Raw genomic sequence first — 57,671 nt, forward strand, 5'->3', positions numbered from 1 at the left:
TAAATATACTATAATGGGTGTAGAAAAAAACAAGCTTAATGAAAAATATTATGTTTGTTTATTAGCTAATGAAAGTTCGTTTGATTTATATTTAAAATCCTCTTTTAGTAGACGTCATCCTGTTCCAAGATTATATGGTACTATCTACACTAGAAGTTCTACCAATCCCATTGCTAAATGTAAGATTGAAGACATTTTTGCAGAAGACAAACATGTGGGAAATGGAACAATTCTATTGAATTATGCAAAGAAATATTTAAAATCAATTGGTGTAAGAGAAATATATGGTGAGTTATCCTTTGTTGATAAAGACCATTTTGATGTATTAGAAAAATTCTATAGGTTCAATGATTTTATAGTAACTTTTGATGAAGAGAGAACAAGTGGAAGTATTGAAATTTCTATTTAAATTCTAAAAACGAAATATACTCTTTAGTCCTCTACAATTCATTGTAGAGGGCTTTTATTATGCGCAATGAGTGCAATCAAGATGGCCAACAGTACATGTTACTGATTCTCGATGCGTCTCACGGCTTTTTATTTTAGGGCAAAGGATTGGTGATGTTATTGGAACATACTACGACAGTCGAGCACCGCCTGACAGATCACGAAAAACGTCTGCAATTTTTAGAAAAGCAGGATGTGAAAAAAAGTAAGCAACTTGAAAATATTGAACAAAGCTATATGAAATTAGAAAATACAATACTTAAAGAAAATCAGGAAACACGAAATCTTTTTAAGGAACTTACAGACCGACAATGGTCGTTGATTGAAGGTCGTGAAAAAGCGGAAGAAGCGAAAGAAATTCGTGATTATGAGTTAAATGCTTCAGAAAAGAAAGATGAACTTGAGTTTCGAAAACAAAAGTTTAGCTCTTATTTAGACTTAGCCATCAAGCTATTAACAGCTGGTGGCTTAATTTATTTACTAATCGAATCATTACTTAAAAATTAAACTTTGGAGGTATTTTATATGGATTTAACAAACATTTTTATTGTTGCAATGGCAATCGCTGCTATCGTTTTAGCAGTCTCAGAGGTGCTAAAAAAGACATTTAATATCAAAGCTCGTTACATGCCGATTACGTCTCTTGTAATCGGTATTTTAATTGGATTGGTTTTCACACCACTTTCTGAATACAACGCATATGTCATGGCTGTAGCAGGAGCAATTTCGGGTTTAACTGCCTCCGGCACATTTGATCTGGCAAAATCATTAACTAAAAAGGATGGTGCTCAATAATGGTAGTTATTCGTAAAAAGTTAGTTCCAGAATCATTAGCAGCAAAAATCACATATGGTAAGATCAATAAAAAAAATTATATCGTTGTACATGAAACGGATAATGATCGAACTGGCGCGGATGCTGATGCCCATGCTCGTCTACAGATGAACGGCAACAACAGACAAGCTAGTTGGAATTGGCAAGTTGATGATAAAGAAGCTGTACAATCATTTGAACATAATTGGGCTTGTTGGGCGGCTGGGTCCGACAAAGGCAACAAAGAAGGTATTCAGGTGGAGATGTGTGTTAATAGTGATGGCAATTACTTAAAAGCTGTACAAAATACCGCTGAACTCGTTGCTAAAATTATGAAAGAAGAAGGTATACCGATTAGTAATGTGGTCCAACATAATCATTTTAGTGGTAAAAATTGCCCTAGCAAAATGCGTGCTGGAAAGGTGAGTTGGTCTCAATTCATCGCAATGGTTAAAACAGCAAGTGGCGCTGTACAACAACCTAGTCCTATTACAGATAACAATAAATACCGTGTTTTAACAGGCACATATAGTACAATTCAAGCTGCAGAAAATGTTCTTGATGTATTAAAGTATCGTTTCGGTTGGATAGCTTACATCGAACCAGACGGAGCTAGATGGCGTGTTAAAACTGGAACGTTTACAGGTATAGATGCAGCGAAGGTAGGGGCGAAAAAAATTGAGACAGCTAAATTAGCTCGGGTAACAAATATAGTAGGTGCTTAATAGCGAAGACCAAGATAGCTTAATTAATTGCTGTCCTGGTCTTCGTCTCTTTTATTTAAATTATTTCATTATTTCTGATATATTAGTAGAATAGATAATTTTACATATGGAGGAAAATTAATGGATGTTTTTAGTAGTATTTTAGAAATACCTAGTGATACAGGTTATTGGCTAGTTCGTGCCGATGGAGGGAAATATTATGATGATTTTTTCCTAAATAATTTTATAGCTGTTTCAGATAACGAGATTACACTTGAGATGATTTCAAAGTACAATAAAGGAAGTCTTGTTGGTATTACAACAGAATTTTTTAAGGATATTTATAGTAAGGTTTATTCAGATTGGACATCTCAACAAGTCGCTCATGCTGTCAGTAGGACGCAAAAATTTATTGTAGAGATGAAAATTGGTGATTTAATATTAGTACCTTCTAGAAATTCAAAGGATTTTTTAATAGGTGTTATTACAAGTGATGTTTATCAGATAACAGAAGAAGAAGTTACTTCTAAAGTTGAGGTTAATTTTGCAATTAATCCATTTCTCAAAAGGAGAAATGTAAAATGGATAAAAGAGATATCTCGTCGTGAAATTTCTGATAAACTCTATTGGATATTATCAGCTCATCAAACTATATTTAATTTAGAGGAAAATAAAGATAATATTAATCAATTATTAGCACCAATATATGTGCAAGATGGAATATGTCATGGTACTATAAAAATTTCCAAAAAAGAAGGTTTGAACGTAAATGAATGGTATGATTTCTATTCAATCATTAAAGAGCATTCAGATGAGATGATTATTAAATCAAATGTACAAAGCCCTGGATTAATTGAGTTTGTAACAGAGAATGCTGGAACAATAATAGCAGTTACTACAGTTTTGAGTGGTTTTATAATTGGCGAAGTCAATATTATGGGGATAAAACTAAAAGGGATATTACCATATTTTCAATCACACAAAAAAGGTGAATTAGAGATGGAAGTGATGGTTGAGGAAAAAAGGGCAAAACAGTTAGAAAACGAGCGTACTCAATTTGAATTAGAAAAAGAACGAGAAATTTGGGAAACAAAAAAATTAGAGACTCAAGCTGAGCGGTTGAGGCTCCAACTTCAAATCTCTAATTTCGATGCAGGTAGGGTATTCGGAGATCAAATGCAAACGGATAATCAGGACGATCAGGATGCGGGTGAATCCTAAAAATACTACCAGCGATTATAATTAATAAAGTGAAAATTAACGGCATGTTAGGAATGAACAATGAAATCAACTTTGTAACAAGGTAAACAGAAGACAAGAGCAACGAATAACCATAAATTACTTGGATGAATTTCATAATATTTTTCCATTCCTTTCTTTTAGTTATCTTTATAATCGCATTAATTGCATTTTTTATCAAGAAATAAAAACAAGATTATACATGAAGGTAGTTGAATATTCAAGGAAACTGCAGAACTTGTTGTGTGAAATAATTATAATAAAATTAATATGAAATAGCAAGAACGTTTGTTCTTATTTTGGTTTACTACTTTTTCCTCACTATTCTATCCTCATATGTAAAAAGATGTAACCAGGCTTAGTCATTAGCCTGGTCTATTTACATTTCTGTCCGTATTTTTTGGTACCCAAAATACTTCACGTGAGAATACATACAGTTAATCAAATAAATAAAGGTAGCTTTAAAATACTCAATAGGGAACTTAAAAACAAGAATTTAACAATAGGTAAATTATGTATTTCGAAGGACTTTGGTTATTTTTCTAGAATATATTTGAAGAAGATTAAATTTGTGTATAGGAGCAAGGACTATGGAGATAAATTATTTACCCTTGGAAGTGATAGAAGATGACAAACTTAGTTTTGAATCAAAAGCTATTGAAATAGCATCATCCATTAATGAATATCCATCTTATTTACCTTATTCGATTAGTATTAGAGGTCCATGGGGATCTGGAAAGTCTACTATGTTAAATTTCATTGAACATTACTTAAATAATGATAAGTGTAGAGTAATTCGCTTTAACCCGTGGATAATTACTGATCGCGATAGTTTAATAAATTCTCTTTTCGAAGAAATTTATTATCAGATAGATGGTGGGCTAACAAAAACAAAAGAAAAGTTTATTGATTATGCTCTAAAAATTGTTCCGTCTGCCACTAAAGTAGCCACTTACTTTGGAGCAATATCAAATGGCTTAGAACCGGGAAGTGCAAGTACGTTATCTAGTGGAACTAGTGAATCAGTAAAAGGAGTTGGGGAGATACTATTTAATAAGCCCTTGTCTAGAAGGAAGAAGGAATTATATGAAGAGATGTACAGGACTCATATTGGAACAGATAATAAGATAGTTGTAATGATAGATGAACTTGATAGACTTTTTCCTGATGAGATAATTACAATTTTTCAGATGATAAAATCTGCATTGGATTTACCTGGACTTATTTTTATTGTAGCTATGGATGAAATAATGATTCATGAAGCATTGGAGAATAAAGGGATTAGTCGATCTAAGCAATATTTGGACAAGATTTTTCAAAATAATTATTATATTAATACTAAATATCAACTAAGAACATTAGTAGAGCATTTTTTGATAAGTACCCTAGATCCAACTCAACTTCCAGATAAAGTATTAATAGAATGTTTAGATGTGTACTTTTATTTAAACAGAGATAAATTTATTTCATCCAACATTTCCCGATTTAATGAAACCTTTAAGAAGGATGATAATAATTGGGATTTAAATTCATTAGATCCGAAGCAAATAAATTCTTCATATATGACAATATTTGAAATGTTAAATGATGAATTGAATCTTAAAAACCCAAGAACATTTTTGTATTTTTCGAAACGCTTAAAAGAAATTTGGCCAGGCTATTTTGAAAGTGTTTTAAAGAAGTATTTATACCGTGATTTTTCTATACATACAGCATTTTTAATTCTTATTGCCTATATTTTTTATCCAACTAAGTGTGAGGAACGAACATTCAAAAATAATTATGTCAAAGATGATATCACAGAGGTTTTTCTAAAGTCTGTGAGAGAACATGTTAGTTTGATTACCCCAAATTATGTAAGACATGAAAGTAACTATCTTGAAATTTATGAATTAAAGGATGTAATACCTTGCGCAACAATATTTTTAAATCCATATCCTGACATATTACAAAAAAGCAAGAAAAACTTACATTATGAACAAGGGAAATGAAAATTAATAGGGGTATCATTAAATAATTTTAACCAAATTGTAAGTTCGGAAAATTTGGCGTGGATATGTCAGGGAAATTAGAAATACATTATAAAGAAGGAGTTTTAGTATGGAAATAAAAGTAACGGCGGAAGTATATAGGTTAGGAATATTAATAGGTCTTTATACTGTTCAAGATGTAATTAAATGGGCTGATAATGTTATTGAAAGTCTTGATAATCCACCTTATGAAATAATTGAAATATCATTGTCTTCACAGGAAAAACCCGTTGATGTCTGTTCGAAATTGAAATTGTTCAACGGAGATTTAAACGACCTTCCTTCTAAGATATTACTCGGACTACTGAACGAATATTATCTTTCAACCAACAACTTATCAGAAATTTTTTCAATGTTAACTCGATTAAGTGACCATTTACAGTTAGAAGAAAGTAATAAGTGGATAGAGGTTGAAATGATTTACTTATCGGATGCTTTTTATCTAGCAGATCAAAATATATATGGTGATTTGAAAGAAGTGGGTAACAATTTTAAGAATTATTTATCTCAGTTCGAAGATTATGTAAAATATTTATCTGTATAGTGGCTTTTATGAATTACATTAATCTGAAATATGATTGGGAAACCCTGATAGAGGATAGGGTTTCCCTAAAATTCATTTGAAAAACAACATTAAACATTAATACAATCATATCCTGTTTAATAGTAGTTATAATTACTTTGATAAAATTTCTAACGTACCTGTCCGAAACGAGTTTTATAAATATATAATTTTTTGTTGGGGCACCATTTTTAAAAAAACTACGAGTGCCCCAGAAAGTGCCCCAAAAAGTGCCCCAGTTAAATACATTTAAATACACTTAGATAGAAAGGTATAATAATCTCCAATTTGCAAAACCTTGATATTATGCACATCAAAAAATTAAAAACATCAGGATAGAAACCAAGGTCATAAGGATTACTTATTGAAAAAGATAATATTAATGTAATTTACTTATGAATATAAATGAGCTATCATGGGTATTGGAGAAAAGATGCTTTAAAATTTATATAGCCTTTTCAAAAAGATATTTAGGGGGATCCGCAAATGGCACAAGGTAATTTACACAACAGCCGCGCATCATTCGAAGTTAATGGTAAAACTTATAATTACTATGACTTAGCTGCGATTGAAAAAGCTGGCGTTGCAAAAGTTTCAAACCTTCCTTACTCAATCAAAGTATTATTAGAATCAGTTTTACGTCAATATGATGCATACGTTATCAAAGAAGAGCACGTAAACGAATTAGCAAAATGGGGTAACGGTGCAGATCCAGAAGCAGAAGTACCATTCAAACCTTCTCGCGTAGTATTACAAGACTTCACTGGTGTACCAGTAGTAGTTGACCTTGCTTCTCTACGTTCTGCTATGAAAGAAATGGGTGGAGACCCAAGCAAAATCAACCCTGCTATTCCAGTTGACCTTGTAATTGACCACTCAGTACAAGTTGACAAATACGGTAATGCATCTGCATTAGCAGCAAACATGGACCTAGAATTCGAACGTAACGCTGAGCGTTATAACTTCTTAAAATGGGCTCAAACTGCTTACGATAACTTCCGTGCTGTACCACCAGCAACTGGTATCGTTCACCAAGTAAACTTAGAGTATTTAGCTCCAGTTGTACACGTGAACGAAAATGCTGACGGTACATTCGAAACTTTCCCAGATTCAGTAGTAGGTACTGACTCACATACAACAATGATCAACGGTATCGGCGTTCTTGGATGGGGCGTTGGTGGTATCGAAGCTGAAGCAGGTATGCTTGGTCAACCTTCATACTTCCCAATCCCAGAAGTTATCGGTGTTAAATTAGTTGGCGATCTTCCAAACGGAACTACTGCTACTGACTTAGCATTAAAAGTAACTCAAGTATTACGTCAACGTGGCGTAGTTGGTAAATTCGTTGAGTTCTTCGGACCTGGCGTAACTAAATTACCACTAGCTGACCGTGCGACAATCTCTAACATGGCTCCTGAATATGGTGCTACATGTGGTTTCTTCGCAATTGACGAAGAATCATTAAACTACATGCGTTTAACTGGTCGTGACGAAGAGCACATTGCGGTTGTAGAATCTTACTTAAAAGCTAACCACATGTTCTTCGATCCAACTTTAGAGCCAGTTTACACTGACGTATTAGAAGTAAACTTAGCTGAAATCGAACCAAACCTTTCTGGTCCAAAACGTCCACAAGACTTAATTCCACTATCACAAATGCGTACTCGTTACAAAGAAGCAGTAGTGGCACCACAAGGTACACAAGGTTTCGGTTTAACTGAAGATGAATTCGCAAAAACTTCTGTAGCTAAATTTGCTGAAGGTGATGTAGAAATCCCAACAGGTGCTGTAGCAATCGCTGCAATCACTTCTTGTACAAATACATCTAACCCTTACGTATTAATCGCTGCGGGCTTAGTTGCGAAAAAAGCTGTAGAAAAAGGTCTAACTGTGCCTAAATGGGTAAAAACTTCTTTAGCACCAGGTTCTAAAGTAGTAACTGGTTACCTTGAAGATTCAGGTTTACAAACTTACCTTGACCAAATCGGTTTCAACACTGTAGGTTACGGTTGTACAACATGTATCGGTAACTCAGGTCCATTACTTCCTGAAATCGAAGACGCTATCAAAGAGAACGACTTATTCGTAACTTCAGTTCTTTCTGGTAACCGTAACTTCGAAGGTCGTGTACACCCACTTGTAAAAGCTAACTACTTAGCTTCACCACCACTTGTTGTTGCTTATGCACTTGCTGGTACTGTGGATATCGACCTACAAAAAGATTCATTCGGTAAAGACAAAGATGGCAACGAAGTATTCTTCGCTGATATCTGGCCTTCAACTGAAGAAGTTAACGCTGTATTAGGTACTGTAGTTAACCGTGAATTATTCCAAAAAGAATACGAAACTGTATTCACAGCAAACGAAAAATGGAATGCAATTGAAACATCAACTGAGTCTCTATACACATTTGATGACAAATCAACTTACATCCAAAACCCACCATTCTTCCAAGGTCTTGCGAAAGAGCCAGAAGCTATCAAAGGCTTAGAAGGCTTGCGCATTATGGCGAAGTTCGGTGACTCAATTACAACTGACCATATTTCTCCAGCTGGTGCAATCGGTAAAGATACACCTGCAGGTAAATATTTAATCGAAAACGGTGTTGCAATCCGTGACTTCAACTCATATGGTTCTCGTCGTGGTAACCACGAAGTTATGATGCGTGGTACATTTGCAAACATCCGTATCCGTAACCAAGTTGCTCCTGGTACAGAAGGTGGTTTCACTACTTACTGGCCAACAGGTGAAGTAGAGTACATCTATGACGCATGTATGAAATACCAAGCACAAGGTACTGGCTTAGTAGTACTTGCTGGTAACGACTACGGTATGGGTTCTTCTCGTGACTGGGCTGCTAAAGGTACTAACTTACTTGGTATCAAAACAGTTATCGCACAATCTTACGAGCGTATCCACCGTTCTAACTTAGTAATGATGGGTGTTCTTCCACTTCAATTCATGCCAGGTGAATCAGCTGATACTTTAGGCTTAACTGGTAAAGAAGAAATCTCTGTAAACATTACTGATAACGTGAAACCACGTGAAATCTTAACAGTTACTGCTAAATCTGAAGACGGATCAGTTAAAACTTTCCAAGCTTTAGCTCGTTTCGACTCAGAAGTAGAAGTAGACTACTACCGTCACGGTGGTATCCTACAAATGGTTCTTCGCGCGAAAGCTGCTCAATAATCATTTAACTAAAAAACCGATCTCTTAGGAGATCGGTTTTTTGTGTTTGTACATAAAAAATGCGTGGATTGGTTATGGAGTGAGAGTCTTTTTAAAAGCTTTACTTTTCTTCAGTTTCCAACTGTTTGTAATAGTTTTCTACAATAGGATAAATATCCGGGTTTGAATCATAGTAGGTATTATCAATTTCACTTAATGTGAATTTAAATTTTCTTTCACTATCAAAAAGAGTAATACCATATCTCCATCCAACACGTGTTTCTTGATTGTCTTGCGGAGTATACTTTATATCTTTAATCAGAGCAATGAAATCATTGATTTGTTCTTGCCTAGTTATCGATTTTGAAGCACCAGTTGAACCATCTTGGATGACCACTTTATCTATATTTTCAATTTTTGCATCCTTATAAATAGTTTCTAGTGTTTGCGTTTTCCCATTTGTACAAGCAGAAACCAAAAAAAGACTTACTAACAAAATTAGAAACAAAAATTTTTTCATTAGACTGCCTCCAAAATTTTCATTCTTTTGCCAATTAGACGAAATAATTTACTAATAGTTACAAATATTAGGCGTGCTATTGCCTCGATAATGGTAGATAGAACTCTTGATGATGGATATAACCTCCGATATCGTGGATAGAACAACCGAAATCGTGGATAGAGAACCTCCAATGACGGAAAGCCCCATCGAAACGAAGGAAAGAACGGACGAAACGAAGAATCGCAAACATCGCTAATAAAACCGCGAACATCGCTGATAGAACCACAAACATCGCTGATAAAACCGCAAACATCGCTGATAGAACCACAAACATCGCTGATAGAACCACAAACATCGCTGATAGAATCGCAAACATCGCTGATAAAACCGCAAACATCGCTGATAGAACCACAAACATCGCTGATAGAATTGCAAAAAGCTTGTTAGCAGCGAAACTTTATGGTTTAGCGGCGTTCTTTGCTTGGTTGGCGGCGCAATTCTATGGTTTAGCGGCGTTCTTTGTGTGGTTTGCGGCGAAACTCAAAGTTTTAGCGGCGAATTCCAACGTAGTCTATAAAATTTAGGAAAACTAAAATCGGGTTGAAAAACTTTGTATAGAATTTTACACAATATTAAGGACTTGACAGAAGAATCGGCAGAGCGACGGAAGAACCCGCCGAAGTGACGGAAAGAATCACCAGAGCGACGGATGGAACCATTGAAACGACGGAAAGAACAGCCATAACGACGGAAAGCCCCATCCTAAAATGAAGGGATTACCCAGTCAAAGCTGCCATTCTAACCATCAAAATAACGGGATCATCAAATCAATAGTTAGAACCGCAATTATTAATTTGTCTAAACACTAGATTTGTTCCTCAAACTAAAGAACTGTAAACAAATGGCGAAGGACATAGAGATTACTGCGAAATAAATCAATGTTATTGTTCCAATGTGTAAGGAAAGTACAATACCGCCTAAGCTTGCACCGATTGCACTGCCTAAATAATTTACTGAACTGTTTAATGCTACTGCAGAACTTCCATTTTTCGGATGAAACGATAGTAAAATATGTTGTTGAGGTGCTTGGCATGCCCACCCCATTACGCCCCAGACAAAGAATGGTAAGTATTTTAATATAGGTAAGTTTATCATTATTGGTATACAAATAAAGGATAAAGTTAAAGTAAATAAAATGATTGTAACTAAAGATTTTGGTTTTCCGAAATAGTCGATTAAGTAACCAATCATTATACTTCCAACTAAGCCACCGAAGCCCCATGCCCAAAGATATATCGTAATATTACTAGAGTCTGCCATTTCTTCTATTAAGGGAGATAGGTATGTGTATAATCCTAGGCTAGCAACACTGGCGAAAAATGTTATACATACGGTTATAGTTACTCCTTTATCTAGGAACATTTTTAATCGTTCGTTAAGTGCAGGGGGAGGTGTTGTTGGGAAATCAGGCAAAAAAATAACCATACATACAACAGCAATGACACCGATTATCACTAATAGCCAAAGTGTTACTTTCCAATCAAATACGTTCGATATATAGATGCCTAAAGGAACACCAAGCACTGTTCCCAAGCTCATTCCCCCTATAGTCAATCCTAGAGCTCTTCCTTTCTTGTCACTAGAAACAAACTTTGTAGAAGCCGCTACAGCTAAAGGTGAAAATAAGCCAGCGCCAGTTCCCGCAATTGCTCTCGATAGTAGAAGAATAGAAAAGGTCGGTGCTAAAGCTGTGATGCTATTCGCTATCGTAAAGATTAACATTGACCATATTAAGATTTTTTTAATTGGTTTTCCAGCAAGTAAAGAAGAAAATACCGGCGCTGATATTGCGTAAAATAACGTGAAAATGCTTACAGTTTGGCCAACTTGCGCTGTACTTTTTTGATACGTATCACTAATTCCTGGGAGAAGCCCTGCGATCACATAGGCATCAAAACCTAAGGCAAACATGCCAAAGGATAATAATAAAACATTTTTCATTTATAGAACCTCCATATATTAATGATGCTAAGTAATATGTCGATTAGATAACCTATAACAATATGTTATAATCGAAGTACCATCTATATTTAATAGGTTACTAAAAAACGTTGAATATGGAACAATCACTATTTTATAGGGGTATAACAAACCGTTATAGGGTATGGAGGAATACAATGAATACAGAATGGTTACATAGTTTTATTGCTGCTGCCAATCAAAAAAGTTTTTCTAAAGCTGCTCAAATCACGAATCTATCCCAACCTGCACTAAGTAAACATATACGAAACTTAGAGAATAATCTTGGCATCGAACTATTTCATAGGACATCCATTGGTATCGAATTAACAGAAGCTGGTGAACGTTTCTACACTCGAATTACACCCGTTTTGACGGAAATATCTGCTATTCGTAAAGAATTGCAACAATTTAGTCAAAGAAATCCTATTGCCATTGGTGCGCTGCCTAGCTTAGCCACTTACTATTTGCCAAACAAAATGCAAAAACTTAAGTTACTAGATCGACCTATAACATTAATGATTCAAAATACTTCAAACGAACTGCTACAATCTTTAGAAAAAGGTAGACTTGATGCAGTCTTTGTAGATGCCAAATATACCGGACAATCTTTGTGGACTTGGGAATTGTTTACGGAACCTTACTATGCGGTGTTTCCTGTGAATCATCGTTTTAATTCAAGAACAACAGTTGAGCTTGCAGAATTGTGTGAGGAGCCACTTATTGTTCATCAAGCTCCTTGTGATTCAAGGAAGGATATAGTAGAACAAATACAATCCCTTGGCTACACGCCGAATATCATAAGTGAAGTGAACTTTGGTGATTTCGTTTTTGGGGCTGTAACTTCTGGAATGGGAATTACGATTGTACCCGAGCTAATGGCTAAAAATATCAGTCATCTTCAACTTTTTGCTTTACCTATTCATAATTTTGGGAGATCCAGAACGATTTCATTAGTTACAAAAAATAAAGAATTAGGATCGAAATACTATCAATTAATATTAAATTAAATAGAAAAGAAGCTGTCTCCAAACGTTTAGAGGAGACAGCTTCTTTAAATTATTTAAACCCCATTAAATCCTTAACCTTTTTTGTATTTTCCTCAGATGTCAGCATTTCGAGTAAGCTAAATGCAACGTCGAATGCAGTTCCAGGATTTGATGATGTAATAATATGTTCAGTTTGAACAATTCGTTCATTGACGATGTCTGCACCATAGGATTGTAGTTGTGCTAATCGTTTACTTGTTGGATGATTATAAGTAGTAGCTTTTCGATTATTCAGCACTCCGCTATGACCTAAAATTAGGGAAGCTACACAAACCGTTGCAATCGGTTTTTTATGTTCATCGAAATGACGAACAACCGCCTGGAATTCCTCACTAAAAGCATCATCATAAAATCCAGCTTCCTCAAATCCACCAGGAATCGCCAGTGCATCAAAATCCTCTAATGAAATTTCATGCAGCAATTTTTCGGGAGCTACGTTAAAATTCCATGTACATTGCAATTGCTGATGCAATCCAACTGTCACGATCTCTGTTGTGCCGTCGCCCTCCCATTTATTCCAGCCAAGTACATCTGTAAAAACACTCGCTTCAACAGCCTCAAATCCATTTGCTAATAGTAATAATATTTTTTTCATGTTGGTAATACCTCCTTTATATGTTTAATTGTAAAGAAAAGGGCTATCTAATGACAGAAGCTGTATAATGTAATTCAGATGAATTGCTTTATAATAAAAGGAATTCTAAGAAATCTAATTTATTAAAAAAGGTGGATATGTATGGATCAAATAGATAAAGAAATTTTACAGCAATTGCAACGAAATGCAAAAATTTCGATGAAGGAATTAGCGGTGATGGTTCATTTATCCTCTCCAGCAGTTATTGAGCGTGTTAAAAAATTAGAAGAGCAGGGGATTATTGAAGCTTATAGCACAAAAGTAAATTTAAAAAAGCTAAATCGCGACATTCAGGCTATTATTTTATTTAAATCCATTGATTGTAAAAGTCTTTCGAATTTTTGTAACGCACATCCCGATGTCCTAGAGTGCTATCGTGTCGCGGGTGAAATCAGTTATATCGTCAAAATTGCGACCAATTCGGTAGAAACATTAGAGCAGTTTATCGATGACGCAATGCCTTATGGAACGCCATCAACTAATATTGTGCTTTCTTCAACAAAAAAAGAGGTCATTGCACCTTTTTCTGCTGAAAATTTAGAGTAATTGAGTCCGGAACTGAGGACAGCAGAGAAAAATCCATCATAAACAGATTTTATTTAAAAAAATCCAAAATAAAACAAACCTCTATACTGTGAACACCGTTTATAGGGCAGAGAGGGGGAGAGATGTTGCTTGAAATTAACGAACTCGAAGAAATAATGCAGCAGCATACAGAAAGGCTCATCCGACTTGCCTTTTATTACGTCAAAGATTTACAAAGTGCTGAAGATATCGTTCAAGATGTATTTATTAAATTTTACGATAATGAGCAAAACTATGAAGAAAGAGGAGAATTACGGGCATATTTATCGAGGCTCGTCATCAACAAAAGTAAAGATTATTTACGCAGCTGGACATACCGTAAAATACAAGTTCAACAGAAGATCTTTGCCAAGCAGGCTGTCACGAAAAGGGACATGCTAGTGCAGCAGGATGAACAAACCTTAGTCGAAAACGCCATCCTAGCACTACCATTAAAACAGCGAGAGGTCCTTATTTATTTTTATTTTGAGGAAATGCCTGTTATTAAAATTGCCGAGTTTTTAAGTATTCCTGAGAGTACGGTGAAAACGAGGCTACGTCGTGGACGAGAGCTATTAAAGCCAAAGCTACAGCATATTGAATGGGAGGTCCTGCTGCATGAGTAAAGCCGATGTGAGGGTATTAAATGATTTAACCGAAAGCAAAAATCGTGTTATGACCAATGTTGTACAGCATTTAGAACAGCGTGAGATGAAAAAAAGATCTTGGCGTTGGCAATATAGTGTAATGTCTATAATTTTAACAGTTTGTATTGGAATATTTCTGTATACCCAATTCAGCGGAAGTCAGGAGCAATCAGCTAGCATACCAACTGTATTGGATGAAAAATTTCTAAACTTCTATTTAGAAACGGATTCCCGGGTAAATGATCAGAAAAGGTCCAATGATGCAAAGAAGCAGAACTTTGAATCCTTTTTACAGATTGAATCTTTTTATGCTTACGCTCAATCAAAGGGGTTAGTACCTACGCAAAAACAAATTGATGAACAGCTTGAATCATTGGTGGAAGTAAGTGTAAATCAAAACGAAGCGAAACTTGCTGAACAATTACAAATGCTGAATCTTACAAAAGAAAAATATATCGAACAATATATTAAACCACTATCTTATAAATTAACTATAATCAATTCACTTTTGGAGCAGGAAAAGAGTCAATACAAAGATGTCAATAGGTGGATATTATATTTTCTAGTCATGAAAGATGCTTTGAACTATTTAGATAAGCACTATAGTCAAGAAATAGTAGCCTTACGTGAAAAATTTGATATTCCGGTTGGGGAAAAAGAACTCCATTCTAAACAGGGGATAATCGTAGCAATCAAGGAACATGAATTTTTAGTAGTTTCTTATGCAGACGCATCGGATATAGGTAAATTATCAATTGAAGACATTGTAAAAAAACATGGTAATGGTACGTGGTTCCCATTAATCGATGCTCCTACAACATTATCGCTTGGAGATGATGTAGAAGTGAAATATAGTACAGATTTAGTAGGAGAACAAGATGATCTTAAAATAAGATTTGCAGATATAGATAGCATGAAAATACTCGAAGATCATAAATGAATCAAGGCTAGACATTCGAAAATTTCAAGAATGTCTAGCTTTTTTATTAGCTGTTTTATATATTTGGATTAGGATACAATTATTGTGAGTATTTGTATGATGATGTTTTCTTAAAAAATAGGTGCTGGGGAGTGAATAAAGCATTGATAACTGTAATAATGGACAATTCGTTAGCATTTATTCTATCTTTTCCACTTATACTTATCTATTTTAAAAGTCTTTCCCAGGAGAATTCAGCTTGGCGTTGGACTTTGCCTCTTTGGTTTTTAAATCATAATATGATTAGATATTTAGTGTCTTTTGGTGATGACTTTTGGGTGGTGTTAATGTGGCAAATTCTTTTTGTTTGGCCATTATGTATAGGCATATATTATTTCTTATACAAAAAGGAAGATAAATGGGGATTTTATATAGGGTTAAAGAAAAAGAATGTCATTTTATTGGGAAGTCTACTCGTTTTATGCATTGGTTCACTTGGGATTAGTATGTATGATACTAATAAAAAAGTGATTGCCTTTCATGAACATGTAATGAAGGAGTTGCAAGATAGCTCTGACCGTCCGCAATATTTGATACAAAATAGTGTTACGCCATCTACTCTGCTCTCTTTGTCTGACCAAATCAATGAGGTCAGAAATGGAAAGGTGCGTGCGGCGACCTTTCTTTGGAAAAGCAAAGTAATTGTTGTAATGGACAACGAGCAGAAGGAGTTTACTTATGTACGGTTTAATGAGGGATGGAAGCTTGATGGTATATATCATGAAAGACATTTTGATTATTTAGAATAACAGCAAACATGAAAAGGAGAGAAACAGTGCGTATACTACAAAACGAAAACTTATTGAAGGAAGATGAATTAAAAGAAATACTCAAAGAATTACAAAGTGGAGCTATTACATGGCAGCACAAGGATCATACGGATCTCATTCAATCCATGATGCTACATATCGGTTCATTAGATAGTGAACTACGAGATGACTTAATTTATGGATCGTTTTATGACTTGATCCATGAAAAAAACTTACTAGAGCATGCACATTTAACGGAGCTCTTAGAGGAATGTTTGAATCATTTATTATATAAGGGTATCGAAGAAAGGGAATCGGATTTAGTATTTACCCGTACATTTACGTCGCTATTGATTGCCCTAATATTATTTAGAGATAACGCAGACGATTTTTTATCCCAACAGAAAATCGCTGATTGTAAAGATAAAATACTAGCTTATTTAGCAGCAGAGAAGGATGTAAGGGGCTATGTGCCAGTGAAAGGGTGGGCTCATAGTGTTGCCCATATGGCTGATGCAATCAATGAATTGGTGAAAAGTCCAAAATTAAATAAAGCCTCTTATATTGAAATTGTAAGGGCATTATACAACGCCATTTTGCAAGAAAATTATGCTTTCATACATAATGAAGATGAACGGGTTTTAGTACCTATTTTCACAATGCTTGGGCATGGTTTAGAGGAGCAAGAGATCATTAATTTACTGCAAGTATTACCTGCTACTTTAAGAGTAAAAAAAGAACAGCTCGATGTACAGCATCATAGAATCTTAGTTTTTAACTGTAAATCCTTTGTGAAAAGCTTTTATATTAAAACAAATGGGAATCCTAAGTTCGTGACTCTTCATAAAAGCATCGAAGCATGTCTTGATGAATTATAGGAACATTACTACCAATATTAGTACTTTGAAATTATTGACAGACGAAAATTAGTTTGTTAAGATGAGTGACAATAAAAGCATACAAATTCGTTGATGAGAAAGAGTAGTGTTTCATTTTGTTCTACAGAGAGCCGACATATTGGTGGAAGTCGGTGTGCAGGTGTTACATGAAGATCCTCTCTGAGAAGGTTGGCTGAACATAGTAAGCTAATCCGGGTGTCTACCGTTAAAAAGAACACGTATGATTGTACGTTGCTGAGTGCTATTGAACGTTGCTTCAATAGAATTAGGGTGGTATTCGCGGTTAACCCCGTCCCTTACTTGGGACGGGGTTTTTTGTATGCCTTTTATACATTTAGTATAGGAGGAATGTACATGCAAGTCGAAGTGAAAAAAGAAACAACTGTAGAAAGAGAGACAAGGATTCGTCGATTGTGGGAACAAGAAGGAACGTTCCAAGCGTCTGTGGCGAACCGTTCTAGCAATAAGCCTTTTGTTTTTTATGAAGGTCCGCCAACTGCGAATGGTTTACCACACGTAGGTCACGCATTTGGCAGAACAATTAAAGATGTTGTGGCTCGATATAAAACGATGCAAGGTTATTTGGTTGAACGTAAAGCTGGCTGGGATACACATGGTTTGCCTGTAGAGTTAGGCGTGGAAAAAAAGCTAGGTATCTCTGGCAAGCAAGAGATTGAGAATTATGGTGTTGAACAATTTATTCAAGAGTGTAAGGGCAGTGTCTTTACTTATGAGAAAAAATGGCGCTCCTTTACGGAACAGCTTGGCTATTGGATTGACATGGATGACCCGTATTTAACGCTAAGTAATGATTATATTGAGTCCGTTTGGAATATTTTAAGTCACGTGCACAAGAAAAAGCTTTTATATAAAGGGCACCGAGTTTCACCATATTGCCCTAGCTGTCAAACATCATTAAGCTCTCATGAGGTTGCACAGGGCTATAAGGATGTAAAGGATTTGTCTGTCACAGCAATGTTTAAGCTAAAGGATAAAGATGAATATTTTCTAGGCTGGACAACGACTCCATGGACATTACCCGCCAATGTTGCATTAGCTATGAATCCTAAGCTTATGTATGTTCGAGTGAAGCAGCACAATAAAGTCTATATCGTAGCAAAATCGCTAGTGCATAAAGTTTTTACTGATTCAGTTGAAGTGTTAAGTGAACATGAGGGGCACGAGTTTGAAGGTGTGTCGTACACCCCACCATTTTCTTATGTCGAAGTGAATAAGGGGCACGTCGTTGTATTAGCGGATTATGTCACAGAGCATAGTGGAACTGGTATCGTCCATATCGCACCTGCGTACGGAGAGGACGATTATAAAACGGTACAGCAAAATGAGCTGTCGTTTGTGAATGTTGTTGATTTAAAGGGTTGCTATACAGAAGAGGTTGCAGAGCTTGCCGGTAAATTTGTGAAGGATTGTGATGTCGATATTATAAAAATGCTTGCGAAAAAGGAGCTATTGTTTGATAAGGAAAAATATGAGCATAGTTACCCTCATTGCTGGCGTTGTGATTCACCATTGCTTTATTACGCAACTGACAGCTGGTTTATTAATATGTCTTCATTCAAAGATAAACTTTTACAAAATAATGAACAAGTTACATGGTATCCTGATCACATTAAACACGGTAGATTTGGCAATTTCTTAGAAAACTTAGTGGACTGGAATATTAGCCGTAATCGCTATTGGGGTACACCGCTAAATGTGTGGGTTTGTCAGGATTGTGGTCATGAAGAGGCGCCAAATAGTATGGCATCTTTAAAAGAATTAGCGAAAGGCACTTTACAAGGCATCGAGCTTCACAAGCCGTATATTGACAAGGTTGTGTGTACTTGTCCGAAATGTAGTGGTGACATGGAACGTACACCAGAAGTGATGGATGTATGGTTTGATAGTGGATCCATGCCATTTGCGCAGCATCATTATCCTTTTGGAGACCTTACTACTTTTCACAATCAATTCCCTGCTGATGTTGTCATCGAAGGCATCGACCAAACACGAGGCTTTTTCTATAGTTTATTAGCGGTTTCGACTTTATTTACAGGGAAGGCACCTTATAAAAATGTCCTTTCCTTAGGGCATGTTTTAGATGAGCATGGGCAGAAAATGTCGAAAAGTAAAGGGAATGCATTAGAGCCAGTTGAACTAATAGAACAGTACGGAGCAGATGCTTTAAGATGGGCATTCTTAGTGGACAGTTCTCCTTGGAATCCTAAACGCTTTTCTAAGAAGATTGTGATGGATGCGAAATCAAAGTTAATTGATACACTAGATAATACGTTCAAATTTTATCAATTATATGCGGAAATAGATGGCTTCTCGTACGATGCTGAAAAGACAGGTAAACGTACAAAGCTAGATCATTGGATACTTTCCCGGTTACATCATACAATTCAGCTTGTGACAAAATCAATGGATGACTATCAATTTACACAGGCAACACGTGAAATCGGCAAGCTTGTGGAAGAACTAAGTAACTGGTATATCCGTCGCTCACGAGCAAGATTTTGGGCAAATGGGCTGACAGAGGATAAACGAGGTGCCTATAGTACACTGTATGAGCTACTAACGACAATTTGTCAATTACTAGCACCATTCACACCATTTATTGCGGAAGATTTATATCGACAATTAGCAGGAAAAAGTGTTCATTTACAAAACTACCCAACATACAATGAATCGCTCGTTAATGCTAAGCTTGAAAAAGAGATGGCGAATATTTTAACAGTCGTTGAGCTTGGCCGTAGCATCCGTAATAGTCAAGGAATCAAGGTAAAACAGCCGTTAATTGAAATCATTGTTTCTGTAGATGGCGAGTTAACAAATTATCAACCATATAGCGAGCTCGTGAAGGATGAATTAAATATTAAAGAATGCGTTTGGACAAATGATTTTTCAGCTTACGAAACGGTTCAATATAAGCTTAATTTTAAAACAGCAGGTGCAGCATTTGGAGCTAGAGTGAACAAAGTAAAGGATTATGTAGTGAATTTAAATGACGAGGAAAAAAATATATTACAGCGAACGGGTTCAATAGCTTTATCGATCGATGGGGAACAGGTAACATTGTTAAAATCCCACGTGTTAACCGAATCCATTGTAAAGGACCAGTATATGTTAGCAGAAGATGCTTCATGCCGAGTTCTTATCAATGTTCATCTGACATCTAGCTTACTTGAGGAAGGGCAAATAAGGGAATTAATTCGCACAATTCAAGATACACGCAAACAATGGAAACTGCCTGTTGAGCAATATGTATCGATTTCGATTACTGGAAGTGCTAAAGCAATAACCATCATCCAGCAGCACGAAGCGGTATTAAAGGCAAATGTGTTATTAAAGGATATTCATTATGTGAGTGACCATCATAGTGAACAATATATGGAGACAGAAGTGTTTGATGAAAAAGTTACTGTTTATTTTAAGCTATAAAATTTTTTAATGCTCTGGTCGACAAGAGATCAAGTAAGCCCAGACACTGCTGCGGTACCCGTATTTTACAATGCACACAATCTGAAATAGGCTATTTTTAAGCTGAACTAATTTTGATATTAGTTCAGCTTTTTTGTGTTTAAAGATATAGTTTGAGTTATATAAAAGTATAATATTCTGTAAATATTCTAACAAATTGTGTAGCGAGGAATAAATAAATGGAAAAACTCCTTTTTAAAAAAAATTGACTATAATGAAGTGTAAATTAGCCTTATTCAACTAAATCGACCGTAGATGGATGTTCATGTTGTTTCTTTTTTTTACTTACTATACAGCCTATACAACCAACAATAAATATAAGGATTGCAATGATTTCAAGTGGCACGAATAAAGTCAGAAATCCTAATCCTGCAAATCCGTCTTTTTTTATGTCTGCATAAATGAATGAACCAGCAACTGTGAATATAGGCGTAAAAAATATCGCTAAGTACATGCCCCATATCACAAAATTTAGTGACCAAGAACGTTTAAAAGTAAGAACGAAGCCATTATAAAAAAATTATAAGCACCGCGGCTAATGAAGTTATAATTTCAACCACGCTCCTTTTATTTTCTATCTTAAAAAACTACTTTTAATTTTAACATAAATATCCAATTCGAAATCATCTCTAGACTTTATCATAGACGAACAATCCGTCTTTTTTACAAAGCTACACTAGAGAATATGGGAATTAAACAAAAATAGAGCGAGTAAACGCTCTATAATCCCACTATGTATTCAGTGATTACTTTTTTCTTTCAAGTTCTTCAATCCGTTTTTCTAACTTTTTAATCTTAGCATCAGCTGAGACAGCAAAGGTGAATGATAAACAAGCAAAAGAAAAAGCCATAAGTGCAAAAGAGTTCATATAAATACCTCCGAATAAAAATAAAGAAATACTGTTTTACTTTACGTATAAAAATGGAAAAGGTTTCAAACAGTCCATGGCGAATGAAAAAGTAAAAGCTGCAGCGTCGTTACATGCTACAGTAAATGAATGAACACTTTAAAGAAATTAATAAATAAAGTACTTATCGAATCATATTTAAACTAACGCAAGTTTGTTAGAGGAGGGAAAAGTTGGATTTATATCGAAATATTATGTAATAAGATAGATTGGAGTGCCTACAATGATTAAATTCTTTAAATATAACTGGCAAGTAAGAGATGAATGGTTTGATTGGTGCAATCAACTGACAATTGAAGAGTTGTTAAAAGACCGTAGGGGTGGGGTAGGAAATATTTTATATACACTTTTTCACATAATTGATGTGGAATATAGTTGGATTCGTGGTATTCAAGGGAAAGAAGATGTAGCATTTCAATTTGTTAATTATAATACACTTGAAAAGGTTAAATCTCTTTCAGCTAAATCACGAAATGAAATAGCTGAATTTTTAGCAACAAATTTAGGGAGTTTAAAAGAAAAGCTAGTCAGTGTTTCTTGGGATGAAGATACATATACTGTTGATGAGATATTACACCATATCATTACGCACGAAATACACCACATGGGCCAACTTTCTGTGTGGGCGAGAGAATTAGAATTAAGCCCTGTACCAGCTAACTTTATTGGAAGAGAGTTAATGAGGAGGACTATTAATGAAAAGGAATGAAAAAACATATTTAAGTATAGAAGAGATTATTTCAATACCAACCTTATCCGATACAAACATAAGTGATGATGGTAAAAACGTAGCATTTGTCAAGAAGATGGCTAACTGGAAAGACAATATTTATAGGAATCATGTATGGGTATATGAAAAAGATAAGGGGCAGTGTTCCCCATTAACAACTAGGGATATGGATAGTTCAAACCCTTTATGGTCTCCAGATTCTAGAGCTATCGCATACCTTAGTCCAGTTGATGATGGGCATAATAAGAAAAACCAGATCTTTGTTAAGTCTAAAGATGATTATAGGGGTGTTCAAATTACTGATGAGAAAGAAGGGGTCAGTAAATTCAAATGGGAGCCTACTGGTAAGGGTTTATATTATGTTGCACCATCAAAAGAATCTAAGGCGATAATGAAACGTAAGGAACTATATGGAGATTTCCATCAGATAGGTAAGGAATACCAGAAAAATTGTTTATATTATATTGAAATAGAAAAAGTGATACAAAATGATAAAGATGAACACGAAAATATCGTTGTTAATCAACTAACTGATGGTAAGGATTTTCATGTTCATGAATTTGATATTTCAAATGATGGGAAAAAGGTTGTATTGATGGCTACACCAAGTCCAAATATGGAAGATTATAATAATGGCGTTCTATACATACTAGACAGTAAAGCTAGGAAACTACAAAAGATAACGATAGATAAGTTGTTGGCAGGGAATGTTTGCTTTTCTCCTGATGATAGCAAAATATGTTACTCAGCAAGCATAAGAGAGAAGGATTATTATAAGACCCATATACAAGATAGTACGCTAGAAATATACGATATGAATAATGGAGAGCTAATTCAACCTTTAACAGATTTTGATAGTACGGTTATGCCATTACAGTGGACAGCTAAAGGAATATTAATTAGATGGCAGAATAAAACTAATTATCTTATTGGGTTGTTATCTGAGAATGGCTCTGTGGAAATGTTAAGCGATAAAGTAGATAGCTTTATTATGGATGCTTCTATAACACGGGATGGAAATCATCTATCCTATAATAAGGCTATAACAAATGAAACCTTTGAAATTTATTTAGACGATAAAAAAATAACAAGTGAAAATAGCTTTTTCAAAGGAAAGCTTAAAAGTAATAGGGAAATAATCTCATGGCAAAGTAGTGATGGTCTTGAAATAGAGGGAGTTTTATCAACCCCAGTCGACTTTGACGCGAATAAAAAATATCCCTTATTAGTGGTAGTCCATGGTGGTCCAGCCTGGGCATCATTTCCAATATTTTCGAACTGTTTTAATGAGAAATATCCTATTGAACAGTTTATCGAAAAAGGCTTTATCGTTTTAGAACCAAATTATAGAGGAAGTTCTGGTTATGGTAATGAATTTTTAAAAGCAAATTATAGAAAACTAGGGATTGTTAACTACGATGATGTTATATCTGGAGTGGATAAACTAGTTGACAAAGGGATGGCAGATAAAGATAGAGTAGGGGTTATGGGCTGGAGCAACGGGGGATATGTAGCAGCTTTCTGTTCTACATTTAGTAGTAGATTTAAAGCTGTTTCTGTTGGAGGCGGAATAACGAATTGGAGAACCCAATATGTAAATACTGATATACCTTACTTCACAAGGACGTATTTAGGAAATGATCCATGGAATGATCCAGAGGTATATACTAAAACATCACCAATGACATATATTAAATCGGCCTGTACTCCTACTTTAATTCAACATGGCGAACAAGATGCAAGAGTACCAATTCCCAATGCATATGAGCTATATCAAGGATTAAAGGATATGGAGGTTGCTACAGAATTAATTATTTTTAAAGGAATGGCATATAGTTCTGACCAGCCAGGAATTAATGTGGCAATTATGAAGCAGAATTTGATGTGGTTTTCCCACTATATTCTTGGAGGAAGTATGAAAGATTTTACGGTTTTATGATGCATAAAGGATATCCTCACAGGATGCGAAAGAACAAATGGTTCTCATTGATTTTTAAGATGATTAAAAAATTTTTTACATAAATAGGGGGATTAAAATGGAGATTCGTTCAGTTACAGGTTCAGACTACTATGCAATTTCACCGCTAATCAATGAGTGGTGGGGTGGCAGGAATATGTCGGATAAGTTACCAAAACTATTCTTCGACCATTTTACACAAACGAGTTTCATTGCAGAAAAGGATGGTAAACTTGTAGGCTTTCTAATAGGATTTCTTTCTCAAACTCATTCAAATGAGGCGTATATTCATTTTGTTGGAGTGCATCCTGAGTACAGAAAGCATCATATTGGACAACAATTATACAATAAATTTTTTTATGTTGTAAAACAAAATAATCGAAGTATTGTTCGATGTATAACGTCACCTGTCAACAAGGCTTCGATTGCCTATCATACGAAGATGGGTTTTGAAATGGAAGGTGGAGATAGAATTGTTGATGGTCTATCAGTAAATTCCGAATATGACGGACCAAATCAAGACAGAGTTTTATTTATAAAAAAATTAGATTAAATGCTATAGCATTTTGGGTGAAAGCTAGTAGAATGGGAAGATAAATTAGAGATTAGTTTGATAAAATGCAGAAAATTCCGGTTATTGTTGAAAGAAAGTAAGAAGAGAAGGTGTACTATGAACACGAATAATCGGAAAATAAGATTAGCGTTGCTCTTACAAAAGCAAAAAGAGAAAGAAAGAAATGATGAATTACAGATGCAATTAGATTGGATGTTGGAGCCGTTTTCAACTAAAGAAAGTATTATGCTGATAGATTTTGAGGAAAAGGCGAAAATGAAAACTGAATTTATTGCGAGCATCCCAATAATTGAATGGGTAAGTCTAGATTTAGAGAAAATGAATAACAAATTCGTGATACATAATGTTAATAGCGATAAGGTTACATCGTTTTTAAACGGTGAAGAACTTTACACCGAGAATCCAGTTTATCTTTTCTTACAAGACGACCTACCACCTTATAGTACATTACCTTGGCTAAAGATGCCACTATCCAAGGTTATTGAAAATATAATTCATTTAGCAGCAGAAGATGCCTATCAACAGTATGTATTTTGCCCATCACCTAAATTTGTAATAGAGTTCGTTGAACCTGACTTAATAACCATTGCTTGGTAACAAGGGTTCTTGATAGAAACGTTTTACTAACGGCGTAGGTTAGTGTAATAATGATAGTAATCACCAGAAAGAATGGAGTGAATGACGATAGATGTAGGTCAATATTTACATAATGCTTTTCCAGGGCTTACTTTGGCACCTAGTCTTTATCATCAATGGAGTATTGGAATTCACTTTGAATTAGGGACAGGGATTTATCAGCTTAAAGATGATGGTAGTCTGAATAACGAAAGGTTTGACTGCGTTTACAGTCAAGCATTGTCCATTTTCAACGAACTTTTTTCTGATTTGGATGAAATTTTTCTAGTTACGAATGTTTATCTGCACAGGTCTAATACAATTAAGAAAAATCGAATAAAGATTTATGATCGCTATGTAAAAAATAAAAACTTAAAATGCCATTTAAGACAAGAAACTTTACCGTATGTATTTGATGCTGATGAAGTTGACAATTATTATACATGTCGATTTTCCCTAAAGTGCCGCAAACAAGATTTGAAATTTCCATTGCTTATTAAAGCAGCGTGTAATGAGGATTTCCCCTTAAAACCTAGGTTTGATAAAAAATGGGGGCCAGGTTCAAACTATCCAGATGTGTTTTTTATAAATATGACTAAAAATGTGATCTTTTTTATTTATGATGATAGAGGATGCGAGGTCATCGCAACTAATAAAGAAACTATATTCCCTTTATATAAAAAATACGGAGATTGGATTGATGAATACTCACGAGAAGAAATTATTAAACGTTTTAAATAAGAGTTTCATTACGTAATTTTAACAACCTCTATAATCACTTGTTTTTGGAAAGAAGTGGTACATATGTACTCCAGGAATACTTCGCTTTTAAAACTGCTCTACTCCGTTAGTTAAATTTACAGATACTATAAATCCTATATCTTTAAACAAAAATAAAAGCTGAACTCTATCGAAATTAGTTCAGCTCATTGTATTTAGGATCGGGAAATAGAAGAGCCTTACTCAACAGGATCCTGAGCGTTTTTATGACATTGATTACAGTAAACCACTAACAAGGTAAAGAGCGGTTCCCCAAATAAAAATCGCTGAGCATTTATTAAAAATATTCATAAGCTTACCAGAGCTATCCAGTTTTTTTAAGGATGCTCCAGCAATGATAAGACCGAAAAACCATGACCAAGAAATCAAAACACATGCTGCAGTGAACAACATTTGCTCCGTCCCACTATATTTTAAAGCACTCGTCCCGATAACACCTATTGTATCTAAAATAGCATGTGGATTTAAGAGAGAGACCGAAACTGCAAATAAAATTTGTTTCTTTACAGGAAGTGCTTCGTTATTATCGGTAGATGCAGGATTTGAGCGCCAAATTGTATAGCCCATATAGAGTAAGAAAAGTATCCCTACACTCATCAAGGTGATACGCAACCACTCAAATTGCAGCACAATTATAGATAAACCAAATACCGCAAGTAGTATTAGAAGCGTATCACAAATTGAGGCAGTGATGCTTGCGGGTAAGGCACGAACTAGATGGGGCTGTGTTGCACCTTGGGAAAAGACAAAGACATTTTGTACGCCAAGGGGCAAAATAAGTCCAAATGCTAAAATCATTCCATGTAAAAATGCTTCCAATGAAATACCTCCTTTCACTAAACATTTTAAATATGTTATAACTAAAAGAAAACGACCAATTGGATGGTTTTTAAGCCATCCAATTTCGAAAGTTTGAGGTGATACGGATGAGCTGGCAACCAAGTAGAGAGGGAGACATGACATTACAGCAGCAAATTATTCAGTGGATTACTGAACATATTGAACGAGGGGATTGGGTGGCAGGAACAAAGCTACCGACACAAAGACAGCTAGCGATGCAGTTTGGGGTAAACCGTAGTACTGTTCAACAGGCGTTAGAAGAGTTAAAAGCGGTAGGAATATTGGAATCGAAAGTAGGTTCAGGTATTTATGTGGCACAAAATTCCTGGGATTCATTAATTGTACAAACACAACCAAATTGGCAAAAGTACATAGACACAAGTCTCCATAAGCCTAATTATCTTACTATTCAATTAATCAATGAATACGAGCAGCGCGAAGATATCATTCGATTGGGCACTGGGGAGCTAGCACCTAGTTTATTGCCCACCACTGAAATTGAAGCTTCTTTGAAAGAGCTCTCTTTGCAGCCGAAAGCGTTAGGCTATTCATCACCACAAGGTAGCGATAAACTTCGAGAAGCGATTTGCGAATATGTGAAAAAAAGAGGGATTCATGCAAAGCCGCAAAATGTTTGTATTGTATCTGGTGCACTTCAAGCATTGCAGTTGATTGCTGTTGGACTACTTGAACAGGGTTCTATCGTATTCCAGGAACAGACGTCTTATTTAAATTCAGTCCATCCTTTCCAGTCTGTAGGTATGCAAATGCTGTCTATCGATCGTGATGAACAGCTCGCACAAACGTTAGCCCAAAAGAAAAGAAAAAGGCAGGCCGTATTTTATGCTGTTCCCACTTTAAACAATCCGACTGGTGGAGTATGGACAGCGTTTGAAAAAAGGCAACTATATCAAGCGTGTAAAGAATCTCGTATTCCTATTATAGAGGATGACGTCTATCATGAATTGCTTTTTGAAGCCGCAACGCCTCCAATTAAATCAATGGATGAAAGCGGGCAAGTCCTTTATATTGGCAGTGTTTCGAAAACATTAAGCCCCGGACTTCGTATTGGCTGGTTAATTGGGCCAACTACAGTAATTGAGCGATTAGCAGATATAAAAATGCAAACAGATTACGGATCAAGCGCCATCTCACAGGAAATTGTGCTGCATTGGTTGCAATCAGGGAAGTATGAAAAGCATATTAAGAGTTTGCGGAAAGAATTAATACGGAGGGCCAATTTTGTTGAGGGTATATTACAAGAAAAATTTTGGGAAATTGCTAGTTGGGATAAGCCGAAAGGTGGCTTTTATATTTGGCTAAAGTTTCATGAGCCAATCGTTGATAAAGAGTTATTCACCAAGCTATTGCATCGACAAGTTCTCATTAATCCTGGCTATATTTACGATCCGCAAGATACTCAGCATATTCGATTATCATATGTCTATGGAACAGAAGTAGAGTTGGAAAAAGGCTTAAATATCTTATTTGAAATTGCAAGCAAGAAAAAATGAGATTTTAGGTAGATTCTAAAGAAGCCGGTTTTTGAATTTCCTGCGACAAAAACCACACTCATCTTACGGCTATGAAAGATAAATGCTGTGGACAAGAGAGTGATTCATGGCATGGGTCATTGTCGTTCCCGATGAAAAAATAATGCTATTTTGAGCAAGGCATTAAATGGGTAGGTGGATGGATGAACGAAAAATGGCTGGTTATTAGAACATTAATTAATTTAATTGTAGATTTGGCGGAAGATAAATTTGACAAAGTTAGCTTAACTTTGAAATAACTACAGAAAAAGGTGGGAGAATATTAAAAGTTTAGCAAATCCCTAATAAAAAAACTGACAACATTAGTTGTCAGTAAAAAGAATGATATTACCTACCTTTATGTTTATTTTTAGACTTTTGAACTTTGATATTCCGAATATATTCTTTGCGTTCTTCTTTAAGTCGTTTACTGGTAATAGATTTTTCTTTTTTTCTAAGTGCCAGCTCTGCTTTTATCGCTTCCTCGGCCTTAGAGGTGATACTTGGATTTCTTAGTTCTTTTGCAACTTTTCTTTGAAGCCTTTTAGGGTTGATTTTCTTCATTTTAATTTGTTGGATTGGTATTCCATCATGCTTATCATTATTTTTGATAAAATCCAACAAATTTTTATTTACAAAATCAAAGACTTCTTGATCTTTAGGTTCATTCCCAAAAGTATACTTGTATGCTTTGTATTTGTTTTCGGAAATGGTTTCTATTAGCCCTATATAAAATTGGCCATCATAAAAAATGGTTAGTTTCATAGTAGGTCCCTCCTCATAGTAAAATCGAATGATGGACATCCCGAGGAGGGGAAGGTTACTGACATCATATTAAGGATGCATCCGGACTACCAACCGAATCGTGTTTTTTCATTCAAATAGTATTATAAACGATTTGTTATTATTTGTAATGGAAAATTTATGATTCCGCCATAAATTATTAATTGATCTTGGTGGCTCTTTTCAGACGTAACCTTTTGTGAAAAGAATAAAAATTCAAGTGAAGAATTGGGCATGAACCAGGAATTAATTTATCAAGCTATTTCGTCGACAAGTCTCATAAATCCCGTGTATATTTTAATGCTTAACTTTTATTAAATTGTATTTAAATAATAGTGTCATTCCGATATTCAGCAAAAAATGTACAAGGAAAGGTACATTTGTTTGACAATAGATCCATCCGAAAATTAAACTTGGAACGGTTATATTTATTAACATTATAGGTTTTTTGAAGTATTGAATATGCATCCCAATGAACAAAAAAGTTGTAATGATAATGGCAGTCCAATGGTGTTCTAGAAATACAAGTAGTAAATTTTGAATAATTCCCCTAAACAAAACTTCTTCAAATAACGCGCCTATAAACATAAAGGCACTAATACTTAACAACGAATAGTCTTGATAGCCTTTGTTTGTTTCGTCTATGTATTTCGAGGGAAATAAACAATGTTAAAATTACCCCAAACAGAAGTAGACCAAGTGAAGCGAGAACTACGCTCATTGCCATGGTGAATGGCTGATTGAATGAAAGGAAATGCTGTATTGTGAATACATCATAAACTATTAAAGCGAAAATGATAGTTACACAAACGAATGTAAAAGAAGAAAATACAAAAATAGCGTCTTTCGGGCTAAAATCCTTCTGTTTTTTAATTTGTCTTTTTTTATATTTTTCCTTCTTTCTGGAATCTTAAAGAATAAAGAGATATTTTACCATAATATTTTTACGAAAAATGCAATTGCTACTACTTTTTCGACAAATTATTTTATTTGAGAAAAAATCGAGGTTAGTAAAGGAAATCATGTAATCATTTATATTCATTTAGTGAAGTTAGCGTGCATGGGGTTAATTACATTAGGGGAAATACTTAATGTTTGAACTTGTAAGATATATCAAAATGTAATAATGGCTTAGCGTAGTTTCTTTAATAATGAGTTTTTATTGTGCTTCTTTCCAGTTGCGATTATGAAAATGGCACAACTAAAAACTCACTGTCCTATATGTGTAGCGGAAGATCTCTTTTCTAGGAGTGGTTATGATGAGTTAATTGTATCAATAAAAGGTCTTCCGTTGTTGTCGTTTTATCCCTTTACACTTTCTTTTTTAATTGTCTATTAATGCTCACTAATAAGCTCATAATAATAGAAAGTAAAGTAACTATAATTAGCCCAATAGACATTAGTATACCATCAATATATTCAAGGAATCCTACTGCACCTAAAGCAAAAAAGCTGACGACACTTAAAAATAAAGTAAGGAAAAAAACTTGTAAATAATGCATGTTATCCACCTCCTATTTTTTAGATATGGAACGTATTTTCTTTAACTTCTTGTGTTGTAAAAGCGAAGCGTCAGCTACAGAAGTCTACCGCTCCTATAGGTGGTGGGATAAATGCGGGTTTATACGTGTGTAATTTAAACTTATCAACTTTCTTAACTTTCATTGAAGCTACTTCTCCGCAATTCGTACAAATAGTCAAAATTAGTGTGAACTCGAAAAATGGACCATCTCGAGCTTAATGGGTTTTACATTTGCCATAGATCCGCGTCATTCAACTTGTGCGAAGGTATCACTACCACTAACGTATCATTTTCCATGTTAGTATCTTAATATGTAATATATGTAAATTTTATCATAAAAATAGCCGCCGTGTCATCATACGCTACAGCAACTAAATGAAAGAGGTATTAAATCAAAAAAGAGCGACTAAAACTGCGCTCTAAAATTTAATTTATTAATTTGGTCAACTATCTTTTAATTTGTTGAATATACAGTGGCGAAAATAAAGACAGCCTTTAGTAAAGCAGGAATAGATATTGCATGCATCGGTACAACTACACAATTTTAACTTTTTTATGCTATGAATACTTTATTTATCTAGGAAATTAAAATAACGGTGGGATAGCAAACTGCAATGACGTTTGGGGCGATGCATAATACTAAGCTATCCCGAAATAAATATATGTAAAATAATTCGATAACATTCCAACTGTAAATATAGTTAAAAAAGGATCATAAAATAAGATGGGTTAAGTTAAGCATTTTAAGGAGGCGTCAGGCTAAAACCGTTATACATAGTAGCGATTACTTTGAAAAGCACCTTTACTTAAGGAAGTGATGTTTTACAAAGGAATTTTAAATGAAAAAGCGAATATATAGTGTAAAATCGTAAAGGTGGTTGGTCATTATGGTATCGAAATATCGCTCTAATACATATATTCCGGAAATGGTGAAGGCATGTAAAATGTTAGCCCAAAGACATGATTTCGAGCATTCTTGCTCAGATGAGGCAGGAAGATTGCTGTCAGTGCTTGTTGGTCAAATCACACATGGGACAATCCTTGAAGTCGGGACTGGCTTTGGGGTAAGCAGTGCTTGGATTCTTTCTACCATTGCACCAAATGTTCAATTTGTCTCAGTTGATCATGCAAAGGAAAAAATCGATGCAACTGCTCAAACACTTCGTCAAAAGCAGGCAGAATTTTTAGTAGGTGACTGGAAAGAAGTGATTGCGAAAGGTCCTTTTCAATTTATTTTTGCTGATGCAGCAGCTGCTAAAACGATTGAAGGCGTGCAACTATTGGAGGCATTAGTAGTTGGAGGCATGTTAGTGATGGACGATTTTACACCAGAAGAACATTTCCCAGCAGAATGGAGAGGGAAGCCTGATAAGGTTAGGGACTTTTGGTTAAATCATAAGGAAATAAGAGCTACCGAAATCTATTTGACACCAACATCCTCTGCTATCCTTGCAACAAAGCAGAAAGGGAAAGAATAATCCAAGTAAAAAATCCATACATATTTACATAACGATTTCTTTATGAAGAGGTGAATCATTGGAGAACATGCCAGAGGGCTATTCTTATGTTCCGCAGCCTATTCGGAAAGACGGGGCAGGGTGGATTGATAAAGGACCGAGAGATTTTATGAGGGATCTGGAAAATCCTAATATGCTTGTCCCTCCAAAAACAGATGCTGGACTTGTACCAAATTTAAAATTCTCTTTTTCTGATACGCATATGGTTTTAAAACATGGCGGATGGTCTCGAGAAATTACTGTTCGTGATTTGCCAATCGCCACTACATTGGCAGGTGTTAATATGAGTTTGACACCAGGTGGAGTACGTGAACTGCATTGGCATCAGCAAGCAGAATGGTCGTATATGCTTCTTGGTCATGCACGCATTACAGCAGTCGATCAAAATGGGCGTAATTTCATTGCTGATGTAGGACCGGGAGATTTATGGTATTTCCCACCTGGAATTCCGCATTCCATACAAGGTCTTGATGATGGCTGTGAATTTCTACTGGTGTTTGATGATGGACATTTTTCAGATCTTAGTACATTTTCAATATCTGATTGGTTTGCTCATACTCCTAAAGATGTACTGTCCTCTAACTTTGGTGCTCCTTTGAGTGCTTTTAATCATATTCCAAAAGAACAGATCTATATTTATCAAGATAAGGTTCCAGGACCTCTAGACACACAAAAAGTACAATCCCCATACGGTACAGTCCCTCAAACCTTCAAGCATCGCCTGCTTGCCCAAACTCCTATTAAAACTCCTGGTGGTAGCGTTAGAATTGTGGATTCAACAAACTTTCCTATTTCAAAAAATATCGCAGCAGCGCTTGTCGAGATTAAGCCTGGTGCAATGAGAGAGCTGCATTGGCACCCGAATAATGACGAATGGCAATATTACCTTCAAGGTCAAGGGCGTATGACAGTGTTTGCTGCAAATGGTGTGGCTCGAACATTCGATTATCGTGCAGGAGATGTAGGGTACGTGCCGTTTGCAAATGGTCATTACATTGAGAATACTGGCACAGAGACATTATGGTTCCTTGAAATATTTAAAAGTGATAGATTTCAGGATGTTTCGTTAAATCAATGGATGGCCCTTACTACCTCTGAGCTAGTCCAAAGCAATTTAAAGATTGGTCCTGAACTTCTTAACGTATTAAGAAAGGAAAAATGGCCAGTTGTATAAATAGCATATCCAAGGGGAGCATTTAGAAATGCAGGTAGGAAAGATCAAAGACCTTTCCTACCTGTATTTTTTTAATATTGATATTTATTTCTAGTTGCAAGTAGTATACCGATAGCTGGAACGGTACAAATAAGCATTGCTGCAAATGATAGTCCAGGTGAAATCTCGTATAAATAGCCGCCTAAAAATGTAAGGATCGCTGTACTTAATCCCATTGCTAATGCAGAGTAGAGGCCTTGTGCATTTGGAATTTGTTCCTTCGGCAATGTTTTTGTTAAATAGCCGATAAAAGCGAAATGTGCGAGAGCGAAAGAAAATGCATGCAATGTTTGAGAAGCGATAAATACCCAGACATTCGGGAATAAGTAAATAAGTAACCAACGTAATGATGAACCACTTGCTGCTAAAAGTAATAAAGAAGATGAGCTCCATTTTTTAAATAATGTATCAGCCTTCATAAAGTATAAGATTTCGCATATAACGGCGATGTTAATAATCATCCCCATATAGAATGGATCAACATGTAAATCCCCTAAATATATATAACCATAGCTGTAATAAGAAGCATGTGCACCTTGCAACAGAATAACGACTAATAAAACAATAGGGAAGCCTTTAATAGAACATAATGTTTTCATCGACAATGATTTTGCACGTTGTTCTTTCGTTGGTACAACGAGTAACTCTTTTGGTGTAGCCATTTGTTGCATCAACAGCATACCAATCAGGCCGACCACCATACTCCAGAAGATAATGTCATTGCCAAATGCACCTGTCAGCATACTAATGATTAACACTGCAATGACAAAGCCAATGGAACCATAGGAACGGCTTTTGCCATAGTGTACATTTCCATGCTGTACGAGCGTTGCCGCACTACTTTCAACGGCAGGTAGCAGTGCTGGATAGAAAACGCTAAATAAAAGGGTAACAATAAGAAGCGAGAGAAGGCTCGTGCTTAGTATGTAAAATAAAGTTGTGATTAGGGCACCTATTGCAAGAATGCTAATGAGTCGTTTATTATTGACATATTTTGCAAGCGTCGGGAAGAAAAATAGATTTGATGTTGCTCGAGCTAAAAGACCACAGCCCATTACGACGCTAGCCTGTGAAACAGTAAGATGTTTGGCATCTACAAGCCAACCAGTCCAGTAAGGTAAGAAAATACCCCATGTAAAGAAAAATGCAAAGAAATTTTGAGAAAGCCATCGTTGATTGTTCATAAATTTTTTTGTACCTCCAATTTAACTATGTTGAATAATAGCACGTTCATCGTTACAATAATGTGAGATATCTCACATTTCGGAGGAGAGAGTAAAATAATGCATATACTGACAGCTGAAGAACGTTCTTATTATCTTGATAAATATCCAATAGATGATTTTTTTTCTTTTGAAATTGATCCATTTCTCGAAATATGTAAGTTTGACAAAGGTGAATGGATTTTTCAAGAAGGGTCATTTCCAAATACGCTATACTACATGATCGAAGGAAAGGCAAAGCTATACATGACACACAAAAATGGCAAGGTCTCGCTTATCGATTACTTGGAGGCACCACGTTTTATGGGGGAAATTGAGTTGCTTAATGAGGCAAGATATACGAAGGGGATTCAGACAGTAACCGAGACGATTTGTTTTTCGATTACACAGTCCTGCAAAGAAAAGTTACTCACGGATGTACTATTTTTGCGTAAACTTTGTGTGTTTTTAGGGGAAAAGGCGTTCAAAATGACGTCAAAATATACACAAAATCAAGCATTTCCACTTGAAAATCGACTGGCTGCATTTATTCAATTTTCGTCAGATCAAGGAGTTTATAAAGAAAAGCATACTGAAATCTGTGAATATTTAGGGGTTTCCTATCGACATTTATTATATGTACTTGCGCAATTTTGCGAAGAAAAAATTTTAGAGAAGAAAAAGAATGGCTATCACATTTTGAATGAAGAGCGTCTTGCCGAATTGGCACAGGAAATACAATAAAGAAAGGATACAGTTACGAAGGTTATAAACAATAAATAAATGAACAGTCCAAGTTTATTTCATAGAATTGAGACTTCCACCCGTAAACGGCCAAGCTGGCTCCAGTGGGATTCTTGAATGATTTAATGTTCGCAGTCAATTTCTGTTTTAAACAGCCTTCAAGATTGGGGTATCCCATTACCCCTCCCTATCCAGTGTCTATAGAAGATAGGGCTACTACAATGACTATAGCGTATCGCTTTTTCGTTCGATTTGTTTTAGCGTCTTTGTCTTGACGACACATATAGTTTTACCAATCGCATGAATTAGGCGATGAACCTCATACTATATCTACTTTTCAATGAACGAGGATGTTTTAGAGACTTCTATACCAAAGAATGAGGTGCTTTTTGTATACCTAAAAATAGTGTCAAGAAACATAAATCCATTACAGTGTAACTTAAAGCCATCTGTTTGGAGCTGGTTTATCTAGCTGCGAAGTTCGAGTAGTTTTTAAAAAAGGTAATTGAATGTTCGATTTAATTTAGCTTTTATCTACCTGATTAAATTGTTACTTTGGCTTTAATAATCCCTTTAGTAAATAATATTGTTCAATGATGTTAAAATAATAGGTCGTTAAGTATCTATCAAAAATCGCTGAATGTTACTTTAAAAGAAGAACGTTCAGCGATTTTTGATTTATGTATCATCTCGACAATCATTGAAGAACTTATATTGAACGGATTACATTCATCTATTGACGATAGATACACTGTTTTAACTTTTACACTTAATATTGTCTTTTCATTTTCATACTTTGAACATATTCGTTTTTTCATGGAGGTCTTCAGCCATTTTAGAAATTGCCGAAGTAGATGCAGTAATTTCCTCCATAGAGGCTAACTGTTCTTCTGTTGCTGCTGAAATATTTTGTGTTCCTTCTGCAGAACTTTGGGCAATCCCACTGATTTGTTCCATGGATTTGGTCATTTGATGAGCTCCTACAACTATCTGTTGTACTGAAGATGATACTTCTTGAATTTGAACAGACACCTCATTAATGGCATGCTTAATCTTTTCAAAGGAACCACCTGCAATGTTTACATTGTTAATACCCGTTTCCACTTCATGCGTTGTAAACTGCATAGAATCTACCGCTTTATTCGTTTCCGTTTGAATTCCTATAATTAACTCAGAAATTCTCTGTGCAGATATAGAGGATTCTTCGGCCAATTTTCTCACTTCTTCCGAAACGACAGCAAAGCCTTTTCCGTGTTCTCCTGCTCTTGCTGCTTCAATAGCTGCATTTAACGCCAGTAGATTGGTTTGTGCTGCAATACCAGTTATAACTTCAACAATTTGTCCAATCTCAGCTGAGCGTTCACCTAAACCTCTAATTACCCCACCTAGACTATCAATAGAGGTTTGAATCGAGTTCATTTGTTGAACAGCGGTATTTATAATATCATTTCCATCCACTGAAAGTTGTTCTGCTTGAATAGCAGCATCCGAAACATTAGTAGAATTTCTAGCTATTGTTTGGACATCTTGTACAATATGATCCACAATATCTGATGTTTCTATAGTCGTTCTAACTTGATCATCCGAACCACTTGCCACCTCTAACGTAACAGACGCAATGTGTTCACTTGCCTCACTTGTTTGTTCCGCACTTGCTGCTAGCTCAACTGAGAATGCAGCCAACTGTTCTGAAGAGGTTTTTACCTGACCAATTAACTCTCGTAAATGAGCAATCATTTGGCTAAATGAAGACGTTAAGATACCTAGTTCATCCTTCGAATCATAGTCCACACTGAAATTCAGTTCCCCAGCTTCTGCTCGTTGAACAGCAAGTTTTAATTTTTCAATTGGGGAAATTAGATATTTTCGTACACCTATAAAACCTAACACAACAAATAAAATTCCTAATACAATTGAAATGATAAGAGAGGTTGTAATTCCTTGACTTGCTTTTGCTTTACTTTCTTGATTCAAATTACTTGTATTTTTTTTATTTAATTCTGTCAGCTTTATTCCTTTTGACGTAATATCGTCAAGTATAGGCTTGGCACTTGAATTAAAGAGGTTTGTTGCTTCTTCATTCTTATTAGCAACACTTAGTTGAAAGACTTGCTCCATGCTTTCTTTAAAACGTGGATATTGCTGAGTCAGTTCACTTATTATTTTTTTCTCACTTGGGTTCATATTGGCTGCTTTAAGAATTTCAAGATTCTTTTCATTTTCTTTAAAAGCAGTCGTTACTTCATCTTTAATTTGTGTCACAGTTGATTCATCAATAAAAAACATAGAACGATACATATTTGAAACAATAATCCAATTATTAAGTCTATAGTCAGACAGAACAATACTTGGTTCAAGTCGATCTTTAAAAATATTATCTGTATTATTCTGTAAAGTTTTCATAGTCATATATCCATTCACTTGGATAATACCAATTGTTAAAATGGATATAAACATCAATAGGACCAACTTTTTAAATATGGACAGATTGCGTAGCATGGTTAAAACTCTCCTTTTTGAATTCAGTAATTTGATGAATGGTAGACAATGAATCGTTCCCTATTAAGGGTACGACCAAACATGTTTTTAAATTACTACATGGCAACATGGAGGCTAACCATCTTGTTTGATCCTTTGTTTTCATTAAATTTATTCTCCTAGTCGTACACCTTTATTCTTATATATTTCCCTTACTTTTTATCTCCTTTCCTATAACACTAAAGTATTCTATGATACTATTCACGATATATTTCGACACGCTTCGACGTTTTTTGAACGAAATATCGATAAACTAAAACAATTGAGGAAATAGTCCTGAATTACTACCGAATTATGGTGGGCTCGGTACTATAAAATATTGATGGAATTAGCGAAAAAGTAGAGAGGACATCGACATTTGATAAGACTTCTCTCTTGGTGCGGTTTCGATATTAAAAAAATGGTCGGTTTTATCTTATTCGGTTTGAAGTCGTTGAATCCGGGTCAGTACATTCCAAAAGAATCGTTTATATACAAACTAGAGGACAGTTTAAAATACAGCGAGCACCCAGATTTCACCAGTTTTCTCGCTACTTTAATGAGTGAATCGTATGTATTTGAATGTCCTTGTGTTGAGGTAGGAAAGCAAGCGTACGCATCCAATTCATTAGATTGTAAGCAAGCAGACTCAACATCATGCGTACTTCGTTGACAAGGAAATCATGGCTTTTCATCTGATCAAAGCCAAAACCATTCTTAGCTTCTTTAATGAAATTTTTTATCGTGCCTCATTTTTGATAAGACTGCACAATGGCTTTTGGAGAGAAACTTTCGCTGAAATTGGTCACGAAGAACGTGTGCGAGAAGAATCATTCCCCAGCTGGGCGAACGGATTGAATGATGACTCTTCTCGGTTTGACCAAGACGCTGCCTGATAAATCGTTTCATCCACATACCGTTCTGACACAGAAACCTCAACGTATACACATTTCTTGAACGTAATTAGGCTTTCAGAAAATCACCTGTCAATCCGTCAAAAGCGACTAACGGATGGTAGCCGACTGTACGATATTGAGCATTATACGCCGTTTCCTCTTGTGACTATATGTATCAGCGTGAGTCGAATCTAGATCGATAATAAGTGTTTTCGATTGTCTGAAATGATGGACACGATCTAGTAGTGTTTGATTGGCCTGTTGTAATTGGTCGAGTGAAAACGCGAAATACTCGGTTGAGAAGCGAGAGCAGGAATGCCTAGTGCTCATGTAAATATCAGATCATAGGTAAGTTGGTCCGTTGCATTGTCTGTATAATAACAGCAATTAATTGATAAATTTTTTTGATGTAGTAAGTTATCATTTTGATGGAGGCAACTGAACGTTCATCCTTTAAGCGAAGATGCTTAGCGATTGTTTGAGAGAACCCTAATTTTTCTTCAAATTTACGAAATAAAAGTTCATCCGTGTCCGAAGAAAGAGTAAGGTCAATTGCGGTAAAGCTATTAGAAGAATCTTTTCTATTTGGTTTTGTTTCGACGCAATAACCTTGACATAAATGGATTCTTTTTTAATTTATTTAGTGAAAGATTGAATCCCTTTGAAAAGCTAATAAATACAGCTTTTCAAAGGGGATTTTTGTAGTATGGTGAATAATCTAGGTTAAAATAAATACCCAAAAGTGGTTATTCTATGAGTTTGAATGCAGAAAGAATCTTAAAAGAAGTCAGATAAATTCAATGAATCCAATCTTTGAATTTGATGAAGAAATGTTTTATTTATGGGGAAGACTACCTGGCTATTCTATTTTTATTTTTTCCAGTTTCACTTAAATTAGAAACTTCTAAAATTCCTTGGGGGAGCGAGGTTTAATAAGTTAATTTAAAACCATTAGATGTAGCATATTAATTTATGATTCTCTATATGGTTATTACGCCCCGTATGTTCTTTGTTTTTCTATTTCTCATGCAATTAGTTTTCTTGTATAGTTAGATATAATTTCAGAAGCAAGGAGTGAATTTTATGCTTCACCAGTAACAGGTCACTCACAAAACTTCAAGGGCAAGCTTTAACCTTTATGTACGGTAATACCTAGAAAAGAAGGGCGGAAAGACTGAAGCCTCAATCTTATGCTGAAGAAATAAAGAATATAATAAGGTTAATTCAGTCCTTGTCTTATTATATTCACTTTTCTTAATCAGCCATCGTGCAATCTCCTTTCCGCTATGGTAAAAGGAAGCCTCATTGACTCTTTGGTTTTGTATGGAGATATTTAAGGTTTCTTCCATAACGCCAAAAGGTATAACCCTTAAACATTGGTGCGTGTTCGGTGGAATCTTTTTGTGCTTTGCCTCAGTTTCGATATAAGCTGTAGTAGATTTTTGTGCATTTTGGATAGGACGAGTGAGTAATTCCCCTTGTTCCATTGTTGTGCTTGGTGAATAACAATTATCTTTCATTCAACATGCCCCCTTTGTCGTTAATGTTATTGTACAAGACATACGGTCGGAATAGTCTCAATTTACAAAGCTTTAACGAAAACTTAAAGGTTAGTCGTTAGATTTGTAAAATGTAACCGTATTCATGCCATTAACGAATAGAAATCATAGAAAACTTGTATAATTTCAAGGGAAAAACACGTACTCGAACTATTGTGAATTTTCCTAACAAAACGTATTATTGTAATTAGATTTAACGTGAAAAGTTTCACAGAGTCACGTAATCGTGAGGAGGAATTTTTAATGGGTGCAATTCGAGTAGGTATTGTAGGTTATGGAAATTTAGGGCGCGGAGTAGAGTATGCTATCTCGCAAAATCCAGATATGGAATTAGTAGCGGTATTTACACGTCGCGATCCTTCAACTGTAAACATCGCAAGTAATGCAAGTGTATATTTAGTAGATGATGCTGAAAAATTCCAAAATGACATTGATGTAATGATTTTATGTGGTGGCTCAGCTACAGATTTACCAGAGCAAGGACCACATTTCGCACAATGGTTTAATACAATTGATAGCTTTGATACACATGCGAAAATTCCTGAGTTTTTCGAGGCAGTCGATGCAGTAGCTCAAAAATCTGGAAAAGTATCAGTCATTTCAGTTGGCTGGGATCCGGGTTTATTCTCATTAAATCGTATTCTTGGGGAGACAGTTCTACCGGTGGGTACAACTTATACTTTCTGGGGAGATGGATTAAGTCAAGGACACTCAGATGCTATTCGTCGTATCGAAGGTGTTATCAATGCTGTACAATACACATTACCAATTAAAGAGGCTGTAGACCGTGTACGCAATGGTGAAAATCCTGAGCTGACAACGCGTGAAAAACATGCACGTGAATGCTGGGTTGTTCTTGAGGCAGGTGCAGATGCTGCAAAAGTAGAGCAAGAAATCGTGACGATGCCGAATTATTTTGATGAGTATGACACTACAGTAAACTTTATTTCTGAAGAGGAATTTAAAGCAAACCACACTGGCATGCCACACGGTGGATTCGTAATTCGTAGTGGTGAGAGCGGCGCTAACGACAAACAAATTCTTGAATTCTCATTAAAGCTTGAGAGTAATCCAAACTTCACGTCTAGTGTTCTAGTAGCTTTTGCACGTGCAGCTTATCGCTTAAACGAAGCAGGAGACAAAGGTGCAAAAACAGTATTCGATATCCCATTCGGTCTGTTATCATCAAAATCAGCTGCTGAATTACGTAAAGAACTTTTATAATAGTAAACTACCCGATTATCATATAGTTGATAATCGGGATTTTTCATTTCTAGCAAATCATTTATGTTAAATCACTATAAAGGGAAACTTAAAGTTTATAAAAAGCTGGAGATGTCAAAATATTAATGATTGCACAATAGCGAACATTGCGTAAAGTGAACTCATCAATCTAACAAATAATTAGGGGTTTGTTAATCAATTGTATATATTGTCAAAAAAACCTTTTTTTGATACAGTGTGTTATTCGTATTAATCTTAAATAGCAAGGTAGGAGAAGAAATTGAAAACTCAAGTGTCTAAGTATATACAAATAGGCTCTTTCAAACAATTCATTTCCATTTTTGGTGAAAATAACAATCTACCTCTTTTAGTTTATTTGCATGGTGGACCAGGTGATGCCGCATTACCATTGATGTATAAATATAACGTTGAACTTGGAAAAGCGTTTAATGTTGTAGTATGGGAACAAAGAGGGGCTGGAAAATCGTACTGTAAATTTTCTGAAGAGGACCAAATATCTATTGAAACTTATATAGAAGACCTTCACAGTTTAATTCTTTATTTGTTAGAAACGTTTAAACAAGAAAAAGTTTACCTTTTAGGGCACTCATGGGGAAGTGTCCTAGGCTTGATGTTCATTAAAAAATATCCGCAGCTAATACATAGTTATTATGGATGTGGTCAAGTAGTTAACATGAAAAAAGGATTGAAGTGTCAATATGATTTTGTTTTGAAAGAAAGTGAAGAACGAAATCAAAAAAAGATTGTTCAGCGATTGAAAACTATTGATCTTTCATTGACTCAAGAAGATTGGTTAAACGATTTATTATTTGTTACTAAATTAGTAGTTCGATACAAACATTCTTTATATGGAAAAAGCAATTACAGCCAATTGGTAAAGGATTTCATTTTTTCATCAAAGTACACATTTAAAGATTTAATTAATCGCGAAAAAGGGAGTCTAAAATCTATACAATATTTGTGGCAAGAGCTCATGGAAGTTGATTTTAGTGAATACAAGAGTTTCGATGTTCCTATTACGTTTTTTGAGGGGCGTCATGATCGGCATGTTTCATCTTCATTAGTAGAGGAATACTATCACACAATAAAAACTCCGAAAAAACTCATTTGGTTTGAAAACTCAAGTCATTTTCCCCAGTGGGAAGAGCCAAACAAGTTTAATCAGTCTTTGATAAGTATCAAAGAACAGAATTAGTTTACATTTACTATCCTTTAAACGGCGGTATAGCAAAGGTTTTCATATCTATGGAAAAACTCAATATGAATAAGAATCCATTTTGATCAATCTTCAAAATGGATTCGTTTTAAATTGAGGAGATAAATGGCCAAGTGCCATGGTTTAGTAACTAAAACTGAAGGTACTGATTGTAAATCTAGCAAAGAATCCTGAAGAAACACATTTCGTACTGGCGATAGGGTAAAATTGGGCTATTGTGGTAAAATAAAGGAAAACTACTAATTTCGTGCTGTTTTATAAAAAAGGAGGGTGTTTTTATATGGAAAAAGTAAATTTTTTTAATAATGAATTATTTCATGAAAATGCAGAGAAAACTTTTTTGATACACAAAAATAAAATAACAGAATTTCTACCAAAGGCCGATATCCAGCATGTTGGTAGTTCAGCAATTCCGAATAGCCTTACTAAAGGTGATTTAGACATCCAAGTACGTGTTAGTGCTGAACAATTTTCGAATGCAGTAGAACTTCTATCTAATTTATATGAAAGTAATGATGGAAGTGTCAAAACAGATACATTTAGGGCATTTAAAGATGATACAACTATACCTCCTTTAGGAGTTCAATTAACTGTAATTAATTCTGAGTTTGATTTCTTTTGGAAGTTTAGAGAAGTTTTATTGGCAAATAATAAATATCGAGATGCATATGATAAATTGAAGAAAGAATACGAAGCCAAATCAATGGATGACTATCGGGAAGCTAAAGATATCTTCTTCCAAAGATTAATGGAAACGCCTGAGTTTAAGAAATTGAGTTAAGTAATGGAGAGCTACTTAAAAATTGGTAACGGTAAAAACAATTTGATAAACTTGGAGAACAAAGCGAAAACTCCTCTCGTGGTTTGACTTAGCAACAATTGCGATACGTGAGTTTTCGCTTTTATTGGATATAAAATGTGAAATTATTGGATTATACAAGGAAATCATCATTTAAAGATTTTAACTCTGAAGACTTATAACCTTACATAACCAGTTGAATGGGGAGGTTATCACCATATGACGACAAACATTATTATTCAATCAAAATGTATTCCACCGAGTCCGTCCAATCATTGTATTAGTAGAGCTACATTAATGAGAACATTAACTAAAAGCTTAGACCATACTTGCACACTCATTCATAGTGGCGCTGGATATGGCAAAACAACTATCCTTACACAATTTCTACATGCACAATCAAGCAAATTTTCCTGGTATAGTGTGTCGGAGGAAGATGATAATATATTGCCGTTTTTAAGGCATTTATTTTTTAGTATCAAACGTATTGTTCCGAGCTTTGGTCAAGAATTTGATGCATGGAATCAATTATCCCGTTTTCCGAAAATAGAGGAACTTAATCGTTGGTTTAAGCTATTTGTCAATAGTTTATGTGAAATCGAAGTGCCGATGTTAATTGTCATTGATGACTACCATCTTGTCGATCATGAATTTCATATTAATTATGTGATGGAAAAGATAATTGAGTTTTCACCACCGAATATTCATTTTATCATCGCCACTAGAACGTTGCCGAATTGGGATATTACGAGAAAATTAAAGCTACAAAAAAAATTACTCGTTATTTCAGAAGGTGAATTAGTGTTTTCTTCAGAGGAGATCGCTGTTTTTTTCGAGGAATATGTAACAGTGCATTTAACAGAAGAAGAAATATCTAAGGTTTTAGAAATTACAGAAGGTTGGGCAATTAGTATTTCTTTATTAGCAGAGCAATGGAACAATGAATCCTTAGAGCATTGGCTAAATGTCTCTACTAATGATCTATTCACCTATTTATCAGAGGAAGTGTATGTTAAAATGTCAGCATTCGAGCAAGAAACGATACTAAAGCTGGCGATTTTTCCCACGTTTTCTGAGGAGTTTATTGCACAATTTTATGGTTCGGAAATAGCAGAGGCGTTAAAACTATTTGTACAGCGACATTTATTTATTCAACCGATCACAACGGATGGTTTATATCGTTTTCATGCATTGTTCATTCGCTTTTTAGAGCTAAAATGGCGACAAAATGCTTCACAATATATTGCATTACATAAACAAGCAGCATTGTATTATGTAAAAGAGCACAATATACAAGCTGTTCTTCATCATGCATTTAAAACGAATGAACAGGATTTTTGTGGTGAATTATTACAAAATCATGCTGAAAGTCTAGTTCGTGCAGGACAATTTGAGTGGCTATTAGAAAAAATAAATCGATTTTCAGCTGATGAAAAATCGAAATATTACAAATTATATTATTTTGAAGGTGAGTGCCACCGCTATCGTGCTTTTTATGAAAGAGCGAAGCAGTCCTATGAACATTGTGCAAGCATCGCGAAAAATAAGAATGATTATCTCTTTATGACGAAATCGCAAGCAGGTTTAGCACATATTTATCTTGATACAATCCAGCCAGCATTGGCAGAGCCATATTTGAAAAAGGCATTAGAGCTAGCGAATCATACACCGTTAAATGAAGAGGAACTTCTCGAATTGCAACGCCAGTATGCAGAAAATTTGGTGAATTTAGGGAGGGCTAAAGGTGGACAAATTTTTATAGGTGAGGTTGCTTTGACGGAGGATGTGCTACAAAGAGCAAATGTCGATGTTCGAATATTGTTAAGAACAGGGCAGCTACTAGAAGCAAAGGAATTACTGACGCAGCGGTTGGAATTACCGCCACAGCTTGTCGCGACACATAGAGAGAGTGAGCTGTTGGCATCATTTGTCTATGCGTTATTAGGGCTGGGGAAGGATGCATGGTATGCTGCTCAGCATGGGATTCGTAGGGGGTTACAGGAAAAATCAGTTTTTATTGAGGCGGTTGGTTATATTCGCAAAGCACATGCTTTACTATTAATAGATTTTCCGGACTATCAAGGAGCCTGCAATGCTTATGAAAAAGCGCTTACATTGTTGAATACTATTAATATTTCTCGCGTAAAGGCCGAACCGTATATGGGACTAGCAATTGTCAAACATGCACAAGGAGATATTGTTTCTGCTAAAAAATATGTAGCTCTTGCATTACGGGAAACGGAGCAAGTTCAAGATGCATGGATGACCGCTCTTATATTAATCGCCGAGGTTAAAATTATTATTTCACAACAGGAATTTGCACAAGCACAGCAATTATTAAAAAAGGCACAGCGACTATTCCACGACTGTGGCGATCAAAATGGTGAGATGCATGTTCTATTTTTTCAATCTGTCATTGCCTTCAAAGAACATAATCTTCAACAATTCAATCATTATTTTCAGCAGTTTGCCCAGTTATGCATCAATAATGGCTATGACTACTTTTTACAAAGGAAGACTATTCTCGGTCCGCAAAATCGGATAATTTTTTATGAGCTTTTACAATTTAGTAGAAAATGTGATGGAGAAAATGCCGCTATTTTAGCAATGCGTAACTATTTTCAAGTAGAGGACAATATTGTTTATCCACATGAGGAAGTGCGGGTGAATTTATTCGGAAGCTTGGATTTAATAAGAGATCATCGAAAGCTTGAAGATAAAGAATGGCAGCGCGATAAATCGAAGGAGCTCTTCGTCTATTTATATTGTCATCGCCACCGTTTTGCACCAAAGGAAGAGATGGCACAGGCATTATGGCCAGAGCGGAATGTTAATTCGCTCGATCGGGATTTCAAAGTTGTCTTGAATACGTTATTAAAAGTTCTTGAGCCAAATAGAAATGCGCGTCAGGACAGTTTTTTTATTCAGCGTAAAAATAATATGTACCAATTGCAGCAAATTCAAATTTTGCAAATTGATGTCGAACGCTTCCATTACTTTTATGAATTAGGGATGGAGGAATTCGATCCGCAATTGTCAAACGAATGGCTGCATCTTGCTGAAACAAGCTATACGGATGCACTTTATGCTGAAAAAAAACAATTAGATTGGCTTATACAGGATCGTGAAAAGTTACAGTCATTATATATTGAAGTACTTGAAAGATTAGCACAAAATGCGACGAGACAACAAAATTATAAGCAAGCTATTTTTTATGCTGAAAGAATGATACGTGAGGATCCATTATGGGAAGAAGGTTATCGGTTGTTGATGTATAGTTACTATCAATTACAAAACCGCTCCCTTGCGTTAAAATGGTATGAAAAATGTGTGCAGCAATTAAAAAATGAACTAAATACAACACCGATGGAATCGACGATGGTAGTTTATGATTTAATAATGGGCTAGTGTATATTGGGTATCACGGGGGTGATTTTTCGCTGGGCGTTTGCGCTGACGCTTCGCTTTCGTGCAGAGCAAAGCGTCCTGGGATCGTCCAATGAGCGCTTCGCCGCGCTCCAAGGTCTCATCTTTGACGATGATCCCCATGGAGTCGCCCAGTCTCCACGCCAATCAACCGATCCCTATAAGAATAAACCGAACAACTTTTGAAGAACATTTATTTATAAAAATATTGGAGGAACTACTATGTCATTTTGTAAGGTAAGTAAGGCGAGTATTTACTATGAAATAATAGGGACCGGAACACCAATCGTTATGCTCCATGGATATTCGCCAGACCATAGACTAATGAAGGGATGTATGGAGCCTGTTTTTGCAGAAAGGGAGGGCTGGAAACGAATCTATATTGACCTCCCTGGGATGGGCAAAACGACAGACTACGAAAAGATCAATAATTCAGATGAAATGCTAGAGGCCGTAGTAGAACTAATTCACTCATTACTACCAAATGAACGTTATTTATTGGTAGGAGAATCATATGGTGGATATTTAGTACGAGGAATTTTGAGGGAGTATCATGAACAAGTTTTAGGGGCTGGGTTTATATGTCCACTGATTATTCCTAATAAACAAAGTCGAACAGTACCAGTACAAAGTATTGTTGCGGTGGATAAAGAGTTTTTATCGACATTAACGAAAGAGGAACTAGAGGATTTTAGCTCACATCTTGTTGTTTTAGATGACTATAATTGTCATCGCTATACAAATGAAGTGTTAGCAGGTCAAAGAAACGCAGATGTAGAATTTTTAGAAAAAATCCAAGGAAGCTATCGTTTTTCTTTTCCTGTAGATGAAATTTCATTTGATAAACCTTGCTTATTTTTGCTGGGTAAACAGGATTCAATGGTTGGCTATAAGGACGCTTTTGCCATTTTAGATAAATTCCCAAGAGCAGCCTTCACCATTTTAGATAAGGCCGGGCATAACTTGCAAATTGAACAAGCAACATTGTTTACGAGTCTTATGAGTGAATGGTTGGAGCGGGTAGAAGAATTTAATAATTAATCTTTAGGGCTAACTATAAGGATTCACCAAATTAGGTGAGTCCTTTTTAACTATAAATTTCTAAAAGATTCCGATAAATCGATAAAACATTCCGATAAAATCAGAAATTGTTCCGATAAAAAACAATTTTATTCCGATAAATCTCACTTTACTTCAAAAAAGGGCGGCAGCTAAGATTTGAGTACATGAAGGTCGATATTTTTTAAAAGTTGGGTGATAAATTGAAAAACTTGGTCGATAAACAATCAAAATTTCTCGATAAATCTCAAAAATGTTTCGATAAACCTTCATCCCTGGAAAAAACACACTTATGTTGTAACTAATTTGTAACTGAAGTTTTATATAGTGTTTTCATAGCAACGAAAGCGCTTTCTTTTAGTTCATTATGAAAGGGGTTTTGGGATGAGGAAGCATTGGTTATTTGTGCTTTTATTAATGCTGACGATGTTGATGGTGGCTTGTAATTCAGAGGGGACGAAGGATAATTCAACAGATAGTAAGGCTTCAGAGGATGAGACAAAAGGGACTGCTGGGGGAGGGGGCACGATTAAAATTGGTGTGCTTGCGTCATTGACGGGTGCCCTTGAGTCGTATGGGAAACAAACAAAGAATGGCTTTGAATTAGGGATTGATTATGCTACAGGAGGCACGATGGAAGTTAACGGTAAGAAAATAGAAATTGTTTATGAAGATACAGAAACAAAGCCTGAGGTTGCGGTACAAAAAGCGACAAAGCTATTAGAAGATGACAAGGTTGATTTCTTAGTAGGTTCCTCTAGCTCAGGTGATACGCTTGCTGTTCTACCTCTGGCGGAGGAATACCAAAAGATTATGGTGGTAGAGCCGGCAGTAGCGGATAGCATTACGGGCTCAGAATTTAATAAGTATATTTTCCGTACAGGTCGAAATTCTTCCCAAGATGCTTATGCAGCGGCGGCAGCGATTGCAGGAAAGGGTGTTAAGATTGCAACGTTTGCACCGGATTATTCTTTTGGCTGGGATGGGGTGAAGGCATTTAAGACTGCTGCGGAAAAGCTAGGCGCAGAAATTGTTTTAGAGGAATATGCCGATCCAGCAGCAACTGATTTTACGTCCAATTTGCAAAAAGTAATTGATAAAAAACCAGATTATTTATTTGTTGTATGGGCAGGTGCAAACTCACCGTGGAATCAAATTGCAGATTTGAAGATTCAAGAAAAGGGCATAAAAATTTCAACGGGTGCACCAGATATTATTGCATTAAAGTTTATGAATCCGTTAATTGGTATGGAAGGTTTCTCCGTTTATTATCATACGTTACCACAAAATGATATCAATAAATGGTTAGTTGAGGAACATAAAAAACGCTTCAATGAAGTTCCAGATTTATTTACGCCAGGAGGCATGTCTGCAGCCATCTCAATTGTAGATGCGCTGAAAAAATCAGATGGTAATACGGATGCAGAAAAACTTATCGGCATTATGGAAGGGATGTCATTTGAAACGCCTAAAGGAAAGATGACTTTCCGAAAAGAAGACCATCAAGCATTACAGTCGATGTATTCTATCCGTCTGGAAAAACAAGATGGTGCAGACTATCCGGTACCAGTGCTAATTCGTGAGCTTAGCCCTGAAGAAACGGCACCGCCAATTATGAATAAGTGACAATACGAGACAGATATTTTTCTGTCTCTCTTCACCCACTTTCGAATGAGAATGGGTGAAGAGAGATAGAAGTACTTGAAAGGAGAATACGATGGAACCTATTTTACGAACAGAAAACTTAACTATTCGTTTTGGCGGACACACAGCTGTCGACCAGGTGAATTTTAATATGCCGGAAAAACATTTGAAATCAATTATTGGACCGAATGGAGCTGGGAAAACAACCTTCTTTAATTTGCTTAGCGGAGAATTAAAGCCGACTGCCGGGGATGTCTATTTTAAAGGACAATCGCTTGCGCAAAAATCAGCGATTGAAAGAACGAGAATGGGGCTAGGGCGCTCTTTTCAAATTACGAATGTTTTCCCGAACCTGACAGTATTAGAAAATGTCCGTCTGGCTGTGCAATCCAAGGAGAAAGTTCGTTTCCAATTATTTCGGCATTATAAAAGTTATAAGGCGATTACAGAAAAGGCGGAGGAACTATTATCACTCGTCTTGCTTGACAATAAAAGAGATGCGCTCACGACAATGCTGTCCCATGGGGAAAAGAGAAAGCTTGAGATTGCGATGCTGTTAGCACTTGATACGGAAATCCTCTTACTCGATGAACCAACGGCAGGTATGTCCTTAGAGGAGGTGCCGACAATTTTAGAGGTGATTCGCACGATTAAAAATCAAGGTGATAAAACCATTCTCCTCATTGAGCACAAGATGGATATGATTCTAGATTTGTCGGATTCGATTATGGTGCTATTTAGTGGCCAGCTTATTGCAGATGGAACACCGGAGGACATCATGAAAAACGAAACCGTACAAAATGCATATTTAGGAGGTCTGTACGATGAACACCTTACTGAAATTAAATGATGTCCACACATATATCGGTCAATATCATATTTTGCAAGGGGTCAATTTTGAGGCAAAGGAGGGGCAGGTAAGTGTACTGCTCGGCAGAAATGGTGCAGGCAAAACGACCACCTTAAAAACGATTATGGGGTTAACACCTGCTTTAAAGGGAGAGGTAGAATTTCGCTCACAATCTATTAAAAAAAGCCCGACCTATAAAGTGGCAAAATTAGGAATAGGTTATGTACCAGAAAACCAAGGGATTTTTGCAGATTTAACCGTTGAGGAAAATATGAAAGTGGCCATGCGTAAAGAAGATACGGCTACTTTAGAGCGACAAAATTATGTGCTGGAGCTGTTTCCTGATTTGAAGAAATTTTGGAAGAAGGCGGGCGGACATCTTTCGGGTGGTCAAAAACAAATGCTGTCCATGGCAAGGGCATTTATCAATGATAGTAAATTAATGTTGATTGATGAGCCTTCTAAAGGACTAGCGCCGATAGTGGTAGAGAAAGTAATGGAGGCCATCGTTGAAATGAAAAAGCAAACGTCCATCATTCTTGTTGAGCAAAACTTTATAATGTCGAGCCGAATTGGTGATACGTATACGTTGATCGATGATGGTAGAACAGTTCACTCGGGCAACATGCAGGATCTTATCCATCATGAAGAATTAAAACGAAAATATCTTGGAATCGGATAAAAGGTGGTGTACTTATTGGAGCTATTCGTCAATCTACTCATTAATGGCCTGGCAACTGGCATGTTAATTTTTTTACTGGCGGCAGGTCTGACGTTAATTTTTGGATTAATGGATGTTTTGAACTTTGCTCATGGGGGGTTATTTGTTTGGGGGGCTTATGCTGGCATATTTACGTATATGTTCACTGAGAGCTTTCTCATTGGCGTTGTAGGTGCCATCGTAACAGGAGCTTTACTCGGGCTCATTACTGAAAAATTAATTATTACACCTGTGTATGGCAATCATATTCAGCAAATTTTAATTACATTAGGGCTGATGCTTGTGCTACAGGAGTTGATTAAAGTTGTTTTTGGTCCAAATGGTGTGGCAGTAAAAACACCGAGCTACTTAACAGGCAGCTGGGAAATTGGGGACGTTATTATTATAAAATATCGATTATTTATTATTGTAGTAGGTTTTATCATTTTCAGTATTTTTCAATACATGTTAAAGAAAACGAAAATTGGGCTAATCGTTCGAGCGGGTGTACAGGATAAAGAAATGGCACAAGCACTCGGCATTCATATAAAGCGGGTATTTTTATATGTTTTTATGGTTGGTGCGGCACTCGCAGCACTTAGTGGCATGTTAATGGCTCCGTATTCAGGTGTTATCTATGCGGAAATGGGCATGGAGTATGCGATTCTAGGTTTTATCGTTGTCGTAATCGGAGGAATGGGCAGTTTTTCAGGCTCGCTATTGGCAGCAATTTTAGTCGGTTTAGCAGGTAGCTTCATGGCTTATTATGTGCCAGTGCTATCGCTTGCAGTCAATATGATTTTAATGGCCATTGTTTTAATTTTCCGTCCACAAGGTTTATTTGCTATGAGAAAGGAGAGATCGAAATGACAATGAGGCAATCATTGCAGCATCTATGCTTTTTCCTCATAGTAGCGATTTTAGTACTTCTCCCTTTCGTTTATGATTCAAGGACGCTCATCATTTTATTAACGCAAATCTTTATTTTCGGTATTTTAGCGATGAGCTATGACATTCTCCTTGGCTATACAGGTATTGTGTCGTTCGGGCATGCGATGTTTTTTGGTTTAGGTGCCTACACAACGGCAGTTATGCTGAAACAAATGGAGCCAACACTTGCAACATTTTTATTATCAATCGTAGTCGGCATGTTGCTAACAGGCTTTATTAGCTTCTTAGTAGGATTATTGACACTGCGATTAAAAAGTCATTTCTTTGCGATGCTGACATTATCTTTTTCGGGACTATTTTTAGTAGTGGCAGAAAAATGGCGTTCTGTTACATACGGAAATGATGGTTTTACGTTTAGAGCACCCGAAATGTTTAGAGATCGAATGACGTTTTATTTCATCGTGCTAGCATGCTTAGTCGTTATTTTTATTGCGCTAAATCGTTTCGTTCACTCGCCAACTGGTCGAATTTTAATTGCTGTTCGAGAAAATGAACAACGAACAAAATCATTAGGCTATAACACCTTGTACTATAAAGTGATTGCATCAATTGTTGCTGGAACCGTTGCAAGTTTAGCAGGCTCCTTATATGCTGTGTCACTACGATTTGTCAATACGAGTGTGATGACAATGGACATTACGCTTGATGCATTATTAATGACAATTATTGGTGGTGTGGGCACATTAGTTGGACCTTTATTAGGGTCGGCTGTTATTGAATATGCCCAGCATGCACTATCGGGGTTAGCTCGTGATTATCCAATATTTGAACGATGGATTATCTTTTTTGGAATTCTTTATATTTTAGCTGTTATCTTTTTCCCAAAAGGAATTATTGGATCACTGCGCTTGATGTTTTGGAAATGGCGATTAAAGCATAAGGACCAAAATCAAACATCGGTTGTCCCGTCGCAGGAGAAGGAGCGATTTGAATGACAGTAGGCATTGTAAGCACAGGAATCTATATTCCACAAACGAAAATGACCTCTAAAGAGATTGCGAGACTTTCCAATATTCCAGAGGATATTATTCGACAAAAAATGGGCATCTATGAAAAGCCTATTCCTGGTGAGCAAGATCATACGGTTCAAATGGGGATATGGGCAGCGCAGGACGCTATACGCAAAGCTCAAATCGACCCGAAAGATATTGATGTTGTCATTTATATGGGAGAGGAGCATAAGGAGTATCCCTTATGGACTGCCTCGATAAAAATGCAGGAGGAGCTAGGGGCCGTAAATGCTTGGGCATTCGATGTGCAATTAAGATGTGGCACGACCATTATGGCACTAAAACTAGCGAAAAGCTTAATGGCGTCGGATGATTCCATTCAGACGATCCTCTTAGCTGGTGGCTATCGAAATGTTGATTTTATCGATTATGGCAATCCTCGAACACGCTTTATGTACAATTTAGCAGCTGGTGGTGGCGCTATCTTGTTACAAAAAAACTATGACAAAAATCGGTTATTAGAGGCGGATATTATGACGGATGGCTCGTTCTCAGAGGATGTAGTCGTGCCTGTCGGTGGTACAAAAAAACCTTTAACGCCTTCTGATTTAGAAAATAATTTGTATCAGCTCGATGTGATCGATCCGATTGGGATGAAGGAGCGCCTAGAGCAAAAATCTTTAAGTAATTTTTTGAAGGTAATTCGAACATCCTTGGCGAAAAGTGGATTAAATGAGGGGGATATTCGTTATTTAGCGATGCTTCATATGAAAAAATCAGCGCATGACTATATTTTATCTGAACTCGGCCTGCAGCAGGAGCAATCCATATATTTACGAGAGTATGGTCATATTGGACAGATTGACCAAATAGTATCATTGCAGCTGGCGTTAGATGAAGGCCGTATCCATGATGGAGACATCGTCACACTTGTTAGTGCAGGTATTGGTTATGTCTGGGGAGCTATTACGATTCGATGGGGATAAGGGGGAAATGCGATGTTAAAAACTGTTCAGCTATCTAATGGAGAAACGATTGCTTATCGTAAACGCCAAGGGGGAGAACGAATTTTATTACTTATTCATGGCAATATGACATCCTCCAAACATTGGGACGTTCTAATCGATGCGTTGGATGAAAAATATACAATTTATGCACTGGATTTACGAGGTTTTGGTGGTTCATCTTATCATAAACCAATTTCTGCGATGAAAGATTTTAGCGATGATGTGAAGCTTTTTGTGGACGTCATTCAATTGAAACAGTTTGACATGATTGGCTGGTCAACGGGCGGAGCTGTATGTATGCAGTTTGTCGCACAGTATCCAGGCTATTGTCAGCAGCTTATTTTACTAGCTTCGGCATCTACGAGAGGTTACCCATTTTACACGGATTTAGGTACTGGCAATCAAGCAGCATTAAAAAGGGCATTTAGCTATGAAGAAGTACTCGTCGATACATTTAAAACAAAATTAGTACAGGGCTTCTATGATTCGAAAAATGTGCAAGGCTTACAGTCGGTCTGGAACGCACTTATATACACGCATAATCAGCCTAGCCCGGAGCACTATCAGTCATATGTGGAGGATATGTTGACGCAACGAAATTTAGCTGAAGTTTATCATGCATTAAATGTCTTCAATATAAGTGCTGTTAATCATGAGGTCGCCAAGGGCACTCATGAGGTTCAACACATTACCATTCCCGTTTTAGTGTTAAGAGGGGATCGTGATTATGTCATAACAGAAGGAATGAATGAAGAAATAATGCTCGATTTAGGCACGAATGCACAATTCGTCAGTTTAAAAGACTGCGGTCACTCCCCATTAATTGATGATTTACCACAGCTTACAACTGAAATTGAAGCATTTTTAGAAATTGGAGGAAAAAATTATGCGTTTAAACAATAAAGTTGCCATTATTACAGGAGCAGCGAACGGGATTGGCTATGCTGCTGCTGAACGATTTATTGAAGAGGGTGCATTCGTTGTCATTGCAGATTTTAATGAAGAAGCGGGCATTTCAGCTGCCCAGCAATTAGGTGACCAGGCATTATTTGTGCAAGTAAATGTTGCAGATAGGGAAAGTGTCAAGAAGCTAGTGACAACAGTTATAGAGCATTCGGGTCGAGTTGATATTTTAGTGAATAATGCAGGTATTACTCGTGATGCAATGTTAACAAAAATGACGGAAGATCAGTTTCAGCAGGTGCTTGATGTGAATTTGACTGGAGTATTTCAGTGTACACAAGAAGTAATTCCACATATGATTGCTGCCGGTGGGGGGAAAATTATTAATACATCCTCTGTTAGTGGCGTCTATGGCAATGTTGGCCAAACAAATTACGCTGCCGCAAAGGCCGCTATTGTTGGCATGACCAAAACATGGGCGAAGGAATTAGGGCGCAAAGGTATCAACGTGAATGCGGTTGCACCGGGCTTTACAGAAACAGATATGGTGAAAAAAATGCCTGAAAATGTGCTAGCACAAATGCGCTCCATCGTACCACTGCAAAGATTAGGAACACCTAGAGATATTGCCAATGCTTATTTATTTTTAGCATCTGATGAGGCTTCCTATGTCCACGGTCACACGCTTCATGTGGATGGAGCAATTATGATGTGATAAGGAGGCTTTCAAGATGTTTGTAGAGCAATCCTGGATTTTAAAACGTGCAACTCTAACACCTAAACGTTTAGCATTGGTGAACTTAGAAACAAAGGAACAGTGGACTTATCAGCAATTAACAGAGGAAATCACTAAATGGAGTCATTTTTTTGAGCGCCAAAACTTGCAGGCTGGGAGTCGTGTAGCCGTATTTGCGAAAAATCATATTCAGCTTTTTGCTGTCCTATTCGCCTGCGGATTAAGAGGCCTTATTTACGTGCCATTGAATTGGCGTATGAGTACGACGGAATTAACTGATATTTTGACGGATGCTACGCCTTCTTTACTGCTTTACGATGAAGAAATAAATTGCCCTTTATCTTTCGAAAACATGCATTCCCTTCGTGTAGCTAATGAAGGAGCTACGCTAACCATTCGAGCAGTAGACCTTAATGACCCTTGGCTAATGATTTATACAGGGGGCACAACTGGTAAGGCGAAAGGTGTTGTCCTATCCTTTAATTCTGTTAATTGGAATGCGATAAATACAATTATTAGCTGGGGCTTGAGCGATAGTGATTGTACGTTAAATTATATGCCGTTGTTCCATACAGGTGGTTTGAATGCCTTATGTATACCGCTGCTAATGGCTGGCGGTACAGTTGTTATTGGTGATAAGTTTGAGGCAGAAAAAGCTCTAAAAGCGATTAATCAGTACAAGACAACGATTTCGCTTTTTGTGCCGACGATGTACCAAGCGATGATTGCGGAGGATTACTTTAAGAGCAGTAGCTTCCCTTCCGTGAAAGTTTTTTTATCAGGGGGCGCACCATGCCCGTATCCAATATATGACGCATTTTTCAAGAAGGGACTATTTTTTAAAGAGGGCTACGGTTTAACAGAAGCGGGGCCTAATAATTTTTATATTTCACGAGAGGCCGCTTATTTAAAAAAAGGTGCCGTGGGGAAGAGCATGCAATTCAATGAAGCTAAAATTATCAATAGTGCAGGAGAAAGCTGTGCACCAAACGTAGTCGGAGAGCTATTAGTTAGAGGGAAGCATATGTTTCGCTTTTACTGGAATAATCAGCAGGAGACTGAAAAAATCATTCAAGATGGGTGGTTAAAAACTGGCGATTTAGCAATGATGGATGATGATGGTGATTTTTACATTGTCGGTCGCAGTAAAGAGATGATTATTTCTGGTGGAGAAAATGTTTATCCTCAGGAGGTAGAGCAATGCATTTTACGCCATCAGCGAGTGCAAGAGGTTGCGGTGATTGGAATGGTGGATGATTATTGGGGTGAAATCGTGGTGGCCGTTATCGTTTGCCGGGATAAGCAAGATACTATATTAGAGGAAATCAAAGAAATCTGTAGTAAGTATTTAGGTCGCTACAAAATTCCAAAAAAGATTATGTTCATCGATGAATTGCCAAAAACAAGTGTTGGAAAGATCGATAAAAAAGTATTACAAATGTATGTGAAAGCTGCGAATTAAGCCAGCTGCAAAAAAATATTTACTGAATAAAGATAAAAAACGCTTGGATATCCAGGCGTTTTTTGCTGCTATTAAGCAACTTGCTGCTATGTTAAAATATTGCAAGTGAAATCAGTTTTTTACGATTTTATCAAGTATCAAGGTATAGAATTCGGAAACGAAGAAAGGGCAGTACTAAAATGGAAAACGTATCAAATGAAGAAAAATTGGAATCAATAAAATCGTTACGATCGACCATCAATAAACTCGAAAATGCCTTATCCCAGATGATTCAAAAAGGCGCAAATACTACCTTAGTAAAGAAACGACTCAAAGCTGTTTGCATTGGATTAGCAATACTAGA

52 protein-coding genes, 1 pseudogene and 1 other annotated feature (1 of these 54 running past the window's edge) are annotated in these 57,671 nt (G+C 36.1%); of the genes and pseudogenes, 39 read left to right on the top strand and 14 right to left on the bottom strand.

From position 1 onward, the window contains the following. The 8 genes from PVA17_RS02340 to acnA all read left to right on the top strand — a co-directional run. Window positions 1–409: hypothetical protein (locus PVA17_RS02340; RefSeq protein WP_274066759.1), on the top strand; the 409-nt coding region annotated here is incomplete at its 5' end. A gap of 158 nt (window positions 410–567) precedes the next feature. Further along, the gene (locus tag PVA17_RS02345; protein WP_274066760.1) at window positions 568–954 is read left to right on the top strand and encodes a hypothetical protein; all 387 of its coding nucleotides are present in this window, start codon (window positions 568–570) and stop codon (window positions 952–954) included. Between the two features lie 18 nt (window positions 955–972). Further along, entirely contained in the window at window positions 973–1,242 is a 270-nt protein-coding gene (locus tag PVA17_RS02350) for a holin (RefSeq protein ID WP_274066761.1), read from the top strand. Beyond that, entirely contained in the window at window positions 1,242–1,985 is a 744-nt protein-coding gene (locus tag PVA17_RS02355) for a peptidoglycan recognition protein family protein (RefSeq protein WP_274066762.1), read from the top strand. Before PVA17_RS02350 ends, PVA17_RS02355 begins: the two co-directional genes overlap by 1 nt. A 120-nt stretch (window positions 1,986–2,105) precedes the next feature. Continuing rightward, entirely contained in the window at window positions 2,106–3,185 is a 1,080-nt protein-coding gene (locus PVA17_RS02360) for a hypothetical protein (RefSeq protein ID WP_274066763.1), read from the top strand. 608 nt (window positions 3,186–3,793) lie between these two features. Next, window positions 3,794–5,194, top strand: coding sequence for a KAP family P-loop NTPase fold protein (locus PVA17_RS02365; RefSeq protein ID WP_274066764.1), 1,401 nt, complete (start codon window positions 3,794–3,796; stop codon window positions 5,192–5,194). Window positions 5,195–5,303: 109 nt separating this feature from the next. After that, window positions 5,304–5,777: a hypothetical protein gene (locus tag PVA17_RS02370; protein WP_274066765.1), complete on the top strand. Its 474-nt coding sequence runs from the start codon at window positions 5,304–5,306 to the stop codon at window positions 5,775–5,777. Between the two features lie 504 nt (window positions 5,778–6,281). Then, window positions 6,282–8,987 (top strand): aconitate hydratase AcnA, encoded by a 2,706-nt coding sequence (acnA, locus tag PVA17_RS02375; protein WP_132360763.1) that lies wholly within the window; start codon window positions 6,282–6,284, stop codon window positions 8,985–8,987. Window positions 8,988–9,087: 100 nt separating this feature from the next. Here acnA and PVA17_RS02380 read toward each other — a convergent pair whose 3' ends face one another. The 3 genes from PVA17_RS02380 to PVA17_RS02390 form a co-directional block, all read right to left on the bottom strand. Beyond that, the gene (locus PVA17_RS02380; protein WP_274066766.1) at window positions 9,088–9,486 is read right to left on the bottom strand and encodes a hypothetical protein; all 399 of its coding nucleotides are present in this window, start codon (window positions 9,484–9,486) and stop codon (window positions 9,088–9,090) included. A gap of 76 nt (window positions 9,487–9,562) precedes the next feature. After that, window positions 9,563–9,880 (bottom strand): hypothetical protein, encoded by a 318-nt coding sequence (locus PVA17_RS02385; protein ID WP_274066767.1) that lies wholly within the window; start codon window positions 9,878–9,880, stop codon window positions 9,563–9,565. 446 nt (window positions 9,881–10,326) lie between these two features. Continuing rightward, window positions 10,327–11,469, bottom strand: coding sequence for an MFS transporter (locus PVA17_RS02390; protein WP_274066768.1), 1,143 nt, complete (start codon window positions 11,467–11,469; stop codon window positions 10,327–10,329). Window positions 11,470–11,645: 176 nt separating this feature from the next. Between PVA17_RS02390 and PVA17_RS02395 the strand changes: the two genes are divergently transcribed. Beyond that, window positions 11,646–12,497 carry a LysR family transcriptional regulator gene (locus PVA17_RS02395; protein ID WP_274066769.1) on the top strand — a complete coding sequence of 284 codons (852 nt, stop codon included), beginning with the start codon at window positions 11,646–11,648 and terminating at the stop codon, window positions 12,495–12,497. 49 nt (window positions 12,498–12,546) lie between these two features. Here PVA17_RS02395 and PVA17_RS02400 read toward each other — a convergent pair whose 3' ends face one another. Then, on the bottom strand, window positions 12,547–13,131 hold the full coding sequence (locus PVA17_RS02400; RefSeq protein ID WP_248716063.1) for a DJ-1/PfpI family protein: 585 nt from the start codon (window positions 13,129–13,131) through the stop codon (window positions 12,547–12,549). A gap of 141 nt (window positions 13,132–13,272) precedes the next feature. Between PVA17_RS02400 and PVA17_RS02405 the strand changes: the two genes are divergently transcribed. The 6 genes from PVA17_RS02405 to ileS all read left to right on the top strand — a co-directional run bounded on the left by PVA17_RS02405 (window position 13,273) and on the right by ileS (window position 20,452). Continuing rightward, window positions 13,273–13,716, top strand: a complete 444-nt coding sequence (locus tag PVA17_RS02405) for an Lrp/AsnC family transcriptional regulator (RefSeq protein WP_274066770.1) — start codon at window positions 13,273–13,275, stop codon at window positions 13,714–13,716. A 122-nt stretch (window positions 13,717–13,838) separates the two neighbouring features. Beyond that, complete coding sequence (locus PVA17_RS02410) at window positions 13,839–14,360, top strand: sigma-70 family RNA polymerase sigma factor (protein ID WP_274066771.1); 522 nt, start codon at window positions 13,839–13,841, stop codon at window positions 14,358–14,360. Then, entirely contained in the window at window positions 14,353–15,321 is a 969-nt protein-coding gene (locus tag PVA17_RS02415) for a hypothetical protein (protein ID WP_274066772.1), read from the top strand. Before PVA17_RS02410 ends, PVA17_RS02415 begins: the two co-directional genes overlap by 8 nt. A 131-nt stretch (window positions 15,322–15,452) precedes the next feature. Continuing rightward, a complete protein-coding gene (locus tag PVA17_RS02420; RefSeq protein ID WP_274066773.1) occupies window positions 15,453–16,109 on the top strand; it encodes a hypothetical protein in 657 nt (218 codons plus the stop codon). 26 nt (window positions 16,110–16,135) lie between these two features. Further along, entirely contained in the window at window positions 16,136–16,987 is an 852-nt protein-coding gene (locus PVA17_RS02425; RefSeq protein WP_274066774.1) for a DUF2785 domain-containing protein, read from the top strand. A gap of 81 nt (window positions 16,988–17,068) precedes the next feature. Further along, window positions 17,069–17,308: a binding site (T-box leader), on the top strand. A gap of 54 nt (window positions 17,309–17,362) precedes the next feature. After that, the gene (gene ileS, locus PVA17_RS02430) at window positions 17,363–20,452 is read left to right on the top strand and encodes an isoleucine--tRNA ligase (RefSeq protein WP_274066775.1); all 3,090 of its coding nucleotides are present in this window, start codon (window positions 17,363–17,365) and stop codon (window positions 20,450–20,452) included. A gap of 271 nt (window positions 20,453–20,723) precedes the next feature. Here the strand turns inward: ileS and PVA17_RS02435 are convergent, their stop codons facing one another. Next, complete coding sequence (locus tag PVA17_RS02435; protein ID WP_274066776.1) at window positions 20,724–20,945, bottom strand: hypothetical protein; 222 nt, start codon at window positions 20,943–20,945, stop codon at window positions 20,724–20,726. A 292-nt stretch (window positions 20,946–21,237) separates the two neighbouring features. Then, window positions 21,238–21,360 carry a hypothetical protein gene (locus PVA17_RS02440; RefSeq protein WP_274066777.1) on the bottom strand — a complete coding sequence of 41 codons (123 nt, stop codon included), beginning with the start codon at window positions 21,358–21,360 and terminating at the stop codon, window positions 21,238–21,240. Window positions 21,361–21,622: 262 nt separating this feature from the next. Here PVA17_RS02440 and PVA17_RS02445 point away from each other — a divergent pair, with 262 nt between their 5' ends. The 5 genes from PVA17_RS02445 to PVA17_RS02465 all read left to right on the top strand — a co-directional run bounded on the left by PVA17_RS02445 (window position 21,623) and on the right by PVA17_RS02465 (window position 26,016). Continuing rightward, entirely contained in the window at window positions 21,623–22,108 is a 486-nt protein-coding gene (locus tag PVA17_RS02445) for a DinB family protein (protein ID WP_274066778.1), read from the top strand. Next, a complete protein-coding gene (locus tag PVA17_RS02450; protein ID WP_274066779.1) occupies window positions 22,095–24,068 on the top strand; it encodes a S9 family peptidase in 1,974 nt (657 codons plus the stop codon). The genes PVA17_RS02445 and PVA17_RS02450 overlap by 14 nt, the downstream gene beginning before the upstream one ends. A 97-nt stretch (window positions 24,069–24,165) precedes the next feature. After that, window positions 24,166–24,639 carry a GNAT family N-acetyltransferase gene (locus tag PVA17_RS02455; RefSeq protein WP_274066780.1) on the top strand — a complete coding sequence of 158 codons (474 nt, stop codon included), beginning with the start codon at window positions 24,166–24,168 and terminating at the stop codon, window positions 24,637–24,639. 117 nt (window positions 24,640–24,756) lie between these two features. After that, window positions 24,757–25,257, top strand: a complete 501-nt coding sequence (locus PVA17_RS02460; protein ID WP_274066781.1) for a hypothetical protein — start codon at window positions 24,757–24,759, stop codon at window positions 25,255–25,257. Between the two features lie 81 nt (window positions 25,258–25,338). After that, on the top strand, window positions 25,339–26,016 hold the full coding sequence (locus tag PVA17_RS02465) for a DUF3885 domain-containing protein (protein ID WP_274066782.1): 678 nt from the start codon (window positions 25,339–25,341) through the stop codon (window positions 26,014–26,016). A 255-nt stretch (window positions 26,017–26,271) separates the two neighbouring features. On the opposite strand, the gene PVA17_RS02470 is transcribed toward PVA17_RS02465, so the two are convergent. Further along, complete coding sequence (locus tag PVA17_RS02470; RefSeq protein WP_274066783.1) at window positions 26,272–26,874, bottom strand: LysE/ArgO family amino acid transporter; 603 nt, start codon at window positions 26,872–26,874, stop codon at window positions 26,272–26,274. Window positions 26,875–26,981: 107 nt separating this feature from the next. Here PVA17_RS02470 and PVA17_RS02475 point away from each other — a divergent pair, with 107 nt between their 5' ends. Further along, a complete protein-coding gene (locus PVA17_RS02475) occupies window positions 26,982–28,409 on the top strand; it encodes an aminotransferase-like domain-containing protein (RefSeq protein ID WP_274066784.1) in 1,428 nt (475 codons plus the stop codon). 366 nt (window positions 28,410–28,775) lie between these two features. Here the strand turns inward: PVA17_RS02475 and PVA17_RS02480 are convergent, their stop codons facing one another. The 3 genes from PVA17_RS02480 to PVA17_RS02490 all read right to left on the bottom strand — a co-directional run bounded on the left by PVA17_RS02480 (window position 28,776) and on the right by PVA17_RS02490 (window position 30,712). Beyond that, a complete protein-coding gene (locus PVA17_RS02480) occupies window positions 28,776–29,192 on the bottom strand; it encodes a YjdF family protein (RefSeq protein ID WP_132360729.1) in 417 nt (138 codons plus the stop codon). A 315-nt stretch (window positions 29,193–29,507) separates the two neighbouring features. Continuing rightward, entirely contained in the window at window positions 29,508–29,798 is a 291-nt protein-coding gene (locus PVA17_RS02485; RefSeq protein WP_274066832.1) for a CPBP family intramembrane glutamic endopeptidase, read from the bottom strand. 722 nt (window positions 29,799–30,520) lie between these two features. Beyond that, complete coding sequence (locus PVA17_RS02490; RefSeq protein ID WP_274066785.1) at window positions 30,521–30,712, bottom strand: hypothetical protein; 192 nt, start codon at window positions 30,710–30,712, stop codon at window positions 30,521–30,523. Window positions 30,713–31,619: 907 nt separating this feature from the next. Here PVA17_RS02490 and PVA17_RS02495 point away from each other — a divergent pair. Together PVA17_RS02495 and PVA17_RS02500 are read left to right on the top strand one after the other, a co-directional pair. Then, complete coding sequence (locus tag PVA17_RS02495) at window positions 31,620–32,210, top strand: O-methyltransferase (RefSeq protein WP_274066786.1); 591 nt, start codon at window positions 31,620–31,622, stop codon at window positions 32,208–32,210. Window positions 32,211–32,277: 67 nt separating this feature from the next. Beyond that, window positions 32,278–33,423: an oxalate decarboxylase family bicupin gene (locus PVA17_RS02500; RefSeq protein ID WP_274066833.1), complete on the top strand. Its 1,146-nt coding sequence runs from the start codon at window positions 32,278–32,280 to the stop codon at window positions 33,421–33,423. 71 nt (window positions 33,424–33,494) lie between these two features. Here PVA17_RS02500 and PVA17_RS02505 read toward each other — a convergent pair whose 3' ends face one another. Next, the gene (locus PVA17_RS02505; protein ID WP_274066787.1) at window positions 33,495–34,646 is read right to left on the bottom strand and encodes an MFS transporter; all 1,152 of its coding nucleotides are present in this window, start codon (window positions 34,644–34,646) and stop codon (window positions 33,495–33,497) included. 99 nt (window positions 34,647–34,745) lie between these two features. On the opposite strand from PVA17_RS02505, the gene yeiL reads away from it, so the two are divergent. Beyond that, window positions 34,746–35,408: a transcriptional regulator YeiL gene (gene yeiL, locus PVA17_RS02510; RefSeq protein WP_274066788.1), complete on the top strand. Its 663-nt coding sequence runs from the start codon at window positions 34,746–34,748 to the stop codon at window positions 35,406–35,408. A gap of 789 nt (window positions 35,409–36,197) precedes the next feature. Here the strand turns inward: yeiL and PVA17_RS02515 are convergent. The 3 genes and pseudogenes from PVA17_RS02515 to PVA17_RS02525 form a co-directional block, all read right to left on the bottom strand. Then, window positions 36,198–37,907: a methyl-accepting chemotaxis protein gene (locus PVA17_RS02515; protein ID WP_274066789.1), complete on the bottom strand. Its 1,710-nt coding sequence runs from the start codon at window positions 37,905–37,907 to the stop codon at window positions 36,198–36,200. Between the two features lie 454 nt (window positions 37,908–38,361). Further along, window positions 38,362–39,299 (bottom strand): annotated as a pseudogene (locus PVA17_RS02520) (transposase); the annotation flags it as partial. 658 nt (window positions 39,300–39,957) lie between these two features. Then, entirely contained in the window at window positions 39,958–40,341 is a 384-nt protein-coding gene (locus tag PVA17_RS02525) for a hypothetical protein (protein ID WP_274066790.1), read from the bottom strand. A 282-nt stretch (window positions 40,342–40,623) separates the two neighbouring features. Here PVA17_RS02525 and PVA17_RS02530 point away from each other — a divergent pair, with 282 nt between their 5' ends. The 15 genes from PVA17_RS02530 to PVA17_RS02600 all read left to right on the top strand — a co-directional run. Beyond that, a complete protein-coding gene (locus tag PVA17_RS02530; RefSeq protein ID WP_274066791.1) occupies window positions 40,624–41,604 on the top strand; it encodes a diaminopimelate dehydrogenase in 981 nt (326 codons plus the stop codon). 280 nt (window positions 41,605–41,884) lie between these two features. Next, the gene (locus tag PVA17_RS02535) at window positions 41,885–42,820 is read left to right on the top strand and encodes an alpha/beta fold hydrolase (RefSeq protein WP_274066792.1); all 936 of its coding nucleotides are present in this window, start codon (window positions 41,885–41,887) and stop codon (window positions 42,818–42,820) included. A 301-nt stretch (window positions 42,821–43,121) separates the two neighbouring features. Beyond that, the gene (locus tag PVA17_RS02540) at window positions 43,122–43,622 is read left to right on the top strand and encodes a GrpB family protein (protein WP_132360711.1); all 501 of its coding nucleotides are present in this window, start codon (window positions 43,122–43,124) and stop codon (window positions 43,620–43,622) included. 237 nt (window positions 43,623–43,859) lie between these two features. Next, window positions 43,860–47,048, top strand: a complete 3,189-nt coding sequence (locus PVA17_RS02545; RefSeq protein ID WP_274066793.1) for a BTAD domain-containing putative transcriptional regulator — start codon at window positions 43,860–43,862, stop codon at window positions 47,046–47,048. A gap of 240 nt (window positions 47,049–47,288) precedes the next feature. Continuing rightward, entirely contained in the window at window positions 47,289–48,107 is an 819-nt protein-coding gene (locus tag PVA17_RS02550; protein WP_132360708.1) for an alpha/beta fold hydrolase, read from the top strand. Window positions 48,108–48,509: 402 nt separating this feature from the next. After that, window positions 48,510–49,751: a substrate-binding domain-containing protein gene (locus PVA17_RS02555; protein ID WP_132360707.1), complete on the top strand. Its 1,242-nt coding sequence runs from the start codon at window positions 48,510–48,512 to the stop codon at window positions 49,749–49,751. Window positions 49,752–49,842: 91 nt separating this feature from the next. Continuing rightward, a complete protein-coding gene (locus tag PVA17_RS02560) occupies window positions 49,843–50,619 on the top strand; it encodes an ABC transporter ATP-binding protein (protein WP_132360706.1) in 777 nt (258 codons plus the stop codon). Continuing rightward, window positions 50,594–51,301, top strand: coding sequence for an ABC transporter ATP-binding protein (locus tag PVA17_RS02565; protein WP_132360705.1), 708 nt, complete (start codon window positions 50,594–50,596; stop codon window positions 51,299–51,301). The genes PVA17_RS02560 and PVA17_RS02565 overlap by 26 nt, the downstream gene beginning before the upstream one ends. 15 nt (window positions 51,302–51,316) lie before the next feature. Beyond that, complete coding sequence (locus tag PVA17_RS02570; RefSeq protein WP_132360704.1) at window positions 51,317–52,189, top strand: branched-chain amino acid ABC transporter permease; 873 nt, start codon at window positions 51,317–51,319, stop codon at window positions 52,187–52,189. Next, the gene (locus PVA17_RS02575) at window positions 52,186–53,205 is read left to right on the top strand and encodes an ABC transporter permease subunit (RefSeq protein WP_132360703.1); all 1,020 of its coding nucleotides are present in this window, start codon (window positions 52,186–52,188) and stop codon (window positions 53,203–53,205) included. Before PVA17_RS02570 ends, PVA17_RS02575 begins: the two co-directional genes overlap by 4 nt. Next, window positions 53,202–54,206, top strand: a complete 1,005-nt coding sequence (locus PVA17_RS02580; protein WP_274066794.1) for a 3-oxoacyl-ACP synthase — start codon at window positions 53,202–53,204, stop codon at window positions 54,204–54,206. The genes PVA17_RS02575 and PVA17_RS02580 overlap by 4 nt, the downstream gene beginning before the upstream one ends. A 12-nt stretch (window positions 54,207–54,218) precedes the next feature. Further along, window positions 54,219–55,130 (top strand): intracellular short-chain-length polyhydroxyalkanoate depolymerase, encoded by a 912-nt coding sequence (gene phaZ / locus PVA17_RS02585; protein WP_274066795.1) that lies wholly within the window; start codon window positions 54,219–54,221, stop codon window positions 55,128–55,130. Further along, window positions 55,114–55,845 carry a 3-oxoacyl-ACP reductase FabG gene (gene fabG / locus PVA17_RS02590; protein WP_132360700.1) on the top strand — a complete coding sequence of 244 codons (732 nt, stop codon included), beginning with the start codon at window positions 55,114–55,116 and terminating at the stop codon, window positions 55,843–55,845. The genes phaZ and fabG overlap by 17 nt, the downstream gene beginning before the upstream one ends. Window positions 55,846–55,861: 16 nt before the next feature. Continuing rightward, window positions 55,862–57,328 (top strand): class I adenylate-forming enzyme family protein, encoded by a 1,467-nt coding sequence (locus tag PVA17_RS02595; protein ID WP_132360698.1) that lies wholly within the window; start codon window positions 55,862–55,864, stop codon window positions 57,326–57,328. Between the two features lie 179 nt (window positions 57,329–57,507). Continuing rightward, on the top strand, window positions 57,508–57,671 hold the beginning of the coding sequence (locus PVA17_RS02600) for a hypothetical protein (protein WP_132360696.1). Its footprint extends 202 nt past the window's final position; 164 of the gene's 366 nt are visible here — the first part of the coding sequence; its start codon is at window positions 57,508–57,510; its stop codon lies off the right edge, out of view.

Source organism: Lysinibacillus sp. CNPSo 3705, from assembly GCF_028674935.1.
Taxonomy (GTDB): Bacteria; Bacillota; Bacilli; order Bacillales_A; family Planococcaceae; genus Lysinibacillus.

Coding starts and splice junctions, on each gene's coding strand:
- PVA17_RS02495 (WP_274066786.1), top strand. CDS start 31,620: ATGGTATCGAAATATCGCTCTAATACATATATTCCGGAAATGGTGAAG.
- phaZ (WP_274066795.1), top strand. CDS start 54,219: ATGTTAAAAACTGTTCAGCTATCTAATGGAGAAACGATTGCTTATCGT.
- PVA17_RS02480 (WP_132360729.1), bottom strand. CDS start 29,192: ATGAAACTAACCATTTTTTATGATGGCCAATTTTATATAGGGCTAATA.
- PVA17_RS02500 (WP_274066833.1), top strand. CDS start 32,278: ATGCCAGAGGGCTATTCTTATGTTCCGCAGCCTATTCGGAAAGACGGG.
- PVA17_RS02405 (WP_274066770.1), top strand. CDS start 13,273: ATGGATCAAATAGATAAAGAAATTTTACAGCAATTGCAACGAAATGCA.
- PVA17_RS02395 (WP_274066769.1), top strand. CDS start 11,646: ATGAATACAGAATGGTTACATAGTTTTATTGCTGCTGCCAATCAAAAA.
- PVA17_RS02390 (WP_274066768.1), bottom strand. CDS start 11,469: ATGAAAAATGTTTTATTATTATCCTTTGGCATGTTTGCCTTAGGTTTT.
- PVA17_RS02435 (WP_274066776.1), bottom strand. CDS start 20,945: ATGTACTTAGCGATATTTTTTACGCCTATATTCACAGTTGCTGGTTCA.
- ileS (WP_274066775.1), top strand. CDS start 17,363: ATGCAAGTCGAAGTGAAAAAAGAAACAACTGTAGAAAGAGAGACAAGG.
- PVA17_RS02505 (WP_274066787.1), bottom strand. CDS start 34,646: ATGAACAATCAACGATGGCTTTCTCAAAATTTCTTTGCATTTTTCTTT.
- PVA17_RS02485 (WP_274066832.1), bottom strand. CDS start 29,798: ATGTTTATAGGCGCGTTATTTGAAGAAGTTTTGTTTAGGGGAATTATT.
- fabG (WP_132360700.1), top strand. CDS start 55,114: ATGCGTTTAAACAATAAAGTTGCCATTATTACAGGAGCAGCGAACGGG.
- PVA17_RS02545 (WP_274066793.1), top strand. CDS start 43,860: ATGACGACAAACATTATTATTCAATCAAAATGTATTCCACCGAGTCCG.
- PVA17_RS02515 (WP_274066789.1), bottom strand. CDS start 37,907: ATGCTACGCAATCTGTCCATATTTAAAAAGTTGGTCCTATTGATGTTT.
- PVA17_RS02350 (WP_274066761.1), top strand. CDS start 973: ATGGATTTAACAAACATTTTTATTGTTGCAATGGCAATCGCTGCTATC.
- PVA17_RS02400 (WP_248716063.1), bottom strand. CDS start 13,131: ATGAAAAAAATATTATTACTATTAGCAAATGGATTTGAGGCTGTTGAA.
- PVA17_RS02595 (WP_132360698.1), top strand. CDS start 55,862: ATGTTTGTAGAGCAATCCTGGATTTTAAAACGTGCAACTCTAACACCT.
- PVA17_RS02365 (WP_274066764.1), top strand. CDS start 3,794: ATGGAGATAAATTATTTACCCTTGGAAGTGATAGAAGATGACAAACTT.
- PVA17_RS02360 (WP_274066763.1), top strand. CDS start 2,106: ATGGATGTTTTTAGTAGTATTTTAGAAATACCTAGTGATACAGGTTAT.
- PVA17_RS02575 (WP_132360703.1), top strand. CDS start 52,186: ATGACAATGAGGCAATCATTGCAGCATCTATGCTTTTTCCTCATAGTA.
- PVA17_RS02370 (WP_274066765.1), top strand. CDS start 5,304: ATGGAAATAAAAGTAACGGCGGAAGTATATAGGTTAGGAATATTAATA.
- PVA17_RS02475 (WP_274066784.1), top strand. CDS start 26,982: ATGAGCTGGCAACCAAGTAGAGAGGGAGACATGACATTACAGCAGCAA.
- PVA17_RS02550 (WP_132360708.1), top strand. CDS start 47,289: ATGTCATTTTGTAAGGTAAGTAAGGCGAGTATTTACTATGAAATAATA.
- acnA (WP_132360763.1), top strand. CDS start 6,282: ATGGCACAAGGTAATTTACACAACAGCCGCGCATCATTCGAAGTTAAT.
- PVA17_RS02555 (WP_132360707.1), top strand. CDS start 48,510: ATGAGGAAGCATTGGTTATTTGTGCTTTTATTAATGCTGACGATGTTG.
- PVA17_RS02415 (WP_274066772.1), top strand. CDS start 14,353: ATGAGTAAAGCCGATGTGAGGGTATTAAATGATTTAACCGAAAGCAAA.
- PVA17_RS02455 (WP_274066780.1), top strand. CDS start 24,166: ATGGAGATTCGTTCAGTTACAGGTTCAGACTACTATGCAATTTCACCG.
- PVA17_RS02355 (WP_274066762.1), top strand. CDS start 1,242: ATGGTAGTTATTCGTAAAAAGTTAGTTCCAGAATCATTAGCAGCAAAA.
- PVA17_RS02580 (WP_274066794.1), top strand. CDS start 53,202: ATGACAGTAGGCATTGTAAGCACAGGAATCTATATTCCACAAACGAAA.
- PVA17_RS02445 (WP_274066778.1), top strand. CDS start 21,623: ATGATTAAATTCTTTAAATATAACTGGCAAGTAAGAGATGAATGGTTT.
- PVA17_RS02380 (WP_274066766.1), bottom strand. CDS start 9,486: ATGAAAAAATTTTTGTTTCTAATTTTGTTAGTAAGTCTTTTTTTGGTT.
- PVA17_RS02450 (WP_274066779.1), top strand. CDS start 22,095: ATGAAAAGGAATGAAAAAACATATTTAAGTATAGAAGAGATTATTTCA.
- PVA17_RS02525 (WP_274066790.1), bottom strand. CDS start 40,341: ATGAAAGATAATTGTTATTCACCAAGCACAACAATGGAACAAGGGGAA.
- PVA17_RS02530 (WP_274066791.1), top strand. CDS start 40,624: ATGGGTGCAATTCGAGTAGGTATTGTAGGTTATGGAAATTTAGGGCGC.
- yeiL (WP_274066788.1), top strand. CDS start 34,746: ATGCATATACTGACAGCTGAAGAACGTTCTTATTATCTTGATAAATAT.
- PVA17_RS02490 (WP_274066785.1), bottom strand. CDS start 30,712: ATGCATTATTTACAAGTTTTTTTCCTTACTTTATTTTTAAGTGTCGTC.
- PVA17_RS02460 (WP_274066781.1), top strand. CDS start 24,757: ATGAACACGAATAATCGGAAAATAAGATTAGCGTTGCTCTTACAAAAG.
- PVA17_RS02465 (WP_274066782.1), top strand. CDS start 25,339: ATGACGATAGATGTAGGTCAATATTTACATAATGCTTTTCCAGGGCTT.
- PVA17_RS02440 (WP_274066777.1), bottom strand. CDS start 21,360: ATGAACTCTTTTGCACTTATGGCTTTTTCTTTTGCTTGTTTATCATTC.
- PVA17_RS02560 (WP_132360706.1), top strand. CDS start 49,843: ATGGAACCTATTTTACGAACAGAAAACTTAACTATTCGTTTTGGCGGA.
- PVA17_RS02540 (WP_132360711.1), top strand. CDS start 43,122: ATGGAAAAAGTAAATTTTTTTAATAATGAATTATTTCATGAAAATGCA.
- PVA17_RS02565 (WP_132360705.1), top strand. CDS start 50,594: ATGAACACCTTACTGAAATTAAATGATGTCCACACATATATCGGTCAA.
- PVA17_RS02410 (WP_274066771.1), top strand. CDS start 13,839: ATGTTGCTTGAAATTAACGAACTCGAAGAAATAATGCAGCAGCATACA.